Raw genomic sequence first — 57,399 nt, forward strand, 5'->3', positions numbered from 1 at the left:
CGCCTGACCGCCCGCCACCCCACCGAACTGCCTCAGCCCTACGTCAAGTGGGCCCATGAGCCGGTCCGGGCCCAGGACGTCCCGGCGGCGCTCATGCGGGCGTACGCGACCGCGATCCAACCCCCGACCGGGCCCGTCTTCCTCTCGTTGCCGCTGGACGACTGGGCCCAGCCCGCCGACCCGCCGCCGCAGGCCCGCACGGTGGCCACCCGGTTCGCTCCCGATCCCGAACGACTCCGTCAGTTCGCCGCGGCGCTGGCGACGAGTCGGTCGCCGGCCCTGGTGTACGGCGCCGCCGTGGACCGGGCCGGCGCGTGGGAGGCCGGTGTCGCCCTCGCGGAGCGGCTGAGCGCCCCGGTCTGGTCGGCGCCCGCACCCGAGCGGACCGCCTTCCCGGAGAATCATCCGCATTTCCGGGGCGTGCTGCCGTTCGCGATCGGCCCGTTGGCCGACCAGCTCCGCGGGCACGACACCGTGCTGGTGGTCGGCGCCCCGGTGTTCCGGTACTACCCACACGTGCCCGGTGAGACGCTGCCGGACGGCGCCCGGCTGCTGCATGTCACCGACGACCCCGAGGAGGCGGCCCGGGCCCCGGTCGGGGACAGCCTCCTCGGTGACGCCGGGCTCACCCTCGCCGCGCTGGCCGACCTGGTGCCACCGGCCGACCGGCCATCCCCACCCGCCCGGCCCGCGCCGTCGCCGGTGGAGGACTCGTCTCCGCTCAGCGCCGACGGACTCTTCGCCGCACTGGCCCGGCACTGGCCCGCCGACGGGGTGCTGGTGCAGGAGTCCCCGTCGAACCTGTCGGCGCTGCGGCGCCGCCTGCGCTTCGACACTGCCGGGTCGTACTTCACGATGGCCAGCGGTGGTCTCGGGTACGGCCTGCCGGCGGCCGTCGGCATCGCGCTGGCGCAGCGGGACACCGGTCGCCACCGGCCGGTGATCGCGGTGATCGGCGACGGCTCGTTCCACTACTCGGTCCAGGCGCTCTGGACCGCCAGCCAGTTGCGGTTGCCGTTGGTCGTCGTCGTGCCGGTCAACCAGCAGTACGCGATCCTCAAGGCGTTCGCGGAACTCAAGCAGACGCCGGGCGTACCCGGGCTGGACCTGCCCGGCATCGACGTCACGGCGATAGCCCGCGGCTACGGGTGCGCCACCACCGTCGCCGACGATCCGGACCAGCTCGGCGAGGCACTGGCCACGGCACTGCGGGCCGACGGACCGACGGTGCTGCCGGTGCCGATTCGCACCGACGTGCCGCCGATTCTCTGAACCTGGTGGGCAGCGGTGGCAGGACGGCCCCGGCCGACGCCACCCCGGGACCGGATGGCGTCAGTCGCCGGTGAAGCGCAGCGGCGCCGCGCTCACCACGTCGAGGATCGGTCGGTCCGCCAACGGTGCCCGCAGCGTCACCGTGACCGGTTCCAGCCTGAGCATGTCGTCGCAGACTCCGGTGCTCCGTACCACCGTGCCGCCGACCACGACCACGTGATCGTGCTCCTGCACCAGTGGGGTGATCCCGGTATCGCAGCTACCGACGCCGAGCCGGAAGTTCACCGTCGTACCGTCGGCGGACTCGACGTCCTGCGCGCTGACCAGATTCTGCGGCGCGGGCGTGGACGGCACGACCGGCTCGGGCAGGGCCCCGACGGCGTCGGGTGCCACCGCGAGCCGGGCCACCACGGCGTCGATCTCCTCGACGGTGAACAGCCAGGCCGGCACCTGCGCCTCACCCCGGCTGGTCCGCACCGGCGCGGCGCCCAGCTCGACACCGGTGACGGTGAGCGGGATGCAGGCGGCCTGCGGGCCGCTGCTCACCGGGGCGTCCGGCCCGTCCGGCGGGTTGGCCGGCGGCGGCGTGCCCGGGTCCTTCGGCCGCCCGGGACAGGGTGGCGGGTCGCCCTGGTCGATCAGCCGATATGCCTCGGCCGCGCTGACCAGTGGTACGCGTAGTTCCCCGTCCGGGAAGCGGACGGTGCCGTCGGCCGGCCGCCCCGGCGGCAACGGCACCTGCTGCCGGTACCAGCCGGCGTGGAAGGCGAGCTTGGTCTCCTCGGTGAACGCGGGCTCGCCGAGGAGCACCGTGGGCTCCTGAAGCGGCAGGTAACCGTCACTCCACGCCGCGCTTGGGCGCCACGCCTGCGCGACCGCCGTGGCGCGCTGCTCGAACGCCTCGTGCCGGTCACTCGGGATTCCCGGGCCGGTCGATTCGCTGCCCGCCGGGGCGCAACCGGCGGCCATCATCAGCAGTGGCAGGCCCAGCAGGGCGAGGACGCGGCGCATGACGACTTTGACGGCAGTGCCCGCCGGCTGGTTCCCGTGTCCCGCTACGCCGGCCGTCGCCTGGCCCGGCCGAACGGATCGCCCGACGGCTGCGTCGGCGGGTACCGCTGACGTCGGCCGACCGGGGCGGGCGGGCAAAAAGACTGCGCGCCCCGGTCGGGTGACCGGGGCGCGCAGTCAGGTGGTGGAGGTGGAGGTGCCGGGAATCGAACCCGGGTCCTTCGCCGCCTTGTCAGGGCTTCTCCGAGCGCAGCTCGCTGTGCCTCTACTCGGCCCCTCCGATCACGCGAGCGAGTCGGTGTGACGGGCCCAGTCGCTGATTGATCTCGCCGCACGGACCCCGCGACCGGGTCCGGTTGGCCAGCCTTCTAGCTGATGCCGGCTAACTGGGTCGAAGGCGCTCCCAGGCCGACAGACTTGCTACTCGCCTCAGGCGGCGAGAGCGAAGTCAGCGCGATTGTTCTTGGCGCTTATTGGTTTCCGACGAACGATTCTCGAGACGACGTCGGCTTCCTCGGCTCGCTTCCCCTGCCGCAACGTACGAAGTCGAAACCAGTCACCCCCTCGACAGGCCGCCGATCTCCGGCGGCTCCGACAAGCGTAACGCCTGCCGCAACCGGAATCATCCCTAGCCCGGAGCGACGCACCGGGCAGGAGATTCCGGACAAATCAGTCGGTCATTCCCTTGCCCCGCCGCCCGACCGCGCGTTGGATCTCCCGGTCGGCGTCCCGCTTGGCGAGGTCCTGGCGCTTGTCGTAGGCCTTCTTACCCTTCGCCAGGCCGATCTCCACCTTGGCCCAGCCGTCGGAGAAGTAGACCTGAAGCGGCACCAGGGTCAGCCCGCTCTCCCGCAGCTTGCCGATCAGCCGGTCGATCTCCAGCCGCTTGAGCAGCAGTTTGCGGGTGCGCCGGGGCTCGTGGTTGGTCCAGGTGCCCTGCGTGTACTCGGGGATGTGCATGCTGTGCAGATAGAGTTCGCCGTCCCGTTCCTGCGCGAACGCGTCGACGAGCGAGGCCCGTCCGGCCCGCAACGACTTGACCTCGGTGCCGGTCAACGCCATGCCCGCCTCGTACGTGTCGAGGATGGCGTAGTCGTGACGCGCCTTCTTGTTGGAGGCGACGACCTTGCGCCCCTTCTCCCGTGGCATCGCCGCGCCACCTCCTTTCGCTGTCGCCCGTGGCCGACCTGGCCGGCCGCCGAGCGGAGATCATGCTACCCGAACGACAAGGGCCCTCCCGCGCCGTTTATTCCGGCGCGGGAGGGCCCTTGGGCGACGAACTAGACCCGCAGGTAGAAACGGAGGGTGACCCAGGCGGTGACCGCGCTGATCAGGCCACCGACGCCGGCCATCACCGGGAAGGTCAGGAACACCTCGCCCCAACTCACCGGTGCGAAGAGCCCCTGGAGAGCGCTGAGCGCGCCGTCGAAGAGGAAAATCTTGAGGGCGATCAGGGCGCCGAGGCCCAGGATCGAGCCGATCAGACCGGCGACCACCGCCTCCAGCACGAACGGCGCCTGGATGAACCAGTTCGACGCGCCGACCAGCTTCATGACCGCGACCTCACGACGCTTGCTGTACGCGGCGACCTGGATGGTGTTGGCGACCAGCAGCAGCGCGGCGACCGCCATCGCGATCGCGGCGACGAGCGCGATGTTCTGCCCGGCGGTGAAGAGGTTGAAGATCTTGTCCAGCACCTGGCTCTGGTCGACGACCTGGTCGACCCCCTCGACCGCCGTGTACTGGTCGGAGATGGTCTTGTACTCCTCCGGGTTGACCAGCTTGAGCCGGTACGACTCCGGAAGCTGGTCCGCCTTGACCGCGCTGAGCAGGTCCGGCGAGTCCCGGAACATCTCCTGGAAACGCTGGAAGGCCTCGTCCTTGTTGACGTACGTGACCTGTGAGACCAGCGGGTCGGACTCCAACTGGGTGGCGATGGCGCTGCGCTGCTCGTCCGTCACCTCGGCGTCCAGGAAGATCGAGACCTCGATGTTCTCGAAGTACAACTGCTTCATGTCGGCGACCTTGGTGTAGATCAGGCCGCTGGCACCGAGCATGGTCAGCGAGACCGCCATCGTGATGATCATCGCGATGGTCATGGTCACGTTGCGCCACAGTCCGACCAGTACCTCGGACATGACGTATTTCATCCGCATCGGGATTTCCTCCGGCTCTCCGGCGTGAGGTGTTCGTCGTCAGATCGGGGTGTGGTGGGTAGGTGCCGTCACCCGTAGACGCCGCGGGCCTGGTCGCGAACGATACGGCCGCTCTCGATCTCGATGACGCGGCGGCGCATCTGGTTCACGATGTTGGAGTCGTGCGTGACCATCACGACGGTGGTGCCGGTGCGGTTGATCCGGTCCAGCAGGCGCATGATCTCGATTGAGGTGTCCGGGTCCAGGTTTCCGGTCGGCTCGTCCGCCAGCAGGATCAGCGGACGGTTCACGAACGCCCGGGCCACCGCCACACGCTGCTGCTCACCACCGGAGAGCTCGTGCGGGTAGCGGTGCTCCTTGCCGCCGAGGCCGACCAGTTCCAGCACCTCCGGCACGACCCGACGGGCCACCGCCTTGGTCTTGCCGATCACCTCCAGCGCGAAGGCCACGTTCTCGTACGCGGTGCGGTTGGGCAGCAGCCGGAAGTCCTGGAAGACGCAGCCGATCGAGCGGCGGAAGTGCGGGCGCTTCCAGGACCGCATCGACGTGACGTCCTTGCCGTTGACGACGACGCGCCCCTTGTTGGGGACCACCTCGTGCAGCAGCATCTTGACGATCGTCGACTTGCCGGAGCCGGATGGGCCGATGAAGAAGACGAACTCGCCCTTGTCGATCGACACGGACACGTTGTCGAGCGAAGGCCGCGACGCCTTCGGGTACGTCTTCGTCACTTGCTCAAGCTGAATCACGGGTGGTGAGTCTACGCCGTGTAACTGTCGTGCCAAGTCCCACGCCCCGCCGTTGCGGGGCAAGTCATCAAATCAGCACGTCAGGTGGAGATCGACGGCGCGCTCCGCCCACGATCGATCACGCACGGTCGCCGGCCAGTTGCTGCTGCTTGCGCCACCGGATCCCCGCCTCGATGAAGGAGTCCAGGTCGCCGTCGAAGACCGAGCTGGGGTTGCCGGTCTCCTGCTCGGTCCGCAGATCCTTCACCATCTGATAGGGATGCAGCACGTACGAACGCATCTGGTCGCCCCACGACCCGGCGGCGTCGGTCTTGAGCCCCTGGAGCTTTGCCTGTTCCTCCTGGCGCTTGCGCTCCAGCAGCCGGGCCTGGAGCACCCGCAGCGCGGAGGCCTTGTTCTGCAACTGGGACTTCTCGTTCTGGCAGGTCACCACGATGCCGGTGGGAACGTGGGTGATCCGTACCGCCGAGTCGGTGGTGTTGACGCTCTGCCCGCCGGGGCCCGAGGAGCGGTAGACGTCGATCCGCATCTCGTTCTCGGGGATGTCGATGTGGTCGGTCTGCTCGACGACCGGCAGCACCTCGACCCCGGCGAAGCTGGTCTGCCGCCGCCCCTGGTTGTCGAACGGGCTGATCCGCACCAGCCGGTGGGTGCCGGACTCCACGCTGAGCGTGCCGTACGCGTACGGGACCTTGACCGTGAAGGTGGCCGATTTCAGGCCGGCCTCCTCGGCGTACGAGGTCTCGTAGACCTCGGTCGGGTAGCCGTGCCGCTCGGCCCAGCGGAGGTACATCCGCAGCAGCATCTCGGCGAAGTCGGCCGCGTCCACGCCGCCAGCGCCGGCCCGGATGGCCACCAGCGCCTCCCGGGAGTCGTACTCACCGGAGAGCAGCGTGCGGACCTCCATCTCCTGGATGGCCTTGGTCAGCCCGGTGATCTCGGACTCGACCTCGGTGAGCACCCCCGAGTCGGACTCCGCCTCGGCGAGTTCCAGCAGGACGTGCGCGTCGTCCAGCCGTGACCGCAGGCTGCCGAGCTTGTCGATCTCGCCGTTGACGTACGACAGCTGCGAGGTCACCTGCTGGGCGCGGGCCTGGTCGTCCCAGAGATCCGGGGCGGACGCCTCCTGCTCCAGGCGGGCCTTGTCCTCGCGGAGACGGTCGAGGTCGAGCACCGCCTCGATGTTGCGCAGGGTGGCGTCGAGTTCCTTGAGCTGTTCGGCGAAGTCGGCAGCGGTCACGACAGACAAGGGTACTGCGCGGACGAGGAGTGAGCTTGCGAGCCCCGCAGTCCGCGCCAAACAAACCCCGCGCGGACGAGGAGTGAGCTTGCGAGCCCCGCAGTCCGCGCCAAACAAACCCCGCGCGGACGAGGAGTGAGCTTGCGAGCCCCGCAGTCCGCGCCAAACAAACCCCGCGCGGACGAGGAGTGAGCTTGCGAGCCCCGCTCGGATCGGAACCAGGGTCAGCTGGGGGCGGCGCTCTTGAGCCAGGACAGGGCGGCGCGGTGGTACGCCACGGCGAACTCCAGCGCGCTCGCGTCGTACGTGTCGCCTTCCTTCTTGGCGTTCTTGACCTGCTCGCGTACCCGGGCCAGCGCGTCGGTGTGGTACTCGTTGGCCGCGGCCTGGAGGTTCTTGAGCTGGTTCGGGGAGTGCAGGTTCCCGAAGGCGATGCGCAGGGCGATCGGGTTGCGGATGGTGTCCCGCCCCGGATCCTCGGCGAGCCATCGGGAAAATGTCCGTTTTCCCGATGCCGTGATCGCGTACGGCTGACTCATCCGCGGGCCGGGTTTACCCAGTCGGACGAAACCTCGCTCGGCCAGCACCGGCAACTCGCGGTAGACCTGGCTTCGGGTCATCGACCAGTACGGCGCCAGCCGGCGCTCGGCGGCGGCCATCAACTGGCCACCTGTCATGGGGCCCTCATGGAGCAGCCCGAGCAGGGCTGCCGCCGTGGGGTTCACTCCGGATTCCGCCATGCCCCTTACGCTGCCACTTTGCCGGGCCAGCGTCCAGGATTTCCCCTTTTCGCCACCGATTGGGGTTTCCTATGTGCACTGTCGGCGCGCGACGGTCCACCGAAGCCGGCCACCTGCCGCGTCCGGTCGTCCCCGACCGGCGACCGGCCGGGCGGACGGAAGGGCCCCCGCACAGCATGCGGCGTCGGTCGGGGGCCCTTCGTCACATCGTCAGCCCATGTGAGGGTAGGTGTGGTCGGTCGGTGGGACGAAGGTTTCCTTGATCGTCCGGGGGGACATCCAGCGGACCAGGTTGTGCCAGGACCCGGCCTTGTCGTTGGTGCCGCTGGCCCGGGCACCGCCGAACGGCTGCTGACCGACCACCGCGCCGGTCGGCTTGTCGTTGATGTAGAAGTTGCCGGCCGCGTACCGCATCTTCTCGGCCACCGCGTCGACCACCCGCCGGTCGGTGGCGAAGATCGACCCGGTGAGTGCGTACGGGGCGATGGCTTCGGCCTGCGTGACCACCTCGTCGAAGCGGGCGTCGTCGAAGACGTGCACACCGAGGATCGGACCGAAGTACTCGGTGGTGAAGGTCTCGTGCGCCGCGTCCTCGCATTCGAAGATCGTCGGCCGGACGAACCAGCCGACCGAGTCGTCCGCGGTGCCGCCGGCGATGACCCGGCAGCTGGCGTCGGAGGAGATCAGCTCCAGTGCCGCGGTATGCCGGGAGTACGCCTTGTCGTCGATGACCGCGCCGCCGAAGTTGCGGAAGTCGGTGACGTCGCCGTAGGCCAGCCCGTCGGCGGTCGCGGCCAGCCGGTCGCGCAGGCCCCCCTCCCAGAGCGACCGGGGAACGTACGCGCGGGAGGCCGCCGAGCACTTCTGCCCCTGGTACTCGAAGGCACCCCGGATCAGCGCCGTGTGCAGGGCGTCGACGTCGGCACTGGAGTGCGCGACCACGAAGTCCTTGCCTCCGGTCTCGCCGACCAGCCTCGGGTAACCCCGGTAGCCGGCGATGTTCTCCCCGACGGTGCGCCACAGGTGCTGGAAGACCTTGGTGGACCCGGTGAAGTGGATGCCGGCGAGGTCGGGGTCGGCCAGCACCACGTCGGAGACCTCCTCGCCCCGACCGGTCACCATGTTGATCACACCGGGCGGCAGGCCGGCCGCCTCGAACAGGCGCATGGTGAAGTGTGCGGCGAACTGCTGGGTCGGGCCCGGCTTCCAGACCACGGTGTTGCCGAGCAGGGCCGGCGCCGAGGGCAGGTTGCCGGCGATGGCGGTGAAGTTGAACGGGGTGACCGCGTAGACGAATCCTTCGAGCGGCCGGTGGTCGAAGCGGTTCCACACGCCGGGCGACGACATCGGCTGCTCGGCCAGCAGATTGCGGGCGAAGTGCACGTTGAACCGCAGGAAGTCGATGAACTCGCAGGCCGAGTCGATCTCGGCCTGGACGGCGGTCTTCGACTGGCCGAGCATGGTGGCCGCGTTGAGGGTGTCCCGCCACGGTCCGGAGAGCAGCTCGGCGGCGCGTAGGAAGATCGCGGCGCGCTCCTCGAAAGGCAGCGTGCGCCAACCCGGTGCGGCGTCCTTGGCGGCCTTGACCGCCGCTCGCGCGTCGTCATGGGTGGCGTGGCCGGTGACCCCGAGTACGTGCGCGTGCCGGTGCGGCTGCACCACCTGGATCGGCTCGCCGCCGGCCATCCGCTGTTCGCCCGCGATGGTCATCGGCAGGTCGATGCGCTCGGCGGCCAGCTCGGTGAGCCGCCGCTGGAGACGTTCTCGGTCGGTGCTGCCCGGCTCGTAGCTGCGCACCGGCTCGTTACGTGGCTCGGGTACGGAGAACACGGCGTCCATCAGGGCTCCTGGCGATCTCGGCGGCGATGGCGAAACCGGCCCCGCGCTGGCGGGACCCGTGCCAATCCTCCCACGGCCAGCATCGGTCGCCGACACCCCGGGCGCGCGTGGACCATTGATAACGAGGTTCTTCACCTTCACTGGAACCGATTCGTTCCCCGTTGCGAAACCTGACCGAAGAAATGCAGCCTGCGCGGGCTTCGGGCGCACCCGCGTCCCGGCCGCGTACGCTGGGTTGCCGGTGACGGTTGCGGCCCGTCGGGCCCGGCGGCGAAGGGAAGACGATTGAGCAACGAGCCCGGTGGGCCGACCGCCGCTCAGCCCGACCAGTCCCGCGCCGTCGATCCGGAACCGAGCGACCGGACCGAGGCCACCGACCCGGACGTCGGCGAGCACTCCGAGACCGCCGACCCACGCGCGGGCGACGCCATCGAAGCCGGCCGCCCGGCACCCGCACCGGCGGCGACGGTGCTGGCGTTGCTGGCGATCGGCTGGCTGGCCGCGATGCTCTGGTCGACCCGTGAGGCGATCAGTTCGGCGACGGCCGGGGTCACCGCGGTGAGCCTCTCCGCCTTCGCCCTGCCCGGCGTGATCTCGGCCGCGCTGGTGGCCGGGGCCGCCGTCGGGCTGGCCGCCGGGGAACCGGTGACCCGCCGGACCGACCGGGTGACCCTGCGCTTCGCGGTGGCGATCGGCGCCGGGCTGCTGGTCGGCCTGCTCGCCGCGCTCGCGATCGACCTCACCTACGCGGGCGACGTCACCACCCGCACGATCGCCGGCACCACGGCCGCCGCGGCCGTCATCGGCGGCGCGCTCGCCGGGGCCCGCGACGGTGCCGTCGTGGGTGCCGTGGCCGCCGCCGCGCTGGGCACCCTGGTCTTCGTGGTGGCCTTCAGCGTGGCCCGGGATCCGCTGTTCAACCTCTTCGGCGCCGGCGACAGCCAGCAGTCGCTGGTCGACGCGGCCAGTTGGGTCTCCCGGACCGAGTCCCTGCTGGCCGGGCTGGTCGCCGGGGCGTTGGCCTTCGGCTACCTCACCTGGGCCCGGCGACGAGCCGTACGGGACGGTGGCGCGGCTGGACCGCGCTGGCCGGCGTACCTGCTGGCCGGTGCCGGGCCCGGGCTTCTGCTGCTGCTCGCCGAGGTGATCATCCGCATCGGCGGGCGTTCGCTCATCGAGCTGGCCGCCGCGCTCAGCGAGGCGGACGCGGTCGCACAGACCTCACTCGGCACTTCGCGGGTGGACAACGCCATCTGGGTGCTGTTCGTCGGCGCGCTGACCGCCGTGGTCAGTTTCGGCCGCACGCTCAGCGCGCCGCCCGACGACGAGGCGTAGCCGACGACCGGTGACCCGGACGGCGGTCAGCTGTCCGCGGTGGTGGCGCGCAGCAGCGACTCCAGTTCGCTGGGGTCGTACCACTCCAGCTCGTGGTCCTCGGCACCGTCGACGGTGAACTGGGCGTCGGGGTCACCGGCCAACGCCTCCAAGACCACCTCGACGGCGGCGGCCACGTCGGTGGCGGCGTCCACCCCGTCCACGTGCACGGCCGCGACGGCCGCGACCGGCACCGGGGTGAGCAACTCCACCACGCTGGAGCCGAGTTCACCGTCGCCCCGACCGATCGCCGTCGCGGGCAGGTCCGCCGAGACCACCACCCGTCGGCGCGGCGCGGCCGGGTCATGACGGATCAGTTGCAGCGCGTCCTGGGCGGCCCGGGTGAAGGCGACGTACTCCAACTCCTCCTCGTCGCCTTCCGCGTACCACTCGCGCAGCGTCGGGGTCACCGCGTGCGCCTGCGTCGCGGCGAGTCCGTGCTCCGGCAGCCTGGTCAGCATCGGTACGGTCGCCGGCACGTAGACCCGGACAAGCTCGTCGGTCACCGTGGTCTCCCCCGCTCTGCTCAGTCCGGCGGCGACACCGCCGGTCCGGCGTACGGTCCTGCCCGTTCGCCCTGACCGTCATACACCTCGTGTCGCCCTCGTGGAAGTTCCGGCGGCGGGCCGGTGTGTCCCGCCGGGCGGGCGACGGATTGGTCGGCGGTCGGCCGTCGGTGGCAAACTGAGGCGAACGACGTCAACCAGGGGAGTTTCGGTGGAGCCGAGGTTCCTGCTGCTGTCCGACGTGGCCACCGAGCTGAACGTGTCGGATTCGCAGGTCTACCACATGGTACGCAGCGGCGAGCTGCCCGCGATCAAGATCGGCGGCCGGGGGCAGTGGCGGGTGGAACGGGCCCGCCTGGAGGAGTACATCGAGCGCAAGTACGCCGAGACCGCCGAGTGGGTACGCGGCAACCCGTTGGCGGAACGCGATTCCGAGGAGCGGTAGGGGCTGCCACGGCATTGACCGTGGGCTCTGCCGTGTCCGACAATCAAGGCTGTCGAAGGCAAACGAAGGCAAACATAGGCTTTGACAGGTGGAGGCACTGCGATGACCGACCTCCGGCGACCCGGGCCGGCGCGCCCGCCCGTACGGCTGCGCCCGGCGCCCGTCTTCGAACCGCCTTCCGTCGACGAGGACACCGCCGGTTGGCCCCGCCCGGCCGACGGCCAGCTCGCTCTCGACCTGTTCGCCGCCGGCCGCCAGTGGCCTCGCGGCCGTGGTCCGGAGCGGCAGCAGTCACCGCAGGGGGTCGCGCGCTCGGGCAGTCGGCCGGTCAGCCCGGGCGTGCCGTGGCCGGCCGAGGCCGGGCGACCCGCCGGGCCGGGTGCGGCGTGGTCCGGCCGCGAACCGGCCCGGCAACTGCCGCCCGAGGCACTGACCACGGCCACGCCCGGGGCCACCCGGGTCGCCCACCGCTTCGTCGCCACCTGCCTGGAGGTGTTCAACGGGTTCCGGCCGCCGGTGCAGCTACGTCGTCAACTCGATCCGGCTCGGGTCGCGGTGCTGCTGCCCGAGCTGGCCCGGGCCACCGCACGTGGGGCTCCGGCCCGGCGGCGTTCGGCGCGCCCCGGGGTGCGGCTGCGCCGGCTGCGCGTCTGCGAGCCGCGCCCCACCGCCATCGAGGCCGCCGCCGTGCTCACCGGTGCCGGCGGTCGTAGCTGGGCGATGGCGCTCCGCCTGGAGCAACGCTGTGGCAACTGGTTCTGCACCGACCTGCGGGTTCTCTGACCGGGCGCGCCCGCAGCCCGACCGCCACGGACGGAGCCCGGACGAGATCGCGCCCGGATCTCGGGCGAGTGGCCGGGTCCGCCGGGCGGTGGCCACTCGATCCGGGACCGGGCGCGATCCTTCGGAGTCGGACGGATCCCTAGCCGGCCGAGGTGCCGCCGGGCGCGCCGTGGCAGCGCTTGTACTTACGACCCGAGCCACAGGGGCACGGTGCGTTGCGGGACGGTCCGTTGCTGGCGGTCGCCTGCCCCGGTGCGGGCTGGCGGGAGTTGCCGCCCGGGACCGCCGGACCACGCAGGCCACTCGCTGGACGCTGCGGCGCGGCAGGTGCGGTCCGGCCCGGCGCCGCCGGGGCGGCCTGGTCCGGGCGGCCGATGCCGAGCGCGGGAGCCCGCTGCTCCGCACGCTGCACCGCGACGCCACCGGAGCCGGCCTCGCCGTCGATGGTCGGCGCGGAGTACTGAAGCCCCTGCTGCTGCGGTGCACGACCCAGGCCCTTGGCCCGGATCTCCACCGGCTTGTCCAGCAGCTGGACCTCCTCGGCCTCCGGCTCCGGCTCGTTGACCTGCACCTCGAGGTTGTAGAGGAAGCCGACGGTCTCCTCCTTGATGCCGTCCATCATGGTGGCGAACATGTCGAAGCCCTCACGTTGGTACTCCACCACCGGGTCGCGCTGGGCGTACGCCCGCAGCGTGATGCCCTCCTGGAGGTAGTCCATCTCGTAGAGGTGCTCACGCCACTTGCGGTCGATGACCTGGAGCAGCACCATCCGCTCCAGCTGCCGGGTGCCCTCGGCGCCGAGCTGCTCCTCCCGCCGGTCGTACGCGGCGTTCGCGTCCTCCTTCAGCCGGGCGAGCAGGAAGTCGGCGTCGATGCTGGCCCGCGACCCACCCGCCTCCTCCTCCAGCTCCTCGATGGTGACGCCCACCGGGTAGAGCTGCTTGAGGCTGGACCACAACTGCTCAAGATCCCAATCCTCGGCGTAGCCGTCCGAGGTGGCCCCCCGCACGTACGCCTCGACGGTGTCGTCGATCATGTTGCGCACCTGGTCGGAGAGATCCTCACCGTTGAGTACGCGCAGCCGCTCGGCGTAGATCACCTGGCGCTGCTTGTTCATGACCTCGTCGTACTTGAGGACGTTCTTCCGGATCTCGGCGTTCTGTCCCTCGATCTGGGCCTGGGCGCTCTTGATCTGGCGGGTGACCATCTTCGACTCGATGGGCACGTCCTCCGGGATGTTGAAGCGGTCCATGACCGCCTCCACCGCACCGGAGCGGAACCGCTTCATCAGCTCGTCCTGCAGGGACAGGTAGAACCGCGACTCGCCCGGGTCACCCTGCCGGCCGGACCGACCACGCAGCTGGTTGTCGATCCGCCGGGACTCGTGCCGTTCCGTGCCCAGCACGTACAGCCCACCGGCGGCGGCGACCTCCTCGGCCTCCGCGTCGCAGGCCTGCTTCCACTTCGGCAGCACCTCTTCGAGGGCCTTGTCGTACTCCTCGGCGTTCTCCAGCGGGTCCAGTCCACGCTGGCGCAGCTCGTTTGCCGCGAGGAACTCGGGGTTGCCGCCGAGCAGGATGTCGGTGCCCCGGCCGGCCATGTTGGTGGCCACCGTGACCGCGCCCCGACGGCCGGCCTGAGCGACGATCTCCGCCTCCCGGGCGTGGAACTTCGCGTTCAGCACCGAGTGCGGGATGCCCCGACGGGTCAGCAGCCGGGCCAGGATCTCGGAATTCTCCACCGAGACCGTGCCGACGAGCACCGGCTGACCTGCCTGGTGCCGCTCGGCGATGTCCTCGATCACCGCGTTGAACTTGGCCTGCTCGGTCTTGTAGATGACGTCGGCCCGGTCCTCGCGGATCATCGGCCGGTGGGTCGGGATGGTCACCACGCCGACCTTGTAGACCTTGTTGAACTCGCCCGCCTCGGTCTGGGCCGTACCGGTCATCCCGGCGAGCTTGTCGTAGAGGCGGAAGTAGTTCTGCAGGGTGATGGTGGCCAGGGTCTGGTTCTCCTGCTTGATCTCCACCCCCTCCTTGGCCTCGATCGCCTGGTGCATGCCCTCGTTGTAGCGGCGACCGTGCAGGATGCGACCGGTGAACTCGTCGACGATCAGGACCTCGCCGTCGCTGACGATGTAGTCCTTGTCGCGCTTGTACAGCTCCTTGGCCTTGATCGCGTTGTTCAGGTAGCCGACCAGCGGAGTGTTCACCGACTCGTAGAGGTTGTCGATGCCGAGCCGGTCCTCGACCTTCGCCACGCCCCGCTCGGTGACCGCGATGGTGCGCTTGGAGTAGTCGACCTCGTAGTCACCCGCGCCGTCCTTGCCCGACTGGAGACGGGCCACCACCGCGGCGAACTCGCCGTACCAGCGGGCGGAGTGTTCGGCCGGGCCGGAGATGATCAGCGGGGTACGGGCCTCGTCGATCAGGATCGAGTCGACCTCGTCGACCACGGCGAAGTTGTGGCCGCGCTGGACCAGCTCCTCCCTCGACCAGGCCATGTTGTCGCGCAGGTAGTCGAAACCGAACTCGTTGTTCGTGCCGTAGGTGATGTCGCACTCGTACGCCGCCCGGTGCTCGGCGGCCGGACGGTTGGGCAGCACCACACCGACGGTCAGGCCGAGGAACTCGTGCACCCGGCCCATCCAGGCGGCGTCACGCTGGGCCAGGTAGTCGTTCACCGTGACCACGTGCACGCCCTTGCCGGACAGCGCGTTGAGATAGACCGGCATCACCGAGGTCAGGGTCTTGCCCTCACCGGTCTTCATCTCGGCGATGTTGCCGAAATGCAACGCCGCGCCACCCATCACCTGCACGTCGTACGGCCGCTGACCGAGCACCCGGGCCGCCGCCTCCCGGCAGACCGCGAACGCCTCGGGCAGCAGGTCGTCCAGGGTCTCGCCGTCGGCGAGACGCTCCCTGAACTGCTCGGTCATGTCGCGCAGCTCATCGTCAGTGAGGTTGACGTAGTCGTCCTCGATCGAGTTGACGGCGGCGGCGATCGCCTTGAGGCGGCGCACCATGCGCCCCTCGCCCGCGCGGAGGACCTTTTCCAGAATCGACACGGATCAACGCTCCCCTAGACAGTCTCGAACCATCGTAGGCGCTCCATCGGGCGGATGGTCACTGGTGGCGGTGGTCGGCCGCCGCGAAACCGACATAACACTCTCCGCTCTCGTTCGCGTCCCGGTTATCCGGTTACGCCGTGCGCGAACGATCCGGCACGATGGCCCGGTGGAGCCCGTGGAGATCACCGAGGACGGTCTGCTGCTGCGGCCGTGGCGGGAGTCCGACGCCGACGCCGTGCACCGCGCCTGCCAGGATCCGGACATCCAGCGCTGGACCACCGTACCTCGCCCGTACCGGCACGAACACGCGCAGAGCTTTGTCGCGGACCGCGCCCGTCAGTGGGAACGCGGCATCGCGGCGGCCTTCGCGGTCTGCGACGCCGCCGGCGGCGAGGTGCTCGGTGCCTGCGGGCTGAACACCATCGACCGCGACCACGAACTCAGCGAGATCGGGTACTGGACCGCACCATGGGCGCGGGGCCAGCGCGTCGCCGTGCGGGCCGTGCGGGCCGTCGCCCGGTGGTCCTTCGACGAGTTGAAGCTGCGCCGGCTGCTCTGGGGCGCACGGGTGGGCAACCACGCCTCCCGGCTGGTCGCCCTGCGCTGCGGCGTACGGGTCGAGGGGCGGCTGCGGGCCGCCGAGCCGGTGGGCGGCGGCCACGAGTGGTTCGGCACGCTGCTGCCCGGTGACGTACCAGCGCCCGGCGAGGTCGGCCCGGCCGGTCCGGGCACCCTGGACGCGCGTCGTGCCGCCATCTTCGGTCAGCCGCAACCGACCCTGTTCGCCACCGCCGGCACGCACGAGCTGAGCCTGCGCCCGATGGAGGAGCGCGACCTCGACGCGATCGTCACCACCTGCCGGGACCCGGACACGCTGCGCTGGACGACCCTGCCGGAGGGGTACACGCGCGCGGACGCCGAGGATTTCCTGCGGTTCGTCCAGGGCACCTGGGCCGCCGGTACCAGCGCCAACTTCGTCCTCACCGACGCCGCGGACCGGTACGCCGGCTCGATCGACCTGCGGCTGTCGCCGACCGACCCGCTGGTGGCGGACGTCGGCTTCATGACCGCGCCACCGGTCCGGGGGCGGGGGTACCAGCCGGCGGCGCTGGCGGCCCTGTGTGCCTGGGGCTTCACCACCCTCGGGCTGGCCCGGATCGAATGGCGAGCCAACGTCGGCAACGTCGCCTCCCGGCGGGCCGCCGAGAAGGCCGGTTTCGCGATGGAGGGCACCGCCCGAGGAGCCCTTCACCACCGCGGCAACCGGGTCGACGCCTGGGTCGGTGCCCTGCTCGCGGAGGACCTGTCATGAGCGAGCGGCCGCGAGCGAATCATCAGTACAGCGAGCAGTGGATCGAGGCGTACGGGGTGCGGCTACGGCCGTTCCGCCTCGACGACGTCGAGGATGTCGCGGCCGGCTGCGCCGATCCGCTCACCCAGCGCTTCCTCGACGGGCTGCCCGACCCGTACACCGAGGCCGACGCACGGTGGTGGATCACGCAGGGTGCTCCGGCCGCCTTCGCCAGCGGTGGCGCCGCGTACGCCGTGGTCGACCCGACGATCGACCGGCTGGTCGGCACCGTGGGCCTGAACAACCCGGTGCCGCCACGGGGCCAGGCCGAGATCGGCTACTGGGTGGCGCCGTGGGCGCGCGGCCGAGGGGTGGCCACCGCCGCCACCCGCGCCCTGTCCGAGCACGCCTTCGCCGGCGGCACCGCCCGCCTGGAGCTGCTCACCCGCCCGGAGAACGCGATCAGCCAGCGGGTCGCGCTGGCCGCCGGTTTCCGGCCCGAGGGGGTACGCCGCTCCGCGACGCCCGCCCGGGGCGGCGACCGGCGGGACCTGACCGTGTGGGTGCGCCTCGCCGACGATCCGCCCGGCCCGTCGGAGCGTCCACTGCCGGACCTGCCCGACGGCCGGCTCACCGACGGGGTTGTCGTGCTGCGCCGACTCGGACCGGACGACGCCGAGCAGACCTACCGCCTGCACAGCGATCCGGAGGTGGCGGCCAGTCGGGTTCCCCCGGGAGCGCCGGCCCGGCAGGACATCGAACGGCGGTGCGCTGACGCGGAGGGGCAGTGGCTGGTCGGGACCGCCGCCGCGATGACGATCCTCGACGCTGCGTCCGGTGACTTCGTCGGCAACTGCACGCTCAACTACGACCAGCCCGCCAGCGGGCAGGCGATGATCGGCTACAGCCTGCTGCCGCGGTGGCGCGGACGCGGCTACGCCACCCGCGCCGTACGGCTGCTCGCCCGGTGGGGATTCGACCACGTCGGCCTGTCCCGGCTGTGGGCCGGCACCCTGCCCGAGAACGCCGCGTCCCAGCGGGTGCTGGAGAAGGTCGGCTTCCGGCGGGAGGGGCTGCTGCGCGGCCGGCTGCCCGGTGCGGCCGGCCACCGGGCCGATTCGACGATCTACGGTCTGCTATCGACGGATCCGACGGATTGACCGGCGGCCGCACCCGACCAAGCGTCGGCGGCCCGGCCCGGCGAGTGCCGACCCGGGCCGCCGTGACACTCAGATGTCCAGCGAGATGATGCCGTAGTCGTAGGCGTGCCGCCGGTAGACCACACTCGGCCGGCCGGATTCCTTGTCCTGGAAGAGATAGAAGTCGTGGCCCACCAGTTCCATCTGGAACAGGGCGTCGTCGATGGTCATCGGCTCGGCGGGGTGCACCTTCTCCCGGGCGATGTGCCACGGCTGGTCGTCGGCGTACTCCTCCTCGGGCCGCTCGGCCACCGCGGTGGCGCTGCCGGTCTGCGCGGCGGCGCTGCTGGTCTCCGCGGGGGCGGACAGCGCGGGCAGGTCGGTCACCGGCAGGCCGGCGGTCGCGGCGGCGACCGAGAGCGGCGCGTGCCGGCCACGGTGTACCCGACGCCGGTCGGCCGCGCGCCGCAGCCGGGAGTCGAGCTTGGCGATCGCCGAGTCCAGCGCGCTGTAGAAGTCGCTGGTGCAGGCCTCGGCCCGGATCACCGGGCCACGGGAATAGCAGGTGATCTCCACCCGCTGGCAGTGATCGGCCTGGCGCGGATTGCGCTCGTGGAACAGTTCGACATCGACACGAATGAGCTTGTGGTCGTAGCGTTCGATCTTCGCGAGCTTGTCTGCTACGTGCACCCGGTAATGGTCCGGCACTTCGACGTTACGGCCCTTGACCACGATGTCCACGTGACCTCCCTCGTTCGGACGGTCTTCGATCCGGAAATCCGGTCGCGCCCGGGGGACGGCCCCATTCGGCGTCGACCGGTCAATGCGGCTACGCCTCCTCTCACCGCCGGGGGCGGGTGGAGTGGCCTTCCTACCCCCGACAGCCAAACGCTAACTCCTGTTAGCCCGACAGTCACCCCCGGTCGCCAAGACCGGCCCGAGAATTTCCACACCTCATACACGAAGGGGTGAAACGGAAACACGATCGGTCACTGTTGGTGCTTTTTCCGGGTCGCGGCCAGCACCGCCGCACCGTACGGCGACAGCCCGCGCACAGTCAGCACCCGACTGACCGCCGCGAGGGTCGCTCCGGTGGTGACGATGTCGTCCAGCAGGACCACCGTCGACCCGGCGACCGCCGGAAAGCGGCCCGACCGGGCCCGGAAGGCGGACGTGGCGGCCGCCGCGCGCCCGGCGCTGTCCAGCGTCACCGAGTCCGGTCGGGGTCCGGCGCGTACCGCGTGGTGCACCCGCACCGGCCAGCCCACGGCCCGCAGCCGACGGGCGCAGTGCCGGGTCAGTCGGCCCAGGTGATCTCCGTAGCGGGCCCGGGCCGCCGTCGGGGTGTCCGGCACCGGCACCAGCAGCACCGGGCCCGGCGCACCGACCGCCGCGGCGACGACCTCGGCGAGCAGCGCACCGAGTGGCCGGGCCAGACCGTGCCGGCCGTGATCCTTGTACGCCAGCAGCATCTCCCGCAGCGGCCCGCCGTACTCGCCCAGGGCATGGCAGGGCGGCAGTTCCGGCGGGGCCGGGACCGGCCGCACCGGAACCGGGCGCAGCGCCCGCAGCGCGGTGACGCAGTCCGGACAGACCCCGTGCCGCAGCCCCGGTCGGCGTTGCCGGCAGCCGGCGCACTCGGTGGGCAGCACCAGGTCGGCCAGGTCAGCCCAGAGCCCCCCGGTCACGGCACTCAGTACAGGAAGACGGGTGCGGTGGGGTTGCCCGGACGCACACCCGCCGGCGGCGGTGTGACGTCCTGGACCTGGTCCCGGTTGATCCGGTCGAACGGGTTGCTGCGGTACGCGACCCCGTTCGCCTCGTACATGAACGAGCCGGCCAGCGGGGAACGCTCGGCGATGGCGGGGTACGCGGCGAGGTGATCGACCTGGCTGCCGGTGTCCTCCCGCAGCGGGGTCTCCAGGGCACCGTCCACGCTCACGTCGTAGATCGCCGGACGCCCGGCCGAGCCGGCGACCAGCAGAAGGTTCGCCGCCGACCAGTCCACCGCGGTGGCGTCGCTCAGCGAGCTGACCAACCGTCGGGCCGGGCCCACGCTGGGCACCTCACCCTCCCAGTTGATCGCGGCGACGTGCAGCGTGCCGTCGACGATCAGCGCGAGCCGGTGCCCGTCCAGGGCGGCCGCCACCGCGGTGACCCGGCCCGGCAGGCCGAGCTGAACCTGCCGCGTCGTCGCCTGGCTGTCGAAGCGGTAGAGCCGGCCGTCGGCCACCACCAGGCCGGCCGGTCGGGCACCGTCGCTGCGGATCCAGACCGGGCGGCTCATCGCGGTGTACCTGCTGGTGCCGGTGGTCAGGGTTTCCACCACGCCACCACCGCGGCCGACCGCCAGTCGCTGCCGCCCGTCCGCACCGGCCACCACCGCGGCGACCAGGACGTCGTTGTCGAGGCGACGCAGCCCGGCGGAGACGATGTCGTGGTTGACCTCGGGTGCCAGCGGCACCGAGCCGGCGGCCTCGCCGACCACGGTCAACGCGTGGATGGCCCCGTCGTAGACGCAGTACCGCCGGGCGTCGGCCTCGACCGGGTCCAGTGGATTCAGTCTGCGCTGCTCCGCGAGGTCGACCACCTTGCGGGACTGATTGAGGATCTTGACCTCGACGGTGCCGTGCAACTCCCGCAGGGACCACGCCAGCTGGGTGGCGAGCTGCTCCAGCCGCTGCTCGTCGGCGCCCGGCATGTCGAGGTTGACCTCCCACCGGCCGTCCGAGCCGGTGGCGTTGTTGATCATTTCGGTACGGTCGGGCAGGCCGGCGACACCGATCCGCAGCCAGTCCGAGGGGCCGGCGGTCAACCACCGGATCACCTCGCTCACCCGCCGCTCCGGCGGCACGGCCGAGGAGAGGTACCGCTGGTCGGGCACGAGCTGGGTGCGGTCGGAGTTCCAGAAGTAGATCGCCTCCGCCTGGTAGTACCGGCGCAGCGCGTCGTCGCTGAGCAGCAGCACGTTCGGCGGGTCGCTGACGTAGTACCCGGCGTCGTCCTCTCCGGTCGGACCGGCGCTGACCAGCCGGAACTCGTACGTCGACTCGGTCGCCACCGGCGGCACCAACATCCCGTTGGCCCGCAGCAGGCCGACCTGCTGCACGCTGATGGTCACCTTCATGCTGTCCACGTCCGGTTCGATCACCGGATCGTCGGTGAGCCGCACCACCGACAGCGCCACCTCGCTGCCCTGCTTGTCCGGCAGCCTGTCGCGTTCGGAGGTCGCGATGAACCGCGTGACCCGCTCGTACGCCCGGTCGGGCTCGCCGGCCGCCGCGGCCAGGAAGTTGCGCACGAACGCCTCGGCGTCGCCGCCGCTGGCCTCCCGCGTCGGCGGTTCGGTGCCACGGCCCAGCGACCAGTTCGTCTCCGCGGCCGGCCCACGCTGCTCGATCTGCACCGCGCTGCGGTCCGGGATTCCGCAGCCGGCGGCAAAGCCCAGCACCAGGACGCCGCCGAGGGCCCCGGTCAGCAACCGTCGCCTCACGAGCCCACCTCCGCGCGCCGCTGCTCGGCCGACGGAGACGCCTCCGGTGCCGGGCCGATGGCCAGCGCGCCGGCCGGGCCCGGCCCGATGGCCAGCAGTCCGCCTGCGGGCGCGCCACCGAACGGCAGCGTGGCGTCGGCCGGCACCAGCCGCAGCGGCGAGGTGGTCAGCCGGTCACCGGCCCGCGCCGGCAGGGTGAGCCGGAACTGGGCACCCTGTCCCGGGGCACCCCACGCCTCCAGCCAACCGCCGTGCAGTCGGGCGTCCTCCAGGCTGATCGACAGGCCCAGGCCGGTCCCGCCGGTCTGCCGCGCCCGCGACGGGTCGGCCCGCCAGAACCGGTTGAAGACCAGCTTCTCCTCGCCCGGCTTGAGCCCGACACCGTGGTCACGCACGGTCAGCGCGACGGCGGTCTCGTCCACGCCCAGCGTGATCCGCACCGGCCGACCCTCGCCGTGCTCGACAGCGTTGCCCACCAGGTTGCGCAGTACCCGTTCGACCCGTCGAGGGTCGATCTCGGCGATCACCGGGGCGGCCGGGACGTCCAGTTCGATGGCCACTCCCACCCGCTCGGCCAGCCCGGTCAGCCGGTCGGCGACCCGGTGGACCACCGGTACCAGGTCGGTCGGCTCGGCGTCGAGCACCGCGAAACCCGCGTCGAACCGGCTGATCTCCAGCAGGTCGGTCAGCAGTTCCTCGAAGCGGTCCAGCTCGGCCTGGAGCAGCTCGGCACTGCGCGCCACCGCCGGATCGAACTCGTCACGTTCGGCGAAGATCAGGTCAGCGGCCATCCGTACCGTGGTCAGCGGAGTCCGCAGTTCGTGCGACACGTCGGAGGTGAACCGGCGTTGCAGTCGGGACATCTCCTCCAGTCGCAGGATCTGCCGTTGCAGGTTGGTGGCCATCTGGTTGAACGAGGCCGCGAGCAGCGCCAGGTCGTCCTCACCGTTGACGGCCATCCGCTGGTCGAGCAGGCCGGCCGAGAGTCGCTGGGCGGTCCGGGCGGCGACCCGTACCGGGATCACCACCAGGCGGGTCACCAACGCGGCGAGCAGGCCGAGCAGCAGCACCAGGGCGACTCCGGTGGCCACCACGGTGGCCCGCGCCTGTGCGGCCGTGGTGTCCTGCAGGGTCAGCGGCACGAAGTAGTACAGCTCCACCTGACCGAACCGGGTCGGCACCGGCGAGCCGTAGACGAGGTACTTCGTCTCGGCGTCCCCGGTGAGCCGGCCGGTACGGATCTGGTTGGCCACGTTGCCGTCGGCCACCGCGGCGCGCAGCTCGGCGCTGATCAGCGGCCGGACGTTAGCCGAGGGTGAGGTACGCGGCTCGATCACGCCGGGCCAGTTGTCCGCGGTGAGGGCCACCACCACGCCGCTGTTCTGCTGGGGGTCGCCACCGGCCAGGTAGTTGACCGTGCCGTCGATCGTCTCCTGGAGCTGAGCCTCCTGGGGCTGGCTGTAGAGGCTGAACTGCTTGGCCGCGTACTCCGCGCCGTTGAGCAGCCGCAACTGGACGTCGGTCTTGGCGTTGTCCAGCAGAATGCTCGTGATCTTGTCGGCGATCAGATAGGCGAAGCCACCGACCAGCAGGCTGGACGTCACCAACGTGATGGTCACCACCCGCACCTGCAACGAGCGACGCCAGGTCTGGTGCAGCCTCGCCAGTGATCGGGCCAGTCGGCCTCTCACCCCACGCCACAACTCCCACCCGGCGCCCTGTCGGCGGGAGGTCGGATCGAGATCGGGGGTCGGGGAGGTGGCCACAGTGCGACCAAGGCTATCCGGTACCCGCCTTGTAGCCCACGCCGCGAACGGTGAGGATGATTTCGGGTCGCTCCGGGTCCGGCTCGATCTTGGCACGTAGTCGCTGCACGTGCACGTTGACCAGCCGGGTGTCCGCCGCGTGCCGGTACCCCCAGACCTGCTCCAGCAGCACCTCCCGGGTGAAGACCTGACGCGGTTTGCGGGCGAGCGCGACCAGCAGGTCGAACTCCAGCGGCGTCAGCTTCACCTCCTCGCCGTTGCGGCTGACGGTGTGCGCCGGCACGTCGATGGCGATCTGGTTGCCGGGCGGGCCGATGGTGAGCAGTTCCGGCGCGGCGTCCTCGCCCCGGCGCAGCCGCGCCCGCATCCGGGCCACCAGTTCCTTCGGCTTGAACGGCTTGACCACGTAGTCGTCGGCACCGGACTCCAGACCGAGGACGACGTCGACCGTGTCGCTCTTGGCGGTCAACATCACGATCGGCACTCCGGACTCGCCCCGGATCGCCCGCGCGACGTCGATACCGCTCATTCCGGGCAGCATCAGGTCAAGCAGGACGATGTCGGGCCGACTGTCGCGGAACGCGGCCAATGCCCGTTCCCCGTCCGCCACGAAGGAGGGCATGAAGCCTTCGCTGCGCAGCACGATGCCGAGCATCTCGGCGAGCGCGGGGTCGTCGTCGACCACCAGTACCCGGGCTCTCATGGGGTTAATGGTTCCATCCCGTCAGTTCGGTGGGCTCGGCGTCACCCGCACGCTACTGCCGTCAGGTGGGCCGTGCCCAGCACCGCTCGGTTCTACCGCCCGCACGTGCCACTCCGGGGGGCGGGTCTGCACCCCGGGCGACCGCGCGTGTCAACATGATCCCCGGGTGCGCCGCAGCGCGCCACCGTCACCGCCTCCCAGGAGTACGCGTGCCCGACACCGGCCCGTCCGTCGTACTCCCCGGCCGTCCGCTGACCACCGGCGAACTCCTCGACTCCGCGGTGCTGCTGCTCCGCGGCCAGGCACCGGTCCTGCTTCCCGTCGCCGCCGTGCTCGCCGCCGCCGAACAGCTCGTGCTGCTGCCCCTGCGGAGCGCTGTGGGTGCCACCGCGCCGCTGTGGTGGGTGTCCGACGCGGACGATCTCGACACCTTCTGGTTCCTGCTCGCCCTGGGCGCGGCGACCGAAGCGATGATCATTATGCTGCTCGGCAACCCGGCCGCCCGCGCCGCCGCCCGGGCGCTGGTCGGTCTCCGGTCCACCGCCGCCGACGCGTGGGGCCCCGGTGGCCGCTGGGGCGCCAGCGTCCTGCTCTGCCCCGCGGTCGGCGCGGTCATGCTGCTGGCCGCCCTGCTCGGCCCCGCCTGGTTCGCCGGATTCGCCCTGCTGGGGGCGGTGGCGCCGGCTCTTGTGGTCGACCGGGTCGCGCCGGTACGCGCGATCAACCGCTCCGCCGCGCTCGCGGTACGGGTGGGCGGGCGGGCCGCCGCGCTGCGGGTACTGGGCTATCTCGTCTGGTGGATCATCCGGGTCGGGCTCGGCTGGGGGACGTTCACCGGCGTGACCGCGCTCGGCCTGACCACCGAGGGCTGGACCGGCGCCGTGGCGATGCTGATCTGGGCGGCCGTGAACGCGGTCGCCTACGCCGCGCTGGCCTGCCTGGACGCGGTCCTGCACCTGGAGACCCGGATCCGCACCGAAGGTCTGGACATCCGGCTCTCCCGCGTGCCCGGCGCCGCGCGTACCCCGGAACTGCTGGCGGTCGGCGGATGAGCTTCAGCCGGTGGTGGACCGAGACCATCGCCGCCCTCGGCGACCATCTGCCACTGCCGCTGGCCGCGCTGCTGCTGGTGCTGGTCACGGCGCTCACCGCGACGGCCTGGTACACCTTCCCCGGCTGGCTGCCCCGCCGACTGCCCCGGCCGCGCCGACGCCGACGCACCGGCGCCGGGCGCGGGAAGCCCGAGGCCGCGCCGCCGACGACGGTCGCCGCACCGCCGCCCACCGGTCCGCTCGGCACCGTCCCGGTGGCCGACCGGCTGGCCGCCGAGGGCCGCTACGACGAGGCGGTCCGCGAGCGGCTGCGCGTCATGCTCCACCAGCTCACCGACCGGCACGTGGCGCGGGTCCAGCCCGGCATGACCGTCGCCGAGGTGGTCACCGACGCCGCCGCCAACCATCCACCGGCCGGACCGCCGCTGACCGCCGCCGCCGGCATCTTCTCGGAGGTTTGGTACGCGCAACGCCCGGCGACCGCCGAACACGATCACCGGATGCGTGACCACGCCGCTCGGCTGGGAGAAGTGCTCGCCGAGGCCCCGCCCAGGAAGGACGACGACCGGTGAGCACCCGGGGTCGCCGCCACCGGATCATCGTCCCACCGCTGGTGGGGTTGCTGCTGATCGCCGTCACCCTGGTCACCGGGGAGATCGACCAGCCGGACCAGACCGACCGGGGCTTCCTCTCCCCGGTGGCGTCCGGTGACCACGGTGGCAGCCGGCTCGCCGCGAACCTGGGCGAGCGCGGGGTGCTGGTGCAGCGGGAGACCGACACGGTCCGGGCGTTGCTGGCCACCCGGCCCGGCCCGGCCACCCTGTTCGTCCCCGCACCCGAGCTGCTGCACCCGCGCACCGTCAGCTACCTGGGCCTGCTGCCCGGCGGCACCCGGCTGGTGCTGGTCGACCCGCCCAGGCGGGTGCTGGCCGCCGCCGGACTGCCGCTGCGCCCGGCGGGCCGGCGGTGGGCGGCCCAGGCCGTTTCACCGCACGGCGTCGACCGGCCCTGCCCACTGGCCGAGGTCTCGCCCGCCGCCACCGCCGCCGTCGCCCGCCAGCGGTACGCACCGACCGGCGCTCCGGACAGTGTCGATCTCTGCTACGGCGGCGGCCTGGCCCGCCTGCCCGGAGCCGCCGAGAGCGTGGTGGTGGGTGCCAGCGACCCGTTCCGCAACGGCCGGATCGACGAATGGGACAACCTGGCCTTCGCCACCGGACTGCTCGCCACCTCCGGCCGGGTGATCTGGCTCGACCTGGACGGCCCGGCACCGCCGCCACCCGAACCCAGTCCCGCGCCGACCCGGCCCCTGCCGGACCGCGACGCCGACCTCGACGAGCGCGCTGACCCGGAGGACGCGGACAGCGGCGGCGACGGCGAGACGGCACCGGGCGGCCGTCCGGACGGTGAGGCGTCCGGTCCCGGCGGCCGGGCCTCCGCCGGAGAGCCCAACCCGCTCTGGTCGGCCTTCCCCGCGTGGTTCTGGGCGCTGCTGCTGCAACTCGGCCTGGCGGCCCTGCTCGTCGCCATCGGTCGGGCCCGGCGTCTCGGTCCGTCCACGCCGGAGCCGCTGCCGGTGTCCGTGCCCGCCGCCGAGACGGTTCTCGGCCGGGGACGGCTCTACCAGCGGGCACGCGCCCGGGAGAGCACCGCCCGGGTGCTCCGGACCGCGACGCTGGCCCGACTGGCACGACGCGTGCACCTGCCGGCCGAGGCACCACCGGCAACTCTCGCCGCCACGGTCGCCGCCGGCACCGGCGACCGGCCCGACGCCATCCACGAGCTGCTCTACGGCGACGCGCCACGAACCGACCGGGACCTGCTGGAGCTGGCCGGTGACCTGGACCGCGTGGCGCGTGCCGGCGAGTCCGGCCCAGCGCAGCCCGTCAACCCGCCGGCCCAGCCCCGACTGCCGAAGCCCCGATCCGAAGGAGACTCCCGGTGACCCGACCCGCGATGACCGTGGACCCGCTCGCCGCCGATCCCAGTCGGGCCGCGCTGCACCGGCTCCGCGCCGAGGTGGCCAAGGCGGTCGTGGGGCAGGAGGGTGTGGTCACCGGGCTGATCGTCGCGCTGCTCTGCCGTGGTCACGTGCTGCTGGAGGGGGTGCCGGGGGTCGCCAAGACGCTGCTGGTGCGTACCGTGGCCGCCGCGCTGGACCTGGGCTCGCGGCGGGTGCAGTTCACCCCCGACCTGATGCCCGGCGACGTCACCGGTTCGATGGTCTTCGACGCGCGGACCGCGGCGTTCACCTTCCGCGAGGGGCCGGTGTTCACGAACCTGCTGCTCGCCGACGAGATCAACCGCACCCCACCGAAGACCCAGTCGGCACTGCTGGAGGTGATGGAGGAGCGGCAGGTCACCGTCGAGGGCGAGCAGCGCGTACTGCCCGACCCGTTCATCGTCGCCGCCACCCAGAATCCGGTTGAGTACGAGGGCACCTACCCGCTGCCGGAGGCCCAGCTGGACCGGTTCCTGCTCAAACTCACCGTGCCGCTGCCCAACCGGGACGAGGAACTGGGTGTGCTCCGGGCCCACCACGCCGGTTTCGATCCCCGGGAGCTGACCGCCGCCGGCGTACGCCCGGTGGCGGACGCGGCCGACCTCGCCGCCGCGCGTACGGCGGTGGGTCGGGTGCACGTCGCCGAACCGCTGCTCGGCTACGTCGTCGACCTGTGCCGGGCCACCCGCGCCACCCCGGCGCTGGAGCTGGGCGCCTCGCCGCGCGGTGCGACGGCCCTGCTCGGCACCGCGAAGGCGTGGGCGTGGCTGAACGGACGCGATCACGTGCTGCCCGACGACGTCAAGGCGATGGCGCGACCGACCCTGCGGCACCGGCTGCGCCTGCGTCCGGAGGCCGAACTCGAGGGTGTCGGGGTGGACCCGGTGCTGGACACGGTGCTGGCCACCGTGCCGACTCCGCGATGACCTGGCGGGTGGCGGCGCTGCTGGCGGCAGGGGCGCTGACCCTGCCGTGGTGGCCGGCACCCTTCGTCGGGGTGGCGGTGATGGTCGGCGTGGTGCTGCTGCTGGTCGGGCTCGACCTCGCGCTCGCCGCGCCGCTGCGGGCGCTGACCGCCGAACGGACCGGTGAGCGGACCGTACGGCTCGGTGGCACCGCCACGGTCACGCTGTACCTGCGCAACGCCTCCGGCCGGCCGCTGCGGGCGCGGGTACGTGACGCCTGGGTGCCGTCGGCCGGGGCCCGGCCGGAGGTGCCACCGACCCGGGTGGTGCGGGCCGCACCCGGTGCGGTGCTCGCGCTGCCCACCCAGCTCACCCCCACCCGCCGGGGCGACCGACCCGCCGTGGCCCTGACCGTCCGCTCGCTCGGGCCGCTCGGGTTGGCGTACCGGCAGCGGGGTGGCCGGCCCGGCACGCCACCGTGGACGGTACGGGTGCTGCCCCGCTTCGACTCGCGCCGGCACCTGCCGGAACGGCTGTCGCGGCTGCGCGTCATCGACGGCACGCAACTCGGCCGGGGACGCGGGCCGGGAACCGAGTTCGACGCGCTGCGGGAGTACGTGTCCGGCGACGACGTGCGCTCCATCGACTGGCGGGCCAGCGCCCGGCGGGCCGAGGTGCTGGTGCGCACCTGGCGCCCGGAGCGGGACCGGCGGCTGATCTGTGTGCTGGACACCGGGCGCACCTCGGCGGTACGGGTGGGCGACGAGCCACGGCTGGACGCCTCGATCGAGGCGGCGCTGCTGCTCACCGCGTTGGCGGCACGGGCGGGTGACCGGGTGGACGTGGTCGCGGCGGATGCCGCGACCCGGGCCTCGGTGGGTGGTGCCGAACGGCCGGGGCAGTGGAGCCGGCTGGCGCACGCGCTGGCCCCGCTGCAACCCGCGCTGGTGGAGACCGATTTCCGGCTGATCGCGGGCGAGCTGCTCCGGCGACACCGCCCGCGCAGCCTGGTGGTGCTGCTCACCGCCCTGGAACCCGGTGCGCTCGGTGAGGGCCTGTTGCCGGTGCTGCCCCGGCTGGCCGCCCGGCACCGGGTGGTGGTGGCCGCGGCGCAGGACCCGGTACTGGCCCGGCTCACCGCCGTACCCCCGCGGCGCCCGGCGGACGCCTACGCCGCAGCCGCCGCCTGGCGCACGCTCGCCGAACGCGACCGCCTTACCCAGGCGCTCACCCGCCACCACGTCACAGTGGTGGACGCCCCCGCCCCCCACCTGGCCCCCGCCCTGGCCGACACCTACCTGACCCTGAAATCCCAAGCCCTCCTCTGACCCACCCCCACCCCCACCCCCGGATTCTCCGTGTTGATCATGGGGTTAGCGGCAAAGTTGATCTCCAACCCTGCCGCTAACCTCATGATCAACGCGGGTGGTCCGGGTGGTCCGGGGGGTTTGGGGGGGTTGGGGGGTGGGGGCCGAGGGCGAGGGGGTAGGCGAGGAAGGCGAGCCAGGCGGTCACGCCTATGGCGATGCGGAGGGGGGTCGGCAGGGGGGCGGGGGTGATGAAGGCCTCGATCAGTGCCGCGACGGCGAAGAGGGCGACCAGGCCCACGGCGACCAGCACGCCGTCGCGTCCCGCCCGGGCCACCGCCTGCCCCCGGGTCAACTGCTCCGGCGGTGCGATCCACGCCCACCCGATACGCAGTCCGACCCCGGCGGCGACGAACACCCCGGTCAGTTCCAGCAACCCGTGCGGGGTGATCAGACCGAAGAAGACGTCCGCGCGGCCATAGGAGACCATCACCCCACCGACGACGCCGATGTTCATCGCGTTCTGCCACAGCAGGTAGCCGACGGGCACGATCAACACCCCCGCCGCCAGGCACTTCGCCGCAAGCCAGGCGTTGTGCGTCCACAGGTGGAAGGCGAACGTCGGCGCGGAGAACTCCGTGTAGTAGCCGGCGAAGCCGGACTCGACCAGGTTGGCGGCCTCGTCGTCGCCGATGAACGCCGCCGCCGTCTCCGGATTGTCCGCCACGAACCACATCAGGGTGAAGGTGAGCAGGGTGAAGGCGGTCGCCACCGCACACCACCACGGCGCCGCCCGCCAGATCGCACCGGGCAGGTCGGTCAGCAGGAATCGTTGTACGGCCGTCCAGGACGGTCGGGACCGACCGGTGAGCCGCGCCCGCGCCCGGAGCACCAGCTGGGACAGCTCGCTGACCAGCGCCGGGTCCGGCGAGCGGCTACGCAGCACCGACAGTTGGGTGGTGACCCGCTGGTAGAGCACGACCAGCTCGTCGACCTCGGCCGCGTCGAGTCGTGGCTGACCACAGAGCTGGTTCAGCCGACGCCACTGCCCGCCGTGCTCCGCGACGTACGCGTCGACATCCACCGGCCACCTCCGACCGCGCGATCATAGTGTTCACTGTCGGGGTGAGCACAGCGGCACGAGCGTGGACCATCCCGGGCTGGGGTGACGCCGGGCTGGTCAGCGGCGAGGCGGTCGAGCTGGACGTGCGGGCCGCGCGGATCGGCTCCCGGGCGCTCGCCCTCCTGATCGACGTGCTCGTGCAGCTGGTCGCCGGGCTGCTGCTCGCCGCGCTGACCGGGCTGGTGCTGGCCGCCCTGCCGTACGGGGTGCTCGACGCGGCGATGGAACGCGCCCTGCTCACCATCGGGCTGGTCCTGCTGCTGGTCGGCTATCCGGTGCTCTGCGAACGGTTCAACGACGGCCGGACGCCGGGCAAGGCGGCGGTCGGGCTGCGGGTGGTCAGCCTCGACGGCGCTCCCGTCGGGTTCCGGCAGTCGCTGACCCGGGCACTGGTCGGGGTCGCCGTGGAGTGGCCGGGTCTGGTGCTGCCGCTGCTGTCCTGGGCGGTCGGGCTGACCGTGATGCTCAGCGACGCCCGTGGCCGGCGACTGGGCGACCTGGCGGCGGGCACCCTGGTGGTGCACACCCGGACCGCGACGAGATGGCGTTCGGTCCCGGCGATGGTGCCGGAACTGGCCGGCTGGGCGTACTCGGTGGACCTGAGCCGGTTGGACGCGGAGCTGGCGCTGGCCGTACGGCAGTACCTGGCCCGGGCCCACGGGTTCAGCCAGCCGGCGCGCGGCGAACTGGCCCGGCTGCTGTGGTGGCAGGTCGCCGCGGTGACCAGCCCGCCACCTCCGGCCGGCCGGCCGGAGGTGATGTACCTGGCCGCCGTCATCGCCGAGCGGCATCGACGGGCCCGTCGCCTGCTCGCCGACGAACGCGCGCTCACCGACGCGTTGTGGCCGCAGTTGCCGGGTGCACCGTCCGACGATCGACCGGGGAGGTCAGGATGAGGGCCTTCGTGCCGTGGCTGGCGGTGCTCGCGGTGGTGCTGCTGCTCAGCGCGCTGCGGCTGCGCACCCTCGCGGCGCTGGTCTCGGTGGCCTGGCTGGTCTGGTGCGTCTGGACCTGGGTCCGCCCCACCCGGCGACGTCCACGCTGACCGCGCGTGGGCGACCGGCCACACGCCATGCCGGTCGGTGCGGCACCGCGACCGCACGGCCACCCTCCGGGGCCGGCCACGGCGGTCGGCCCCGGAGGTGACGCGATGCTCAGTAGCGGTAGTGGTCCGGCTTGAACGGGCCTTCCACGGCGACGCCGAGGTAGGCGGCCTGCTCCTTGGACAGCGTGGTCAGCTTGGCGCCGAGCGCGTCCAGGTGCAGCCGGGCGACCTTCTCGTCGAGGTGCTTGGGCAGCACGTACACGCCGATCGGGTACTCGTCGGTCTTGGTGTACAGCTCGATCTGGGCGATCGTCTGGTTGGCGAACGAGTTCGACATGACGAAGCTGGGGTGGCCGGTGGCGTTGCCCAGGTTCAGCAGGCGCCCCTCGGAGAGCACGATGATCGCGTGACCGTCGTCGAACTTCCAGAGGTCGACCTGCGGCTTGATGTTCTCCCGGGTGACGTCCGAACGCTTGGCCAGACCGGCCATGTCGATCTCGTTGTCGAAGTGGCCGATGTTGCCGACGATGGCCTGGTGCTTCATCCGGGCCATGTGCTCGTTGGTGATGACGTCGTAGCAGCCGGTGGCGGTGATGAAGATGTCGGCGGTCTCGACCACGTCGTCCAGGGTGGCGACCTGGTAGCCGTCCATCGCCGCCTGGAGCGCGCAGATCGGGTCGACCTCGGTCACCACGACCCGGGCGCCCTGGCCGCGCAGCGACTCGGCGCAGCCCTTGCCGACGTCGCCGTAGCCGAACACGACCGCCATCTTGCCGCCGATGAGCGTGTCGGTGGCCCGGTTGATGCCGTCGATCAGCGAGTGGCGGCAGCCGTACTTGTTGTCGAACTTGCTCTTGGTCACCGAGTCGTTGACGTTGATCGCCGGGAACTGCAACGTGCCGGCGCGGTGCATCTCGTAGAGCCGGTGCACGCCGGTGGTGGTCTCCTCGGTGACGCCCTTGATGCCGGCGGCGATCCGCGTCCACCGCTGGCCGCTCGCGGCCAGCGAGCGGTGCAGCAGGCCGAGGATGACCGCGTACTCCTCGGAGTCGGCGGACTCGACCGGCGGCACGGCCCCGGCCTTCTCGAACTCGGCGCCCCTGTGGACGAGCAGGGTGGCGTCGCCACCGTCGTCCAGGATCATGTTCGGGCCGTCCCCGTCGGGCCAGTCGAGCACCTGCTCGGTGCACCACCAGTACTCCTCGAGGGTCTCGCCCTTCCAGGCGTACACCGGGACACCGGACGGTGCGTCGACGGTGCCCTGCGGGCCGACCACGACCGCGGCGGCGGCGTGGTCCTGGGTGGAGAAGATGTTGCACGACGCCCAGCGGACCTGCGCACCGAGTGCCACCAGGGTCTCGATCAGCACGGCGGTCTGGATCGTCATGTGCAGCGACCCGGTGATCCGCGCTCCCGCGAGCGGCTGCGCGTCGGCGAACTCGCGCCGGATCGCCATCAGACCGGGCATCTCGTGCTCGGCGAGACGGATCTCCTTGCGCCCGAACTCGGCGAGCGAGAGATCCGCCACCTTGAAGTCGCCCTCGGCGACAGTACGCGGCCGGGCCTCGGACGACGTGCCGCTTGCGGACGCCGGGAGGGTGCTGGTCATGAAAGCTCCTGTCGGACGATGGTGCTGCGCAACCTCCCACCTTACGCGCGTTCACGACGCGCGGTCGGGGTGGTGACGGACAGCGCACGGGGCGGCCGGTGTGGACGTGTGCCGTCCAACTCCGCCCGCCCCGTGCATCCCCCCGGTTTGGTTCCCCCGCGCGTTCTCGGACCATCGTCGCGATAACGCTACGCACCCATAGAGTCACACTGAGCGAGCACCGAGTCAAGCTATTTCGGGAAATTCGGACTTGCCCGTCGGTGGTTGGTCACCCGCCGAGCGTAGGAAGAGTTCAGACCTGCCCGGTCGAGGCGATGTACGTCTCACCCGCACCGGTGACCGTGAGTGAACCACCCACAGCCGGGCCGACCGCGGCTCGACCGGACCCGAGGGTCACCGGCGCCACCCCGTCGGTCACCGTGACCCGGCCATCGGTGCACAGCACCACCCGGGGGCCCGGCACCGCCAACGTCACCTCGCGTCGGCCACCACCGACGGTCACCCGGTGCAACGCGAAGTCGTCCACCGGCACCGGCCAGGTCAGCACCCCGTCGGCGACCTCCTGCGGTGCGACCACCGGCCGGTCGAGCACCTCGAACCGGAGCACCCGCAGCAGTTCGGCGACGTCCACGTGCTTCGGGGTCAACCCGCCCCGCAGCACGTTGTCGCTGGCGGCCATCACCTCCACGCCGGTACCCCACAGGTACGCGTGCAGGTTCCCGGCCGGCATCCAGATCGCCTCACCGGCCGCCAGCCGCACCCGGTTGAGCAACAACGCCACCAGCACTCCCGGATCTGCCGGGTACGCCTCCGCCAACCGGGCCACCAGGTCCGCGTCCGGGCCCTGCGCCGCCCGGGCCGCCGCCACCAGCCCGGCGCGCTCCGCCGTCGGCCACTCCAACAGCCGGCGTACGGCCTCGGCCAGCCCCACCGGCCCGGCGGCCAACGCGTCGAGCACCGGCCGCAGCTGCGGTACGCCCAGTGCGGCTAGCGCCCGTGCCGAGTCGGCGGGATCCCGGAACCCGCACAGCGCCTCCATCGGCCCGAGCGCCACCAGCAGCTCCGGCTTGTGGAACGGGTCGACGTAGTTGCGGTGCCCACCGGAGCGGGCCCGCTCGGCGGCGTGACCCACCCGTGCCTGCTCGGCGTCCGGATGGGCCTGGAGACTCAGCGGAGCCGCCGCCGCCAGCACCTTGAGCAGGAACGGCAGTCGGAGCCCGAACCGGTCGAGCACCGGCCGGCCGAGCCACTGGACCGGCTCGGCGGCGAGCACCTCGGTGAGCGGGATCCGCCCGCCGTCGCGCTCGACGGCGGCCGGCGCGCCCGGATGCGCGCCGAGCCACAGCTCCGCCTCGGGTGCCGCGCTCGGCACCGGCCGGCCCTGGAGTTCGGCGATCGCCGAGCGGGAGCCCCAGGCGTAGTCCTTGATCGGCCCGTGCAGCGGTTCCACCGGTCAGCTCCCACCGCGTCCGGACGCGGTGGCGGGAGCGGCGGTGGTCCGGTAGATGTCCGGTTCGAGGTAGATGACCCGGGCGACCGGCACGGCGGCCCGGATCCGCCGCTCCACCGCGTCGATGCCCCGGGCGACCTCCTCGGCGCTGTCGCACCGCGACACCGCAACCTTCGCGGCCACCATCAGCTCCTCCGGACCGAGGTAGAGAGTCTTCATGTGGATGATCCGCTCCACCTCGGGACCGGCGGCGACCGCCCGCTCGATGGCCGAGACGTCCGCGGGCTCCGCCCCCTCGCCCAGCAGCAGGCTCTTCGTCTCCACGGCCAGCACGATCGCGATGGTCACCAGCAGCAGACCGATCATCGCGGTGCCGGCCGCGTCCCACCGGCCGTTACCGGTGGCCAGGGTCATGCCCACCCCGAACAGGGCGAAGACCAGGCCGACCAGCGCGCCGAAATCCTCCAGCAGGACCACCGGCAGCTCCGGCGCCTTCGACCGGCGGATGAACCTGGTCCAGGACTCGCTGCCCCGGACCAGGTTCGACTCCCGGACGGCGGTACGGAACGAGAACGACTCCATCACGATCGCCGCGAGCAGCACGGTCACCGGCACCCAGTGCCAGCTGGTGATGCCGTGCGGGTCGGACCACTTGTGCCACGCCTCGTAGAGCGCGAACAGACCACCCAGGCTGAACAGCACGATCGAGACGATGAACGCGTAGACGTAGCGCTCCCGGCCGTAGCCGAAGGGATGTTCCGGGGTGGCGGCCCGCCGGGCCCGCTTGCCGCCGAGCAGCAGCAGGGCCTGGTTGCCCGAGTCGGCCACCGAGTGGATGGACTCGGCGAGCATCGACGACGAACTCGTCAACAGGTAGGCCACGAACTTCGTCACGGCGATACCGACGTTGGCGAGCAGCGCGGCGATGATCGCCTTGGTGCCACCCTGCGTGCTCACTGGTTGGCCAGTTCCTTCATCTCGGTGATCGCCGGCACCGCCATCGGATCCAGGCCGTGCGCCAGGGCCAGGTAGATCGACGCGAAGTCCGGCACCGCCACCAGCGAGGCCAACCGCTCAAGCGCCGAGCCGCCCTCGGCGGTGACCACGTCGCACCGGACGCCCCGCCGCTCGGCGAGGGTCTGCACCGCGTCCGCGCGCCGCTCCTCGACAGCGAGGGGCTCGTCGGCGTCGTCCTCGGCGTTCAGGCCACCGTCGCGCAGCAGCACCAGCCGCAGTCGGGTGCCCTCACCGTCCGACTCGTCGGGGTCGGCGAAGATGTCCCGCTCTCCCTCGGCCAGCCCCCCGAAAACGCCGTCGAGCAGCCCGACCCGGCCCCGACCGGCCTCACCGAGCGCACCGGTCACCACCGGGTACCGGGCGTTGGCCGACAGGGTGTCGCCGAATCGGCGCGCGGCGACCGACGCCAGCGGCGACGAGCCCCACACGATCGGGATCGACCCGGCCAGCCCGAGGGCGAGGGACTTCGCCGGGTTGACGAAGGACTCCGCGGTCGGGCGACTGCGGTCCGCGTCGGCGTCGAGCCGGGCCGCCGTCTCCGCCAGGTCCGCCTCGTTGACCTTGACCAGGCCGAGGGCCCGGGCGGCGAGCAGCACCGGCACGGTCAGTCCCCAGAGGCTGGCCCGGGCGGGTGCCCGCCGGGGCACCGGGATGAACGGGGCGCGGGCCCGCTCGGCGACCGAGTGCAGTTGCGAGTCCGCCGGACCCACCGCGACCAGCCGGGCGCCCCGCCGGTGGGCGGCCTCGGCCGCACCCAGCGCCTCCGGGCTGCGGCCGGAGGCGCTGACCGCGATCACCACGTCGGCCGCGCCGACCCAGCCGGGTACGCCGGCGAGGCGGTGTGCGATCACCGGTACCGGGCACCGCGGCCCGGCGACCGTGGCCAGCACGTCGCCGGTGCGTCCGGCGGTGCCGATGCCGGCGATCACGACCGCTCGGGGACGTCCGTCGTCGGCGAGTACGGAGAGGTTCGCCTCGGCGGCCAGGGCGGCCGACTCGCGTACCTGCGCGCCCGCTGAGGCGGTGTGTCGCAGCATGCCGCCCGGGTCACGCTCGGCGAGGGCCTGCGGGTCGTCGAGCAGTCGTTCGTCGGCGTTGCGGTGTCCGCTGACGCCGGCCGTTCCGTCGATCACGATCCCTCCGCGGGGACGCGCGCCTCGTCCAGCAGCAGCACTGGCACGTCGTCGCGGACCTCGAAGATCCGGCCACACTCGGTGCACGTCAGCGTCTGGGCCGGCGCGTCGTAGGTCAGCGGGGCATGGTGTGTGTCCGGGCAGGCGAGGATTTCCAGCAACTGCGGGTCGAGGGCCACTGCGCGGCTCCTTCCACGTGTGCGGCTTCACCGATCGGGGGTGCCGACCGGCGCGAGCGATCTTATCGGCGAACCCGGTCGAGCACCTCGTCGCGCAGCGCGGTCATCCGCTCGGCGGTCGGTGCCTCGACGTTGAGCCGCAGCAGCGGCTCGGTGTTCGAGGCGCGCAGGTTGAACCACGCCCCGTCGGCGAAGCGCAGGGTGAGCCCGTCCATCTCGTCGGCCTCGGCGTCCGGGTACGCGGCACGCACCTCGGCCACCTTGGCCGCCTGGTCCGCCACCGTCGAGTTGATCTCACCCGAGGCGACGTACCGCTCGTACTCGGCGGCCAGCGTGGACAGCGGCAGCGGCTGCTCGCCGAGCGCCGCCAGGGTGTGCATCGCGGCCAGCATCCCGGTGTCGGCGAACCAGAAGTCCCGGAAGTAGTAGTGCGCCGAGTGCTCCCCGCCGAAGACCGCGTTGGTGCGCGCCATCTCGGCCTTGATGAAGGAGTGACCCACCCGGGCCACCACCGGCTCACCGCCGTGCTCCCGAATGATCTCCGGCACCGCGCTGGAGGTGATCAGGTTGTGGATCACCGTCGACCCCGGGTGCTTGGCCAACTCCCGAGCCGCCACCAACGCGGTGATCGCCGACGGGGAGACCGGTTCGCCGCGCTCGTCGACCACGAAGCAGCGGTCGGCGTCCCCGTCGAACGCCAGGCCGATGTCCGCGCCGTGCGCCACCACCGCGCGCTGCAGGTCGACCAGGTTGGCCGGATCCAGCGGGTTGGCCTCGTGGTTGGGGAACGTCCCGTCCAGCTCGAAGTACAGCGGCACGATCCGCAACGGCAGAGCCGGCAGGGCGGCGTCGCCGAGCACACTCGGCACGGTGTGCCCGCCCATTCCGTTGCCGGCGTCGACCACCACGGTCAACGGCCGGATTCCGGAGAGGTCGACGAGCGTGCGCAGGTGTGCCGCGTAGTCGGGCAGCAGGTCGCGCCGCTGCGTCGGTGCGGTCGGCTCACCGAGCGGCTCGTCCTTGTCGAGCAGGGCCTGGGCCCGGTCGCGGACCTCGGCCAGCCCGCTGTCCTGCCCGACCGGACGCGCACCGGCGTGACAGAGCTTGATGCCGTTGTACTGAGCCGGGTTGTGGCTGGCGGTGAACATCGCCCCGGGCAGTCCCAGCGCGCCGGAGGCGTAGTAGACCATGTCGGTCGAGGCGAGCCCGATCTCGATGACCGGGCGGCCCTCGGCGCGTAGCCCGGCGGCGAAGGCGGCGGCCAGCCCGGGCCCTGAGGCCCGCATGTCGTGCCCGATCAGCACCGCCCGCCCCGGGTCACCGGCGGCGTCCAGCACCTGGGCGAAGGCGACACCGAGCGCGCCGGCGACACGCTCGTCCCACTGGTCCGGCACCGTCCCACGGACGTCGTACGCCTTCACGATCCGGGACAGATCAGACACCGGTTCCACTCCTCGCCTGCGGGTCGTCAACGAACCTGAGCGTATCGGAGCGGAGGCACCCACCCCGGCTCAGCCGCCGAGCCCGCGACCGTACTCCGGCTCGTCGCCCTTGCCGCCCCCCGATGAACCGTCCGGGTGCCCGGGCACCCTGCCCTGGCCGGGCTCGACCGGCGGCACGACGATCTGCCCGGTCGGCCGACCTGCGGGCGGAGCGGCCGGCGGACCGGAGGTCGGCCCGGCCGGGCCCGGGATCGGCGCGGGCGGATGACCCGGGATCGGCACGACCGGGCCGGGAGCCGACGGGGCCGGCGGGGCGGAGGTGGGCGGCACGGTACGCGCCGACGGCACCGCCGCGCGGGCGGAGGTGCCGGGCGGGACCGGGCGGGTCGGTTCGACCGGGTCGGCCGGCCGGGTCGCGTCGCTCGGGTCGGCCGGCCGTCCGCCGTACAGACCGCCGGTCGGGCGGGGTGCCGGGGTGCCGCCGTAGACCCGGGGCGTGGCGGGCCGACCCGCCCCGTACGCCTGGCCGGGCGGTACCGGCGGCACGCTGCCCGGACCCGGTGGGACCGGTGCGGCACCCTGACCACCGCCGGACCGGTAGGTGGTGCCGCCCGGGTTGCGCGGCGGCAGGGCCTCGAATCCGTCGGCCGGTCGCCCACGGTCCTTGCGATCCTTCCGGGAGCGGTAGACCAACAGGCCGATGAGCAGCGCACCGGCGGCGACCATGGCGATGCCGAAGTACATCACCGGCGACCCGCCGGAGGAATCGCTCTCGGTCTGGGTGAGGTCGTCGGTCGTCTCGGCGGCCAGCGCCACGCTGGGCGTGGCCTCGGCGGTCGGCTCCTCGGCTGGCTGGGTGCTCGGCGACGGCGACGGCGTGGGCGACGGGGAGGGTGACGCCGGGGCGCGCCCCCCGACCACCCGCGACGACGCGGCGGCCCGACCCAGCACGGCACCCCGCGCCGTGGTCGCCTCGCCGGTCACCACCAGTCGGCCACCGGGTGCCGTCGCGGCGAAGGCGACCCGGTACCGCATCGCCACACCCTTGCCCTTGCAGAGCTCGTCCCGGGCCGGGGCGACCGGTTCGGTGGTGACGAGTCCCGCCGCGCCCGAGACACCCACCGGCACCCAGCGACCGCCCACGTTGGCCTGCACCGCCACCTGGTCGGCCCGTACGCCGGGCAGGCTCAGTCCGAGCGCGGTGCGTACCCGCACGCACCCGTCGGTGCGTTTGCGCACCTCGACGGTCACGCCTGCGGTGGAACGGCCCGCGGTGAAACTGCCCGCCGAACGCACCCGCACCCGGTCCTCGTCGGCGTGCGCGGGTGCGCCACCGAGCGCCACCAGGGCGCCCAGGAACACGCAGACCGTCGCGATCCGCGCCGTGTGCCGACGTACCGACATGATCAACCACCGTTCCTCCCCCGACGGGGGAACGCCGGTCAGGCTACTACCGGGCCCCGACCTCGGCTGGCCATCGAGCACCCCGCATGTGCGCCGCACCACGTCTGAGCAGCAGTGTGCGGTCGCTCAGGACGCCTGGTCGGGTCCCTTGTCCGGGCCCGACCCGTCGGTGTCGTCCGCGTCGTCCTCCCGGTCCGCCGCGCTCAGCGCCAGCGCAATCGCGATGCCGAGGGCGATTCCGACGCCGATGCCGGCGGCGCCGTCCAGGGCCACCACACCGAGCACCACGCCGAGTAGCATCCCCGATGGCCAGTACCAGAGCCGGGAATCGCCGCCCTTCTTCTTCCGCTCCGCCATCGCCCGAGCGTATTGCGCCCCGTCGAGGCCCACAGCCGCCGTCGCTCGCGCCGTTCGGCGCGGCAGGACGACCGCTCACCTCACCATCGGTAGGCTCTACCGCACGCAGCGCCACGCAATGATGGAGTCCGATAGGTTACCGGGTGTGATCGACCGCGAACAGGCCGAACAGCTCGCCGCGGTATGGGCCCGCCGCGACTCGGTGCGCCTGGGGCGCGAGTGCCGACCCGCGGTCAGCGAGTTCGACCTCGGCTACGTCATCACCTCCACAGTGTCCACACAGGTGACCCCGCTTCCGGGCGATCTACCCACCACTGTGGTCGACAAGCGGACCGGCGAGGTGAGCACCTGGCCGCGGGTGTCGCCGGACGTGGTGGCCCGGCTCTACCGGCGCAGCCGGGCCGCCGGCCGGCCGGCCCCGCGCACCGTGGACCCGGCCGGCCAGTTGCTGCGCGAGATCCACCGGTCGCCCGCGCCGACCACGACCGCGCGCCTCAGCGTCGAGCGACGGATCGTCACCGCGCAGGGCGTCAAGGGGGACGTGGAACTCAACCACCACCCGCTGGTCCGCGCGTACCTCGACAGCCAGCCCACCGGCCATCTGGTGCGCGGGGCGACCCGGCACGCCGAGTTCGTCGCGGTTTCCGACCTCCTGTACGAGTACGACCACCGCCGCACCGTCGAGGGCATCACCGCCCTGAGCATGGGCGACGCGAAGGACCTGCTGACGTCGGCTCGCTTCGACGTGTTCCAGGTACGCGAGCCGGGCGATCCGCACGGTGGGCCAGCCGAGCGGCCCTGTGACTCCTGTCTGAACATGCTCGTGGAGTTCAACGTCCTGGCCGGCACCGAACTGGCCCACACCACGCCCTGGTTCCCGGAACCGGCCTCCGCCGCGGTGCCCGGCCGGTTTCCTCCGCAGGTGGCGCAGGCGCTGGTCGCCGCCGGCTGGCGGCCGTACTCCGCTGGCGTGGCCGCGGTGGGCCCAGCGGGCCACCAGGTCGGCGTGGCTGCCGACCGGGCCCACGGGCTCGCCGCCGTCGGCGCCCTTCCGCGCCTGCGCAGTCAACGGCGCGGGCCCGGTGAGCAGGTGTGGATCTCGCGCTTCGAGATCGACCCCCGCCAGGTCGCCCAGACCGCCGAGTCGCTGCGTGACTTCGCGGCGGTCGTCGGCACCCGGATGCACCCGATCGGCACCGAGAGCCGGCACAGCATCGTCGCGGCCGACGAACTGGGCCGGATCTTCGCGCTGGACCAGGCCGGCGAATGGTTTCTCGGCATCGACATCGACGCCGCGCTCACCACCCTGCTGCTCGGTCGCGCCCCGGCCCGGGTACGCGACGACGGCGGTTGGTGACGCCGCCGGCCCGTCGGAGCTCCGGACCGGTCAGCACGGTCGACATGGCGGGCGGCCGGCAACCCGGCCTCGGTCGGACGTCAGCCCAGCACCTCGACGACGTTGTTGCGCACCAGATTCTTGCCCGGCTCCCGGATCTGCTCCATCGCGGCGGAGTTCAGCAGCACACAGCTGCCCGAGGGACCGGTCACGGTGACCGTGGTCGCCCGGTCGTTGTCCAGGTTGGTCACCCGCAGCCGGGTACCCACCGGGAAGCGGTCACTCGTCGCGGCCGGCCCGGCGGACTCCTCGAAGAAGGTGATCGCGCCCCGACAGGCCGACCCGGCGACCGGACGGGCCGCCGGCGGTGAGGCCGAGCCCGGTCGGTCGCCGATCACGCCCGGCTGTCCCGCACCCGGCTGCGCGGCGACGTCGCCGCCGATCCGCTCGACCACGTTGCGTCGGATCACGTTCTTGCCGGGCTCCCGGACGAGTTCCATCGCGGCGGCGTTGAGCAGCACGCAACTGCCCGACGGGCCGACGACGGTCACCTCAGCCGATCTGTCGTTGTCCAGGTTCGTCACCCGCAGTCGGGTACCGACGGGGAACTGGTTGCTGGTGGCGGCCGGCTCGCCCGCCTCGGCCGAGAACGTGATCGATCCGGCGCAGACGCTCTGCCGGGTCGGTGCGCTGTCAGCGAACCCGAGTCCGGTGCCGACCGCCACCGTCGCCGCGGCGACGACCGCCACCCCCGCCGCCAGCACGTGCTTCCGCTGCAGCTTCACCTGTTTCTCCCGTCCTCACACCCTGGTGTTCGAGGGCTGGTACGGCCGGGGAGCGCTTTCCAGTTCATCACCGTGACACTCGTCGAAAACAAAGCTTCGAGTGAGCTGGCGACAAAACCGTTATACCGGTCCGTAACGGGTATGTGGCGCACCGGTCAGCAACGCCCAGTAGCGATCCCCGTACGACCAGTGCCACCACTCGGTCGGGTAGTTCACCAGGCCGGCCCCGCGCAGGGCGGCAGCCATGATCTGCCGGTGCCGGCGGGCCACGGCGCCGATCGACGACGCGGCGGTGAAGCAGGCGTTGTCGCTCGCCTCCGGCGTGGCGTCCACCGCCGTGCCCATGTCCAGCTCGACGCCGTCCACCGTGCACAACGTGAGATCCACCGCGCCGCCGGTGCTGTGCGGGGCCACCTCCACCGGTGAGACGAACTTGGTGGTCTCCCGGTACAGCCGCTCGGGCGACCAGTCGGGGTGGCTGCGGCGCAGCTCCTCCTGGTAGCCGGTGAAGATGTCCAGCTGCGCCTGGTGGGGCCGGTAGCCCTCGACGATCAGCAGGCGCAACCCGTCGGGCAGCGCGCGCTGCGCGGCCAGCAGGCGGTCCACCACCGGCCGGCGCAGTCGCGCGTACGCACCGGCCGGATCGGCCGCCCGCGCGTCCAGCCGCAGTTCGGGGACCTCGCGCAGGTCGACGAGCGGCGCACCGTCGTCGGCGCCACGGACCGCCGCGACCCGCGGATCGCAGAGCAGGATCATCGCCCGGCTCCCCCGCCGGGCCGCTGCGCGTGCCGGGCGAAGGCCAGCGCGACGAGACGGTCCAGGATCTCCCGGTAGTCGACACCGGCCGCCGCCCACACCTTCGGGTACATCGAGTGCGCGGTGAAACCCGGCATCGTGTTCAACTCGTTGACGTACAACTCGCCGGCGACCTCGTCGAACAGGAAGTCGACCCGGGCCAGGCCCCAGCCACCGATCGCGCCGAACGCCCGCACGGACAGCTCCCGGATCCGCTCGGTCACCTCCGGGGGCAGCGGGGCCGGGACGATCATCGGATCGGTGTCGCCGAAGTACTTCTGGCGGTAGTCGAACCAGCCGCCGCTGACCCGTACCTCGCCGACCGCTGACGCGTCCGGGCGGGTGCCGCCGAGCACACCGCACTCCAGCTCCCGGCCGCTGACCCCCTGTTCCACCACGACCACCGTGTCGTGTCGCAGGGCCTCCTCGATCGCCGCCGCCAGATCGTCGCCCTCGGCCACCCGGGAGATGCCGATCGAGGAGCCCATCCGGGCCGGCTTGACGAACACCGGGCGACGCAGGCCCAGCACCAACTTCTCCGGATCCTCCGTGGTCCGGTAGGTGGTCGCGTCGAAGGAGACGTGCGGGGTGATCGGCACTCCCTCGGCCCGCAACGCCCGCTTCATCGCCACCTTGTCCATGCCGACGGCCGAGGCCAGAATGCCGCACCCGACGTACGGCACACCCAGGGATTCGAGCACCCCCTGCACCACCCCGTCCTCACCGAACGGACCGTGCAGCACCGGAAAGACCACGTCCAGCTCGGCGTGCACCGCCCCGGGGGCGTCCATCGCGGTCACCACCGCCGTGCCGGGACGCGGCCCGGCCCGTAACTCCACCGCCGGACCGATCACCGTCAGCCGGTCGTCGATCGCCCGCTCGGACGTCGTGCCGGCGAGAAACCCGGACAGCGCCGCGTCCGGCACGAGCCGCAACCCGCCGGTACGGGTGACCCCGACGGCGACGATGCGGTACCCACCGCCGGCCAGCGCCCGAGCCACGCCGAGCGCGGAGGCGCAGGAGACGTCGTGCTCCGCCGACGGGCCGCCGAACAGGATTCCAATGCGTACCGGCGCGCTCACGCCACTGCCACCTCTTCCTCGATTCGGGCGGTCGCCGTCAGTCGGGCGACCAGTTCCGGCTCCACGTTTCCGCCGGTCAGCACCACGCCGATCGTGCGCTGCCGGGCACCGGCCGCCGCCGGCAACCGCTCGGCGGCAGTCAACCGCCGCGTCCCGCCGGACCCGAGCGAGCGCAGCGTTGCGTCGGTGGCGAGCCGTAGCGCGCCGGCCAGGCCCGCTGCTCCCGACGGTTCGGCCAGCACCTTCAGTTCCAGCAGCAGCAGTCGGAAGGCCGCCGCGATCTCGTCGTCGTCGACCCGCACCACCGCACGCAGCCGGTCGCGCAGCACGGCGAAGGGCAGTTCACCCACACAGGACGGACGAAGTCCGTCGGCGATCGTCGGTGCCGGCGTGACCGCGACGGGTCGACCGGCCGCCAAACTACGGGCGAGTGAGTCGCAGCCACGGGGCTCGACCCCGTACACCTCGATCGGCCGGCCGGTCGCGGCCAGACAGGCACCGGCCGCGCCGCCACCCCCGCCGACCGGCAGCACGAGGGCGTCCAGCGGGGTGCCGGCCCGCTCGGCCTCCTCAATCAGTTCGAGGCTGGCACTGCCCTGCCCGGCGACGACGTCCGGATGGTCGTACGCGTCGACGATCGGGTGGCCGGTCTCGTCGCTCACCCGACGGGCCACGGCCAGTCGCTCCTCGACCGTCGTACCGGCGAGCACCACCCGCGCGCCCGCCGCCCGGGCCCGGGCCACCTTCGTCGCCGCCGCGTCGACCGGAAGCACCACCGTGGCGGCCAGTGCGAACGTGCGCGCCGCGAGCGCCACCGCCACCGCGTGGTTGCCGGTGCTCTGCGCGACCACCCCCTTGTGCCCGGCCGCTGCCAACCGGCCCACCGCGAACAGCCCGCCGCGCATCTTGTACGAGCCGCCGACCTGTAGGTTCTCCGCCTTCAGCAGCACCCGGGCACCGGCCAGCCGGTCGATCACCGGTGCGCTCAGCACCGGGGTACGCACCACCCGGCCGGCCAGCCATCGAGCTGCCTCCGGCACGTCGATCGGAGCCGGGACGGCTCCGGGGGGATCGGTGTGGGACATGTCCTCTCCTTCGAAGTCGATCAGTGAGACGCCGTCGGCACGAGCGCTGCCACCGGCCAGGTCGCGGCCACGCCGATCGGGTCGCAGGCACGCCGAAGGTCGGGCTGCCGATCTGTTCGGCCCCGTTCGTGGCTTCGCTTGCCGGCCTGGCGGCCGGGTCAGGGTGCGGTGGGTAGTTGGACGTCCACCCGCAGTCCGCCGTACTCGGCTGGGCGAGCGGCGATCAGGCCGTCGTGGGCCTGGGTGATCGAGCGGGCGATGGCGAGGCCGAGGCCGGCACCACCGCTGTGGTTCGTCCGGTCCCGGGCCAGGCGGCGGAACGGCTCGAAGAGCCCGGCGACCGCCTCGGCCGGCACCACCTGGCCCGTGTTGACCACGGTCAGGGCCGGGCTGCGTCCGACCGTGACGGTGAGGGTGCCGCCCGGTCGGTTGTACTTGATCGCGTTCTCCACCAGGTTGGTCACCAGGCGTTCCAGCAGCACCCGCTCGCCCATCACCATTCGGGGCTCCAGGTGGCTGTGCACCGTCAACCCGGCCTCGGTGATCCGGTCCTGGTACGTGGCCAGTACCCCGGTCACGATGTCGTCGAGCCGCTGCGGGGTACGGGAACGCAACCCCTGGTCGCTCTCACTGAGCGCGAGCAGCCCTTCGATCAGCCGCTCGTTGCGTTCGTTGGTCTCCAGCAACTGCCCGGTCAGCAGCTCAAGTTGTTCACCGGTGAGCGAGCGGGCCATCCCGACCTCGATGAGGGTCCGCTGCACCGCCAACGGCGTACGCAGTTCGTGGGAGGCGTTCGCGGCGAACCGTCGCTGTCCCTCGTAACCGGCGGCGATGCGCTCCATCATCTCGTCGATGGACCGGGCCAGCCGGGCCAGTTCGTCGTTGCCGCGCGGGCGGAGCCGGTGACCGAGATTCTGCGGCCCGACCTGCGCCACCGGCCCGGCCAGATCCCGCACCGGACGCAGGCACCACAGCGCGCCGGCCCAGATCCCGAGCACCGCGACCAGGAGTACGGCAAGCGGAGCGAGAGCCAGGACCAGACCCACGAGGTCGTACACCTGACCGCAGAGCACGCCCGACCCGGGCAACCCGGTGCCGCAGAACCGCTTGCCCCAGAGCCACACCTGACTCAGCGCCCACGTCGCCAGCCCGGAAGCGGCGTATCCGACGAACAACGCGAGCACGCCGACCAGCACCACGCGCCAGCGCGGGGTCACCCGGCACCGCCGATGCGGTACCCGGCCCGGGGCACCGTGTGGATGACCTGGGGCTCGCCGAGCTTCCGGCGCAGCGTCATCACGGTGACCCGGACGACGTTCGTGAACGGATCGGCGAACTCGTCCCACGCCTGTTCCAACAGTTCCTCGGCGCTGACCACCCGGCCTTCGGCGCGGAGCAGCACGTGCAGCACCGCGAACTCCTTCGGGCTCAGGCCGACCGGGCGGCCGGCTCGGGTGACCGTGTGCCGGGCCACGTCCAGGACGACGTCGTGCGCCCGCAACACCGGCGGTACGGCGGGGGCGGAGCGTCGTCCCAGTGCCTGTACCCGGGCAACCAACTCGGCGAAGGCGAACGGCTTGGTCAGGTAGTCGTCGGCGCCCAGCCCCAGGCCCTCCACCCGGTCGCGGATGCCGGCGGCGGCGGTGAGCAGCAGCACCCGGGTACCGGAGCCGGACGCCGCCAGGCTGCGGCACACCTCGTCGCCGGTATGTCCCGGCATGTCCCGATCCAGCACTGCGACGTCGTACCGGTTCACCCCTACCCGTTCCAACGCTCCGTCACCGTCGTAGCAGACGTCCACCGCCATCGAGAGGCGACGCAGCCCCTCCGCGACGGTGTCCGCCAACAACCGCTCGTCGTCCGCCACCAGCACCCGCACGCTTCCACTCCCCGTGGTCCTCGCTGTCGGGCATACGTTCTCAGGCAGAAGTTAAGGGTTCCGTAAGTGCCCGCCACCCCAATACTCCACGTAACGGTGCCAACCCCCGACCTTCGAGAGTGACCTGCATCACGCCCTCTCGACGAGGAGTGCTGCCGTCGTGGCTGCGGCGTGGCAGTGATTCCCTCATGAAGCCGTAGAATTCAGCCATGGCTATCGAGCGGATCACGGTCGACCCGGGACGCATGGGGGGTCTTCCCTGCATTCGAGGCACGCGGGTAACTGCGACTGCGGTGCTCGGCCAGCTCGCCGCCGGACGCACGATCGATGAGGTGCTCGAGGATTATCCGTACCTCGATCGGGAGGACGTGTTCGCCGCCCTGGAGTTCGCCGCAGCCGCCGTCGCCGAGCGCGAATTGCCGATCCGGCCAACAGCCGCGTGAGATTCCTGGTCGACGCGAACCTCTCACCGCGAATCGCCGCTCGCCTCACGGAGGTTGGCTACGACGCCTCTCACGTCGTTGAGCACGGGCTGCTGGCGGCCTCAGACGAGAAGATCGCTGCTTTCTCGGTCAGCGGTGGTTACGTGATCGTGTCGGCCGACACCGACTTCACGACGATGCTCGCGCTCAGCGGTCACACCGCCCCGTCGCTGGTGCTCATGCGGTCGATCGACAAACAGACCCCGGAGGAACAGGCCGCACTGCTGATCGCCAACCTGCCGACAGTAGTTGACGAGCTACAGGCCGGTGCGGTTGTCACCTTTGCGCGCGGACATCTCCGGGTGCGTCGGCTTCCGCTACGCCCGAAGCACTGACGACCCCGTCGCCGGTGCTTCCGGTGTCATGGGGCTGGTCGCCGCTGTCCGCCGGCCCTTGCCTGGTGCGCCAGCGAGGTGGCCAGCACCAGTAGCAGCGCTACTCCGAACATGGCCGTGCCGATGACGTTCACCTGCGGTGGGATGCCCCGCTGGGCGGCGCCCCAGACGTACATCGGGAACGTGACGGTGGTGCCCGAGTTGAAGTTCGTGACGATGAAGTCGTCGAAGCTGAGCGAGAACGCCAGCAGGGCGGCGGCCACGATGCCGGGCAGCACCAGCGGCAGGGTGATCCGCCGGAACGTCTGCCACTCGCCGGCGTACAGGTCCATCGCGGCTTCCTCCAGCCGCCGGTCCATTCCGGCCAGCCGGGCCTTGACGGTCACCACCACGAACGACACACAGAACATGACGTGGGCGATGACGATGGTCCAGAAGCCGAGCGGCACCCCGCCGGAGACGAAGAGGGCAAGCAGCGACGTGCCCATCACCACTTCCGGCGTCGCCATCGGCAGGAAGATCAGCACGTTGAGCCCGGATCGACCCCGGAACCGGTGCCGGGCCAGGGCGAACGCCATGAGCGTGCCGAGCAGGGTGGCCGCCACGGTGGCGAGGAACCCGATCTGGACGCTGCGCAGCACCGCCTCGCACATCTCGGAGGTGGCGCACGGGTTGCGCCAGTTGTCGAGGGTGAACTCGTTGAAGTCGTACGACAGCCGGCTGGACGGGCGGTTGAACGACAGTGCGGCGACCACGGCGATCGGCAGGAACAGGTAGCCGAGCACCAGCAGCGCCACGCCCAGCACCCAGTGCTCGGCGAGCCAACGGGAGATCCTCACAGGACGTCCCTCGTCCCGGCGTTGCGGAGGTAGCCGAAGACCACCGCGAGGATCGCCGTCATGAGCAGGAACGACAGCGCCGCGCCCTGCGGGTGGTCGAGCCGGACCAGGAACGCCGAGTCGATGACGTTGCCGATCATGTACTCGTTCGGGGTGCCGAGCAGTTCGGCGTTCAGGTAGTCGCCGGCCGCCGGGATGAAGAAGAGCAGGGTGCCGGCGGTCAGGCCGGGCATCGACAGCGGCAGGGTGACCCGCCGGAACGTCTGCAGCGGGCTGGCGTACAGGTCGCTGGACGCCTCCAGCAGCCGGCGGTCCAGCCGTTCCAGGCTCGCGTACAGCGGGAGCACCAGGAACGGCAGGAAGTTGTACGTCAGGCCGAGCACCACCGCGACCGGAGTGGCCAGCAGCCGGCCGTCCGGGCCGAGCAGGTGCACGTCGCGCAGCAGCCCGACCAGCCAGCCGTTGTCCGACAGGATGGTCTTCCAGGCCAGGGTACGCAGCAGGAAGCTGGTGAACATCGGCGCGACCACACAGACCAGCAGCAGGTTCTTCCACCGGCCGGCCTGCTGCGCGATCGCGTACGCCAGGGGGTAGCCCATCAGCAGCGCCAGCACCAGCGCGATGCCGGCGTACCCGAAGGACCGACCGAACTGCGGCCAGTACGCCTGCAGGGCCGCCGGGTAGTTGCCGAACGCCCAGGTCAGCGCGTACCCGGTGGAGAGCGAGCCGGCGGGGTCGTAGAGGCTGGCCGCAGCGAGCTGCACCAACGGCACGACGAAGAACAGGAACAGCCAGGCCGCGCCCGGCAGCAGCAGGAGGTACGGCAGGAGCCGGCGACGCCCCGGCCGGCCAGCAGGTGACGGCGACGCCGGCTGCTCCCCGGCGCTGGTGGGTGCCTGGGCCGGTGCGCTCACGCCCCCACCTCGCTTCGTGGGCTCACCAGGCCGCACCGACCGGTTCATCCCGCATCGGAGCGGTCCGGTCGTCCGCGTCGACGTGCCGGCCGAGCAGGAAGGCGTGCTGCGGATCCCAGTACGCCACGACCCGCTCCCCGACGGCGAAATGCTCCTGGCTACCGCTGTTGGCGACGAAGACGCTCAGCTCATCGCCCCAGCCGGTACGCAGCAGGTACTGCGTGCTCACCCCGACATAGGAGGCGTCGGTGATGCTGCCTTCGACGTGCTGGTGGCCGGTGGGCACCTGCCCGGCCGCCGCGGCCAGGCGCAGCTTCTCCGGGCGTACGCCCAGCAGAACCGGACCCTGGTCGGCGCGAGACCGGGCCGACGGCACGGAGAACCGCGCGCCGTACGCGGTGACCAGCAGGTCGCCCCCGTTGCCGCCGGAGATGTCACCGGCGATCAGGTTGGACTGGCCGAGGAAGTTGGCCACGAAGGCGGTCGCCGGGAACTCGTACAGCTCGGCCGGCGCGCCGAGTTGCTCGATCCGGCCGGCGTTCATCACCGCGACCGTGTCCGCCATGGTCATGGCTTCCTCCTGGTCGTGGGTGACGTGCACGAACGTGATACCCACCTCGGTCTGGAGGCGCTTGAGTTCGAGCTGCATCCGGCGACGCAGCTTGACGTCGAGCGCACCGAGCGGCTCGTCGAGCAGCAGCACCTGCGGGTGGTTGATCAGTGCCCGGGCCAACGCGACGCGCTGCTGCTGGCCGCCGGAGAGCTGGGCGGGGCGGTGCCGCTCGTACCCGTCGAGCTGCACCAGAGACAGCATCCGCCGCACCTGGCCGTCGACCGAGCGGATGCCGCGCCGCCGCAGCCCGAAGGCGACGTTCTCGAAGACGTCCAGGTGCGGGAAGAGCGCGTAGCTCTGGAACACCGTGTTGACCGGTCGTTTGTACGGCCGCAGCCGGGTGATGTCCCGGTCACCGAGCAGGATCCGCCCGCGGGTCGGTTCCGCCAGGCCGGCGACCATCCGCAGGGTGGTGGTCTTGCCGCAGCCCGAGGCGCCGAGCAGGGCGAAGAACGAGCCCTGCGGGACCGTCAGGTCCAGCTCCTCGACCGCGGTGAAGGCGCCGAACGTCTTGACGAGATTGATCAGCCTCAGATCGCCGGCCGGAGTCTGCGTAGCCACCGTCACGCCCCGATGACCTGCTGGAACTTTGTTTCGTACTCCCGTTCCTGCGGCTCGTCGAGCGCCATGAAGACCTTGGCCTTGGCGAGCATGGCCTCGTCGGGGAAGATCAGCGGGTTCGCGGCCAGTTCCGGATCGATCTTCTCCAGCTCCGCCTGCGCCCCCTGCACCGGGCAGATGTAGTTGACGTACGCGGCGAGCTGGGCGGCGACGGCCGGATCGTAGTAGTAGTTGATCAGCTCTTCGGCGTTGGCCTTGTGACTGGCCCGGTTCGGCACCAGCAGGTTGTCAGACCAGAGCAGTACGCCCGAGTCGGGCACCACGAACTTGATCCGTTCGTTTTCGGAACCGAGTTGGATGATGTCACCGGACCAGCCGACGCACGCCGCGATGTCGCCCTTGGCCAGGTCCGGGGCGTAGTCGTTGCCGGTGAACCGGCGGATCTGCCCGGAGTCGACGGCCCGCCTGAGCTTGTTGAGCGCGTCGTCGAACTGGGCGGCGGTGAAGTCGGTCGGGTCATGGCCGTTGGACATCAGCAGCAGTCCCATGGTGTCGCGCATCTCGCTGAGCGCGGTCACCCTGCCCTTGAGGTCGGGGCGGGTGAGCAGCTCGTCGACGGTGCGAATCTCGCCGGTGACCCGGCCGTTGTAGGCCAGTCCGGCGAGGCCGGACTGCCACGGGATCGCGTACTGGTCCGCGGTGTCGAAGGGCCGGTTCCGCAGCGACGGCAGGAGGTTGGCCTCGACGTTCGGCAGCCTCGACCGGTCGAGTTCCTGGATCCAGCCGAGCCGGATCATCCGGGCGGCCATCCAGTCGGTGAGCACCATGATGTCCCGCCCGGTGCTCTGGCAGGCGGCGAGCTGGTTCCGCACCTTGCCGAAGAACTCGTTGTTGTCGTTGATGTCCTCGGTGTAGGTCACCTGGATGCCGGTCCTGCTGACGAAACCGTCCAGGCTGGGGCGCTTCGACTCGTCGTCCTCGTCGACGTCCATGTACTGCGGCCAGTTCGAGAAGGCGAGCGTCTTTTCCGCGCCGGACAGATCCTCGCTGACGCATCCCTCCTCGGTCTGCTGCGCGGCGGGGGTGCCGCAGCCGCTCAGGGTGCCGCCGCCGGCGAGGAGGGCGGCCGAGCCGAGGGTGCCGGTGAGCAGGCCACGCCGGGTGAAGGGCCGGTGGGCACTACGCATGAGACGGTTCCTATCAATGATCGTCGGCGACGGGACGGGGTGGGCCTGCCGGCTGGGGATGGAGCCGGCGGCGACAGACGAATGATCCTGACACGAGGCGAGGATGCCAGCCACGCCCCGGGCACATCCCCCGACTCACCCTGCCCCGCCACCGGCCGCTCGACCCAAACCAGACCGCTTGACCCACCTAGACCGTTTGGCCCACCCAGACCCCTCGCTCGCCCAGACCGGACCCACGCGGGCCGGACCCACGCGGGCCGGACCCACACGGGCCGGACCCAGGCAGGCCGCCTGGCCCACCCAGGCCGCTTGACCCACTCGACATGCCGCATCCCGCGCCATCCAGGTCGCCTAAGACCGCAAGATGCCGCATCTCGACGACGAGCCGGGTGAGAGGACCGGGTGAAGGGGGCCGGGTAACTGAGCGGGGCGACCAGCCGGGCGACGTGGCGGGCGGGGGCACCGGATGCGGCGACCGGGCCGGGTAGGCGAAGGAGAGTGGCGGCTCAGACCGTACTTCGGACGGTGTTGGTGACGAAGGCGCGCCAGGCGGCCGGGGTGAAGGCCAGGGTGCCGCCGGTCCGGTCCTTGCTGTCACGCACCAGCACCCGGCCGGGCAGATTGTCGGCCACCTCGACACAGTTGCCGCCGTTGTTGCTGCTGCGGGTGGCGGTGCGCCAGCGGGCGCCGGTCAACTCCATGTCGTCGCCACTTCCCTGATCAGGTCGATGGACCGTCGGCGGGGCAGCGCCTCACCGGTGACGCTCTCCCACCTCGCGCTCAGGCTAGCAAGGTCGGCACTGTCGGTCACCACCTGACCGCGCAGTTGATTGTCCAGATAGGCCGCCTCCGCGCCGTCCGGCATCCGGGCCAACACGAAGGGCCCGGCCAGGCCGGTGTGCCACGGGTTCTCCGCCGGAATCACCCGGACTTGCACGTGCTCCCGCTCGCCCAGCGTGGCCAGCTGGGCCAACTGCTCCGCCATCACGCTCGGATCGCGGCTGACCGGCCGCCGCAGCACCACCTCGTCGATCACCGCGACCAACTGAAGCGGGGTCTCCCGCTCCAGCACCCGCTGCCGCGCCAGCCGCGCCGCCACCATCTCGTCGACCTCCGTCGGCGCCAGCAGGCCGCCGGTGGCCAGCACCGACCGGGCGTACGCCTCGGTCTGGAGCAGCCCCGGCACGAGCAGTGGCTCGTACGACCGGATGGACCGGGCGTCCTGCTCCAGTTCCGCCCACGCCCGGAACCAGGGCAGGTCCCGGCGGCGGAACGGCGCCGGCCAGAGTTCGGCGGCCTTGCGCCCGAGCAGGTTGGCGACGGCGATCCGGGTCCGCGGATGCGGGATCCGCCCGTCCGCCAGCCAGCGAGCCGCCGTCTTCGGGTCGACGCCCACCTTCCCGGCGAGGGACTCGGCCGTCTCGCCCTTGTCCGCCATCGCCACCCGCAGCGCCTCGTTGCCCACTGCCCCGTTGCCCATCGCAGCCTCCCGACTCGCGTCACCCTCCGGCGCACGCTAGTCACCGCAAGTGGCCGTGTCCGCCGGCTGCCGGCGTGTTGCGGCCAGGACTGTTTCGCGCATCCGAGGTGCGCTCCAGACGCCCCCGAGATGCCCTGGCGACGCCCCAGTCGCGGTCGCCCCAGCTCCGACGCCCTGGGGCCCTGAAGCGAACCCACACCCAGCCCACCGGGCGGGTTCCGCCCCGACGACACCCACCCACGCCAACCCACCGCGACCGTCCCCGCGATCAAGAAGTTCTGGTCGCCTCAGGGCTCGGAACGCGACCAAAACTTCTTGATCAACGCCGACCGGCCGGCCGGCCGACAGACCGGCCGGTGGGTGGCCGGGTGGGTCAGTGGGTGGGGGGGATTACGCGGAGGTGGCCGCGGCGGGAGGTTGAGGACGCGGCGGGGGGTGTGGAGGGGTGGTTCTGGTCGTCCTGGGGAGGACGGGGGGCGGGGCGGGCGGCCTCGCGGACCGCTTCGGCGAGTGCGACCAGATCGTCGGTGGTGGGCGGCGGGGGCTCGAACTCGCCCTCGTGGCGGACGACCTCCCAGCCGCGCGGAGCGGTCAGGCTGCGGGCGTGCGGCTCGCAGAGGTCGTACGTGTGCGGCTCGGCGAAGGCGGCCAGCGGGCCCACCACGGCCGTCGACTCGTTGTAGACATAGGTCAGCGTGGCGACCGCTTGCCGGGGGCAGCCGTTGCGGGAGCAGCGCCGTGGTGACCTCACCGGCGCAGGGTATCTCCATTACCGGCTCCGGCGCACCGCTTCGCGTTACGACACGCCCGTCTTGGTGATCACATTTCTCGTCCGGTCGCCGCAACGCGCCAGGTGGCTGGCGCTGACGCTGCCCGGCGCGGACCGGAAGCTACTCTGTGGCACATGACGAGCCCGGAGAACCGCCGCCCCGGCACCGGCCGGCGGGCGCACCGCGACCGGCACGGACGCGGTCTGCGTGGGCGGCTGGTGCCGGCCACCGTGCCGCTGGCGCGAACCAAGGCGGAGATCTTCGACGACCTGGTGCTGGACACGGTAGAGACGCTGGAGCGTCGGTTCGCCAAGGAATTGGCCGGGGTGGAGTTCGCCGTCGAGGACGTCCCGCCCGACCTGAACGTCTACGACTCCGACGTGCTCGAGGACGGCGAGGTGCCGCTGGCCCGGCTGCTGCCCGGTCGGCCCGGCCGCCAGGAGGTGCCGCCTCGGATCGTGCTGTACCGGCGCCCGCTGGAATTCCGGGCGATGGACCGGGAGGATCTCGCCGACCTGGTCCACGACGTCATCATCGAGCAGGTGGCGAACCTGCTCGGCGTCGACCCGGACGAACTGGCCTGAACGCGGCCGGCGCTCGCCCTTCCGCGCCACGTGCCGGGGTCGTCGCCTGGTGCCCGCTACGCGCAATCGTCCGCGTCACCCACACCCGCGCCCGGCATGCCCACCCCTCCGGATGACCGGCCCCCCGATCGCCGCCCGCCGGGTGGGACGGTCCCCCAACCGTCCCGCCCCACGTCGGGTCAGGCCGCCCGGCGCTTGAGCTTGCGCCGCTCCCGTTCGGAGAGTCCACCCCAGATCCCGAACCGCTCGTCGTGGCCGAGAGCGTATTCGAGGCATTCCGTCTTGACCTCGCACCGCGAGCAGATGCGCTTCGCCTCGCGGGTCGAGCCGCCCTTCTCGGGGAAGAACGCCTCCGGGTCGGTCTGCGAGCACAGGGCCCGCTCCTGCCACTCCGGCGCGTTTCCGAGCAGGTCGGCCGCCTCGAGCTGGCCGTCCATTCAGTTGCCTCCTTGTCGCGCACCGGCGTCGTCGCCGCTGCAACCCCCCACGCGAAAGGCGTGCTTTTGTCCGTCCGGTCCCGTTATCGTGCGTCCCGTGCGAACAACCCCATTCGAATTACACGCGTGTAATGCGTGCGCCGTCAAGCCAAACTTGATAATGGAGTCGCCCTCCCGACACGCGTCCCGGACGGCCGTCCGTACCACCCGGTCTCGCCCTGCCCTATCGATTCAGACCCCGGCCGAGTAACGCCCTCCCCGGCGAGTTGCCCGAGTTTTCTCCCGTGGCGTGCCGTAGGCCACCGGAGCGGTCGAGCTTCGCGGCGGCGCCGGGGAAGCCGCTCGTCAAGATCCGTTGATCTTGATGAGCAAGATTATCCCGACTTCGCCAACCCCGCCCGCCGAGCGGGTGAACGACGACCGCGTCCCGCCCACATTGTGGACGGGACGCGGTTGGCGGGACTCCGGCGGTTCAGTCGGCCGACGGGTGCAAGCTGGTCGGCAAGGCGAATTCGGCGACCACGCCACCGGACACGGTGACCGACCCGACGGGCGTGTCGGCGTCCCACCAAACGGTATAGACACCGGCGGGAAGATCCGGATAGACCGCACTGTGGAACGTGCCGTCCGGGACTCGACGCTCGCGTACGTCGGAGTGCGTACGCGGGTCGCCGTCCCGGTCGGCCCGACTCACCTCGATCTCCCGACCGAGCAGTTGCCGCCCGGTGTAGATGATCAGCGCCCCCGTGTCACCACCCAGGGTCAGCTTCGGCCCACGCCCCTTACGTTTCGCAGTGATCATGCCCAACCTTTCCGGCGGCGGCGCGCAGACGCCCGCGATGACGGACGGGGATCACGACAGACCACGCCGGGCCCCCGGGTGAGGGGTGCCGGCGACGGTCCTCGCCGTGCCGCCGCCGGCATCGACAGGTACGTCCGCCGGAAGGCGAAGGTTCGACCCTAGGCCGCGATGTGACCGTACGCGGTGGTGCGCCTACGCGCCGGTCGGCCCGCCGCCGCCGCGATGGCCCGCAACTGCTCCTCGGTACGCGCCGACCCGTTGCCGGAACCGGCCATCCGCGAGATGGTCTCCTCCATCAGCGTGCCCCCGAGGTCGTTGCAGCCGCCGCGCAGCAACTCCGCGGTGCCGGCGTCGCCCAGTTTCACCCAGGAGCACTGGATGTTGTCGATCCGACCGTGCAAGAGCACCCGCGCCATCGCGTGCACCACCCGGTTCTCCCGCCAGGTCGGCCCTGGGCGGGCGATGCCCGCGAGGTAGATCGGGGCGTTGGTGTGCACGAACGGCAGCGCCACGAACTCGGTGAACCCGCCGGTACGGTCCTGCACCCCGGCCAGCACCCGGAAGTGCGCCAGCCAGTGCGCGGGATGGTCGACGTGGCCGTACATCATCGTCGAGCTGGACCGGATACCCAGCTCGTGGGCCGTGCTGACCACCTCCACCCAGGCGGCGGTCGGCAACTTGCCCTTGGTGAGCACCCAGCGCACCTCGTCGTCGAGGATCTCCGCCGCGGTGCCCGGGATGGTGTCCAGTCCCGCCTCGCGCAGCCCGGCCAGCCACTCCCGCACCGACACGCCGGCCTTGGCGGCGGCGGTGACGATCTCCATCGGCGAGAAGGCGTGCACGTGCATCCGCGGCACCCGGGCCTTTATCGCCCGGACCAGGTCGGCGTAGATCGTCACCGGCAGCTTCGGGTCGATGCCGCCCTGGAGGCAGACCTCGCCGGCGCCGGCCTCCCACGCCTCCTGCGCCCGGTCCGCGACCTGCTCCACCGAGAGCCGGTACGCGTCGGCGTCCCGTTCCCGCTGCGCGAAGGCGCAGAACCGGCAGCCCACGTAGCAGACGTTCGAAAAGTTGATGTTGCGGTTGACCACGTAGGTCACGTCGTCACCCACGGCGGAACGGCGCAGCTCGTCGGCGGTGCGGCACAGCTCGTCCAGAGCCGGCCCGTCCGCGCCGAACAGCGCCAGTGCGGCATCCGTGTGCCGGGGCTCCAGCAGCGCCGCCGGATCCTCGGCGGCCAGCCGCAACCCGGCCCGCAGGTCGGCGTCGGCGGCCCCGGCGACGAGCGGCCGGCCGGCCCCGGCACCGGTTCCCGCCTCCGCTGCCGGGCCACCGTCGACACCCGCCCGCGCCGGTGGCACAGCCACCTTCGCGGCCACCTCGGCCCAGTCGCCGTAGACGTGGTCGAAGTCGCCCCGGCGGTCGTCCGTACGCCCCGTGGTGTCGATGGTGGTGTGCAGGTCGGTGCGCCCACCGAAGGTCTCGTCGGGCTCCTGCCACGGCCGGCCCACCGGACGGGCCGCCTCCACCGCCAGCCCGGTCGCCGGATCGGCGAGCGCGGTCACGTGCGGCAGCAGTCGCGGGTCCAGCCAGGGCTCGCCGGCCCGGACGTACTCGGGGTAGACGGTCAGTCGCTCGCGGAGCGTGAAGCCGGCGGCGGCGGTACGGGCAGCCAGCTCGTCGAGCTGCGGCCAGGGGCGCTCCGGGTTGACGTGGTCCGGGGTCACCGGCGAGACACCGCCCCAGTCGTCGATACCGGCCCGCAGCAGCAGGTCGTACTCACCGGCGATGAGATTCGGTGGTGCCTGGATGCGGGCCTTCGGACCCAGCA

56 protein-coding genes and 1 other RNA gene (2 of these 57 only partly in view) are annotated in these 57,399 nt (G+C 71.8%); 17 read left to right on the forward strand and 40 right to left on the reverse strand.

Annotated elements, in window-relative coordinates:
• Window positions 1-1,272, forward strand: partial view of a benzoylformate decarboxylase gene (mdlC, locus tag O7605_RS14670; protein ID WP_269739709.1) — the 3' portion only. It extends 324 nt beyond the left edge of the window; 1,272 of the gene's 1,596 nt are visible here — the last part of the coding sequence; the start codon falls outside the window, past its left edge; it ends in the stop codon at window positions 1,270-1,272.
• A gap of 60 nt (window positions 1,273-1,332) precedes the next feature.
• Here mdlC and O7605_RS14675 read toward each other — a convergent pair whose 3' ends face one another.
• The 8 genes from O7605_RS14675 to pruA form a co-directional block, all read right to left on the reverse strand.
• Window positions 1,333-2,283 carry a hypothetical protein gene (locus O7605_RS14675; protein WP_269739710.1) on the reverse strand — a complete coding sequence of 317 codons (951 nt, stop codon included), beginning with the start codon at window positions 2,281-2,283 and terminating at the stop codon, window positions 1,333-1,335.
• A gap of 188 nt (window positions 2,284-2,471) precedes the next feature.
• Window positions 2,472-2,847, reverse strand: a transfer-messenger RNA (tmRNA) gene (gene ssrA, locus O7605_RS14680).
• Between the two features lie 105 nt (window positions 2,848-2,952).
• Complete coding sequence (smpB, locus tag O7605_RS14685; RefSeq protein ID WP_269739711.1) at window positions 2,953-3,432, reverse strand: SsrA-binding protein SmpB; 480 nt, start codon at window positions 3,430-3,432, stop codon at window positions 2,953-2,955.
• Between the two features lie 131 nt (window positions 3,433-3,563).
• Entirely contained in the window at window positions 3,564-4,439 is an 876-nt protein-coding gene (gene ftsX / locus O7605_RS14690) for a permease-like cell division protein FtsX (protein WP_269739712.1), read from the reverse strand.
• A gap of 68 nt (window positions 4,440-4,507) precedes the next feature.
• Window positions 4,508-5,188 carry a cell division ATP-binding protein FtsE gene (gene ftsE / locus O7605_RS14695; protein WP_093406596.1) on the reverse strand — a complete coding sequence of 227 codons (681 nt, stop codon included), beginning with the start codon at window positions 5,186-5,188 and terminating at the stop codon, window positions 4,508-4,510.
• Window positions 5,189-5,306: 118 nt separating this feature from the next.
• Window positions 5,307-6,428 (reverse strand): peptide chain release factor 2, encoded by a 1,122-nt coding sequence (prfB, locus tag O7605_RS14700; protein WP_269739713.1) that lies wholly within the window; start codon window positions 6,426-6,428, stop codon window positions 5,307-5,309.
• Between the two features lie 224 nt (window positions 6,429-6,652).
• Complete coding sequence (locus O7605_RS14705; protein WP_269739714.1) at window positions 6,653-7,168, reverse strand: PadR family transcriptional regulator; 516 nt, start codon at window positions 7,166-7,168, stop codon at window positions 6,653-6,655.
• Window positions 7,169-7,378: 210 nt separating this feature from the next.
• On the reverse strand, window positions 7,379-9,007 hold the full coding sequence (gene pruA / locus O7605_RS14710; protein WP_269739715.1) for an L-glutamate gamma-semialdehyde dehydrogenase: 1,629 nt from the start codon (window positions 9,005-9,007) through the stop codon (window positions 7,379-7,381).
• A 285-nt stretch (window positions 9,008-9,292) separates the two neighbouring features.
• Between pruA and O7605_RS14715 the strand changes: the two genes are divergently transcribed.
• Window positions 9,293-10,342, forward strand: a complete 1,050-nt coding sequence (locus tag O7605_RS14715; RefSeq protein ID WP_269739716.1) for a hypothetical protein — start codon at window positions 9,293-9,295, stop codon at window positions 10,340-10,342.
• Between the two features lie 26 nt (window positions 10,343-10,368).
• On the opposite strand, the gene O7605_RS14720 is transcribed toward O7605_RS14715, so the two are convergent.
• On the reverse strand, window positions 10,369-10,887 hold the full coding sequence (locus tag O7605_RS14720) for a DUF6912 family protein (protein ID WP_269739717.1): 519 nt from the start codon (window positions 10,885-10,887) through the stop codon (window positions 10,369-10,371).
• A 211-nt stretch (window positions 10,888-11,098) separates the two neighbouring features.
• Here O7605_RS14720 and O7605_RS14725 point away from each other — a divergent pair, with 211 nt between their 5' ends.
• Together O7605_RS14725 and O7605_RS14730 are read left to right on the forward strand one after the other, a co-directional pair.
• The gene (locus O7605_RS14725) at window positions 11,099-11,332 is read left to right on the forward strand and encodes a helix-turn-helix domain-containing protein (protein ID WP_269739718.1); all 234 of its coding nucleotides are present in this window, start codon (window positions 11,099-11,101) and stop codon (window positions 11,330-11,332) included.
• A 102-nt stretch (window positions 11,333-11,434) separates the two neighbouring features.
• On the forward strand, window positions 11,435-12,115 hold the full coding sequence (locus tag O7605_RS14730; RefSeq protein WP_269739719.1) for an Rv3235 family protein: 681 nt from the start codon (window positions 11,435-11,437) through the stop codon (window positions 12,113-12,115).
• Between the two features lie 139 nt (window positions 12,116-12,254).
• Here the strand turns inward: O7605_RS14730 and secA are convergent, their stop codons facing one another.
• A complete protein-coding gene (secA, locus tag O7605_RS14735; RefSeq protein ID WP_269739720.1) occupies window positions 12,255-15,182 on the reverse strand; it encodes a preprotein translocase subunit SecA in 2,928 nt (975 codons plus the stop codon).
• 169 nt (window positions 15,183-15,351) lie between these two features.
• On the opposite strand from secA, the gene O7605_RS14740 reads away from it, so the two are divergent.
• Together O7605_RS14740 and O7605_RS14745 are read left to right on the forward strand one after the other, a co-directional pair.
• Entirely contained in the window at window positions 15,352-16,497 is a 1,146-nt protein-coding gene (locus O7605_RS14740; protein WP_269739721.1) for a GNAT family N-acetyltransferase, read from the forward strand.
• Window positions 16,494-17,636, forward strand: coding sequence for a GNAT family N-acetyltransferase (locus O7605_RS14745; protein ID WP_269739722.1), 1,143 nt, complete (start codon window positions 16,494-16,496; stop codon window positions 17,634-17,636). Before O7605_RS14740 ends, O7605_RS14745 begins: the two co-directional genes overlap by 4 nt.
• 69 nt (window positions 17,637-17,705) lie before the next feature.
• Here O7605_RS14745 and hpf read toward each other — a convergent pair whose 3' ends face one another.
• The 5 genes from hpf to mtrA all read right to left on the reverse strand — a co-directional run bounded on the left by hpf (window position 17,706) and on the right by mtrA (window position 23,577).
• Entirely contained in the window at window positions 17,706-18,356 is a 651-nt protein-coding gene (hpf, locus tag O7605_RS14750) for a ribosome hibernation-promoting factor, HPF/YfiA family (RefSeq protein WP_269739723.1), read from the reverse strand.
• A 248-nt stretch (window positions 18,357-18,604) separates the two neighbouring features.
• Complete coding sequence (locus O7605_RS14755) at window positions 18,605-19,267, reverse strand: ComF family protein (protein WP_269742638.1); 663 nt, start codon at window positions 19,265-19,267, stop codon at window positions 18,605-18,607.
• A gap of 41 nt (window positions 19,268-19,308) precedes the next feature.
• The gene (locus tag O7605_RS14760; protein ID WP_269739724.1) at window positions 19,309-21,108 is read right to left on the reverse strand and encodes an LpqB family beta-propeller domain-containing protein; all 1,800 of its coding nucleotides are present in this window, start codon (window positions 21,106-21,108) and stop codon (window positions 19,309-19,311) included.
• The gene (gene mtrB / locus O7605_RS14765) at window positions 21,105-22,874 is read right to left on the reverse strand and encodes an MtrAB system histidine kinase MtrB (protein ID WP_269739725.1); all 1,770 of its coding nucleotides are present in this window, start codon (window positions 22,872-22,874) and stop codon (window positions 21,105-21,107) included. The genes O7605_RS14760 and mtrB overlap by 4 nt, the downstream gene beginning before the upstream one ends.
• A 13-nt stretch (window positions 22,875-22,887) precedes the next feature.
• The gene (gene mtrA / locus O7605_RS14770; protein WP_164449927.1) at window positions 22,888-23,577 is read right to left on the reverse strand and encodes an MtrAB system response regulator MtrA; all 690 of its coding nucleotides are present in this window, start codon (window positions 23,575-23,577) and stop codon (window positions 22,888-22,890) included.
• A gap of 209 nt (window positions 23,578-23,786) precedes the next feature.
• Between mtrA and O7605_RS14775 the strand changes: the two genes are divergently transcribed.
• Genes O7605_RS14775 through O7605_RS14795 form a run of 5 tightly spaced genes read left to right on the forward strand, consistent with a single transcriptional unit; the run spans window position 23,787 to window position 28,864 of the window.
• Window positions 23,787-24,629: a hypothetical protein gene (locus O7605_RS14775; RefSeq protein WP_269739726.1), complete on the forward strand. Its 843-nt coding sequence runs from the start codon at window positions 23,787-23,789 to the stop codon at window positions 24,627-24,629.
• Complete coding sequence (locus O7605_RS14780) at window positions 24,626-25,201, forward strand: DUF4129 domain-containing protein (protein ID WP_269739727.1); 576 nt, start codon at window positions 24,626-24,628, stop codon at window positions 25,199-25,201. Before O7605_RS14775 ends, O7605_RS14780 begins: the two co-directional genes overlap by 4 nt.
• A complete protein-coding gene (locus O7605_RS14785) occupies window positions 25,198-26,574 on the forward strand; it encodes a DUF4350 domain-containing protein (RefSeq protein WP_269739728.1) in 1,377 nt (458 codons plus the stop codon). The genes O7605_RS14780 and O7605_RS14785 overlap by 4 nt, the downstream gene beginning before the upstream one ends.
• 11 nt (window positions 26,575-26,585) lie before the next feature.
• Complete coding sequence (locus O7605_RS14790) at window positions 26,586-27,557, forward strand: AAA family ATPase (protein WP_269742639.1); 972 nt, start codon at window positions 26,586-26,588, stop codon at window positions 27,555-27,557.
• Window positions 27,554-28,864: a DUF58 domain-containing protein gene (locus O7605_RS14795; RefSeq protein ID WP_269739729.1), complete on the forward strand. Its 1,311-nt coding sequence runs from the start codon at window positions 27,554-27,556 to the stop codon at window positions 28,862-28,864. The genes O7605_RS14790 and O7605_RS14795 overlap by 4 nt, the downstream gene beginning before the upstream one ends.
• An 88-nt stretch (window positions 28,865-28,952) precedes the next feature.
• On the opposite strand, the gene O7605_RS14800 is transcribed toward O7605_RS14795, so the two are convergent.
• Window positions 28,953-29,927, reverse strand: a complete 975-nt coding sequence (locus O7605_RS14800; RefSeq protein ID WP_269739730.1) for a stage II sporulation protein M — start codon at window positions 29,925-29,927, stop codon at window positions 28,953-28,955.
• Window positions 29,928-29,968: 41 nt separating this feature from the next.
• Here O7605_RS14800 and O7605_RS14805 point away from each other — a divergent pair, with 41 nt between their 5' ends.
• Window positions 29,969-30,862, forward strand: coding sequence for an RDD family protein (locus O7605_RS14805; RefSeq protein ID WP_269739731.1), 894 nt, complete (start codon window positions 29,969-29,971; stop codon window positions 30,860-30,862).
• Complete coding sequence (locus O7605_RS14810; RefSeq protein WP_269739732.1) at window positions 30,859-31,011, forward strand: hypothetical protein; 153 nt, start codon at window positions 30,859-30,861, stop codon at window positions 31,009-31,011. The genes O7605_RS14805 and O7605_RS14810 overlap by 4 nt, the downstream gene beginning before the upstream one ends.
• A 109-nt stretch (window positions 31,012-31,120) precedes the next feature.
• On the opposite strand, the gene ahcY is transcribed toward O7605_RS14810, so the two are convergent.
• The 8 genes from ahcY to O7605_RS14850 form a co-directional block, all read right to left on the reverse strand.
• Window positions 31,121-32,620, reverse strand: coding sequence for an adenosylhomocysteinase (gene ahcY, locus O7605_RS14815; protein ID WP_269739733.1), 1,500 nt, complete (start codon window positions 32,618-32,620; stop codon window positions 31,121-31,123).
• Between the two features lie 292 nt (window positions 32,621-32,912).
• Window positions 32,913-34,070, reverse strand: a complete 1,158-nt coding sequence (manA, locus tag O7605_RS14820) for a mannose-6-phosphate isomerase, class I (protein ID WP_269739734.1) — start codon at window positions 34,068-34,070, stop codon at window positions 32,913-32,915.
• A 3-nt stretch (window positions 34,071-34,073) separates the two neighbouring features.
• Window positions 34,074-35,027 carry a cation diffusion facilitator family transporter gene (locus tag O7605_RS14825; protein WP_269739735.1) on the reverse strand — a complete coding sequence of 318 codons (954 nt, stop codon included), beginning with the start codon at window positions 35,025-35,027 and terminating at the stop codon, window positions 34,074-34,076.
• Window positions 35,024-36,220, reverse strand: a complete 1,197-nt coding sequence (locus O7605_RS14830; protein ID WP_269739736.1) for an SIS domain-containing protein — start codon at window positions 36,218-36,220, stop codon at window positions 35,024-35,026. Before O7605_RS14830 ends, O7605_RS14825 begins: the two co-directional genes overlap by 4 nt.
• A complete protein-coding gene (locus tag O7605_RS14835) occupies window positions 36,217-36,399 on the reverse strand; it encodes a Trm112 family protein (protein WP_164446020.1) in 183 nt (60 codons plus the stop codon). Before O7605_RS14835 ends, O7605_RS14830 begins: the two co-directional genes overlap by 4 nt.
• Window positions 36,400-36,461: 62 nt before the next feature.
• Window positions 36,462-37,841: a phosphomannomutase/phosphoglucomutase gene (locus tag O7605_RS14840; RefSeq protein ID WP_269739737.1), complete on the reverse strand. Its 1,380-nt coding sequence runs from the start codon at window positions 37,839-37,841 to the stop codon at window positions 36,462-36,464.
• Window positions 37,842-37,910: 69 nt separating this feature from the next.
• Window positions 37,911-39,245: a hypothetical protein gene (locus O7605_RS14845; protein WP_269739738.1), complete on the reverse strand. Its 1,335-nt coding sequence runs from the start codon at window positions 39,243-39,245 to the stop codon at window positions 37,911-37,913.
• A 126-nt stretch (window positions 39,246-39,371) separates the two neighbouring features.
• A complete protein-coding gene (locus tag O7605_RS14850; RefSeq protein WP_269739739.1) occupies window positions 39,372-39,602 on the reverse strand; it encodes a hypothetical protein in 231 nt (76 codons plus the stop codon).
• A 145-nt stretch (window positions 39,603-39,747) separates the two neighbouring features.
• On the opposite strand from O7605_RS14850, the gene O7605_RS14855 reads away from it, so the two are divergent.
• Window positions 39,748-40,959, forward strand: a complete 1,212-nt coding sequence (locus tag O7605_RS14855; RefSeq protein WP_269739740.1) for an SUKH-3 domain-containing protein — start codon at window positions 39,748-39,750, stop codon at window positions 40,957-40,959.
• An 80-nt stretch (window positions 40,960-41,039) separates the two neighbouring features.
• Here the strand turns inward: O7605_RS14855 and O7605_RS14860 are convergent, their stop codons facing one another.
• From O7605_RS14860 to O7605_RS14885, 6 genes are all read right to left on the reverse strand, one after another.
• Entirely contained in the window at window positions 41,040-41,723 is a 684-nt protein-coding gene (locus O7605_RS14860; protein WP_269739741.1) for a hypothetical protein, read from the reverse strand.
• 120 nt (window positions 41,724-41,843) lie between these two features.
• The gene (locus tag O7605_RS14865) at window positions 41,844-42,479 is read right to left on the reverse strand and encodes a M15 family metallopeptidase (RefSeq protein ID WP_269739742.1); all 636 of its coding nucleotides are present in this window, start codon (window positions 42,477-42,479) and stop codon (window positions 41,844-41,846) included.
• Entirely contained in the window at window positions 42,476-43,600 is a 1,125-nt protein-coding gene (locus tag O7605_RS14870; protein WP_269739743.1) for a D-alanine--D-alanine ligase family protein, read from the reverse strand. Before O7605_RS14870 ends, O7605_RS14865 begins: the two co-directional genes overlap by 4 nt.
• On the reverse strand, window positions 43,597-44,685 hold the full coding sequence (locus O7605_RS14875; protein WP_269739744.1) for a threonine ammonia-lyase: 1,089 nt from the start codon (window positions 44,683-44,685) through the stop codon (window positions 43,597-43,599). The genes O7605_RS14870 and O7605_RS14875 overlap by 4 nt, the downstream gene beginning before the upstream one ends.
• 158 nt (window positions 44,686-44,843) lie before the next feature.
• Entirely contained in the window at window positions 44,844-45,902 is a 1,059-nt protein-coding gene (locus O7605_RS14880) for a sensor histidine kinase (protein ID WP_269739745.1), read from the reverse strand.
• Window positions 45,899-46,564, reverse strand: a complete 666-nt coding sequence (locus O7605_RS14885; RefSeq protein ID WP_164446029.1) for a response regulator transcription factor — start codon at window positions 46,562-46,564, stop codon at window positions 45,899-45,901. Before O7605_RS14885 ends, O7605_RS14880 begins: the two co-directional genes overlap by 4 nt.
• Before the next feature lie 209 nt (window positions 46,565-46,773).
• Here O7605_RS14885 and O7605_RS14890 point away from each other — a divergent pair, with 209 nt between their 5' ends.
• Both O7605_RS14890 and O7605_RS14895 read left to right on the forward strand, forming a co-directional pair.
• Window positions 46,774-47,007 carry a DUF433 domain-containing protein gene (locus O7605_RS14890; protein WP_269739746.1) on the forward strand — a complete coding sequence of 78 codons (234 nt, stop codon included), beginning with the start codon at window positions 46,774-46,776 and terminating at the stop codon, window positions 47,005-47,007.
• Window positions 47,004-47,381 carry a DUF5615 family PIN-like protein gene (locus O7605_RS14895; RefSeq protein WP_269739747.1) on the forward strand — a complete coding sequence of 126 codons (378 nt, stop codon included), beginning with the start codon at window positions 47,004-47,006 and terminating at the stop codon, window positions 47,379-47,381. Before O7605_RS14890 ends, O7605_RS14895 begins: the two co-directional genes overlap by 4 nt.
• A 26-nt stretch (window positions 47,382-47,407) precedes the next feature.
• Here the strand turns inward: O7605_RS14895 and O7605_RS14900 are convergent, their stop codons facing one another.
• The 7 genes from O7605_RS14900 to O7605_RS14930 form a co-directional block, all read right to left on the reverse strand.
• Entirely contained in the window at window positions 47,408-48,220 is an 813-nt protein-coding gene (locus O7605_RS14900; RefSeq protein ID WP_269739748.1) for an ABC transporter permease, read from the reverse strand.
• Window positions 48,217-49,134, reverse strand: a complete 918-nt coding sequence (locus O7605_RS14905) for an ABC transporter permease (RefSeq protein WP_269739749.1) — start codon at window positions 49,132-49,134, stop codon at window positions 48,217-48,219. The genes O7605_RS14900 and O7605_RS14905 overlap by 4 nt, the downstream gene beginning before the upstream one ends.
• A gap of 22 nt (window positions 49,135-49,156) precedes the next feature.
• On the reverse strand, window positions 49,157-50,314 hold the full coding sequence (locus O7605_RS14910; protein ID WP_269739750.1) for an ABC transporter ATP-binding protein: 1,158 nt from the start codon (window positions 50,312-50,314) through the stop codon (window positions 49,157-49,159).
• The gene (locus O7605_RS14915) at window positions 50,311-51,495 is read right to left on the reverse strand and encodes a polyamine ABC transporter substrate-binding protein (RefSeq protein WP_269739751.1); all 1,185 of its coding nucleotides are present in this window, start codon (window positions 51,493-51,495) and stop codon (window positions 50,311-50,313) included. Before O7605_RS14915 ends, O7605_RS14910 begins: the two co-directional genes overlap by 4 nt.
• 506 nt (window positions 51,496-52,001) lie before the next feature.
• Window positions 52,002-52,196, reverse strand: coding sequence for a DUF397 domain-containing protein (locus O7605_RS14920; RefSeq protein ID WP_269739752.1), 195 nt, complete (start codon window positions 52,194-52,196; stop codon window positions 52,002-52,004).
• Window positions 52,187-52,975 (reverse strand): helix-turn-helix domain-containing protein, encoded by a 789-nt coding sequence (locus tag O7605_RS14925; protein WP_269739753.1) that lies wholly within the window; start codon window positions 52,973-52,975, stop codon window positions 52,187-52,189. Before O7605_RS14925 ends, O7605_RS14920 begins: the two co-directional genes overlap by 10 nt.
• 373 nt (window positions 52,976-53,348) lie before the next feature.
• Complete coding sequence (locus O7605_RS14930; RefSeq protein WP_269739754.1) at window positions 53,349-53,726, reverse strand: DUF3499 domain-containing protein; 378 nt, start codon at window positions 53,724-53,726, stop codon at window positions 53,349-53,351.
• Window positions 53,727-53,879: 153 nt separating this feature from the next.
• Between O7605_RS14930 and O7605_RS14935 the strand changes: the two genes are divergently transcribed.
• Window positions 53,880-54,329 carry a metallopeptidase family protein gene (locus tag O7605_RS14935; protein WP_093406503.1) on the forward strand — a complete coding sequence of 150 codons (450 nt, stop codon included), beginning with the start codon at window positions 53,880-53,882 and terminating at the stop codon, window positions 54,327-54,329.
• A gap of 179 nt (window positions 54,330-54,508) precedes the next feature.
• Here O7605_RS14935 and O7605_RS14940 read toward each other — a convergent pair whose 3' ends face one another.
• The 3 genes from O7605_RS14940 to O7605_RS14950 form a co-directional block, all read right to left on the reverse strand.
• The gene (locus O7605_RS14940) at window positions 54,509-54,766 is read right to left on the reverse strand and encodes a WhiB family transcriptional regulator (RefSeq protein WP_013731688.1); all 258 of its coding nucleotides are present in this window, start codon (window positions 54,764-54,766) and stop codon (window positions 54,509-54,511) included.
• Window positions 54,767-55,238: 472 nt separating this feature from the next.
• On the reverse strand, window positions 55,239-55,568 hold the full coding sequence (locus tag O7605_RS14945; RefSeq protein ID WP_269739755.1) for a phospholipase: 330 nt from the start codon (window positions 55,566-55,568) through the stop codon (window positions 55,239-55,241).
• Between the two features lie 158 nt (window positions 55,569-55,726).
• Window positions 55,727-57,399: the 3' portion of a bifunctional FO biosynthesis protein CofGH gene (locus O7605_RS14950; RefSeq protein WP_269739756.1), read on the reverse strand. Its footprint extends 907 nt past the window's final position; 1,673 of the gene's 2,580 nt are visible here — the last part of the coding sequence; the start codon falls outside the window, past its right edge; the stop codon is at window positions 55,727-55,729.

It is taken from the genome of Verrucosispora sp. WMMA2121, from assembly GCF_027460185.1.
Lineage (GTDB): Bacteria > Actinomycetota > Actinomycetes > Mycobacteriales > Micromonosporaceae > Micromonospora > Micromonospora palythoicola.

Coding starts and splice junctions, on each gene's coding strand:
- O7605_RS14675 (WP_269739710.1), bottom strand. CDS start 2,283: ATGCGCCGCGTCCTCGCCCTGCTGGGCCTGCCACTGCTGATGATGGCC.
- smpB (WP_269739711.1), bottom strand. CDS start 3,432: ATGCCACGGGAGAAGGGGCGCAAGGTCGTCGCCTCCAACAAGAAGGCG.
- ftsX (WP_269739712.1), bottom strand. CDS start 4,439: ATGCGGATGAAATACGTCATGTCCGAGGTACTGGTCGGACTGTGGCGC.
- O7605_RS14705 (WP_269739714.1), bottom strand. CDS start 7,168: ATGGCGGAATCCGGAGTGAACCCCACGGCGGCAGCCCTGCTCGGGCTG.
- pruA (WP_269739715.1), bottom strand. CDS start 9,007: ATGGACGCCGTGTTCTCCGTACCCGAGCCACGTAACGAGCCGGTGCGC.
- O7605_RS14730 (WP_269739719.1), top strand. CDS start 11,435: ATGACCGACCTCCGGCGACCCGGGCCGGCGCGCCCGCCCGTACGGCTG.
- O7605_RS14745 (WP_269739722.1), top strand. CDS start 16,494: ATGAGCGAGCGGCCGCGAGCGAATCATCAGTACAGCGAGCAGTGGATC.
- mtrA (WP_164449927.1), bottom strand. CDS start 23,577: ATGAGAGCCCGGGTACTGGTGGTCGACGACGACCCCGCGCTCGCCGAG.
- O7605_RS14780 (WP_269739727.1), top strand. CDS start 24,626: ATGAGCTTCAGCCGGTGGTGGACCGAGACCATCGCCGCCCTCGGCGAC.
- O7605_RS14790 (WP_269742639.1), top strand. CDS start 26,586: ATGACCGTGGACCCGCTCGCCGCCGATCCCAGTCGGGCCGCGCTGCAC.
- O7605_RS14795 (WP_269739729.1), top strand. CDS start 27,554: ATGACCTGGCGGGTGGCGGCGCTGCTGGCGGCAGGGGCGCTGACCCTG.
- O7605_RS14810 (WP_269739732.1), top strand. CDS start 30,859: ATGAGGGCCTTCGTGCCGTGGCTGGCGGTGCTCGCGGTGGTGCTGCTG.
- ahcY (WP_269739733.1), bottom strand. CDS start 32,620: ATGACCAGCACCCTCCCGGCGTCCGCAAGCGGCACGTCGTCCGAGGCC.
- O7605_RS14845 (WP_269739738.1), bottom strand. CDS start 39,245: ATGTCGGTACGTCGGCACACGGCGCGGATCGCGACGGTCTGCGTGTTC.
- O7605_RS14850 (WP_269739739.1), bottom strand. CDS start 39,602: ATGGCGGAGCGGAAGAAGAAGGGCGGCGATTCCCGGCTCTGGTACTGG.
- O7605_RS14865 (WP_269739742.1), bottom strand. CDS start 42,479: ATGATCCTGCTCTGCGATCCGCGGGTCGCGGCGGTCCGTGGCGCCGAC.
- O7605_RS14875 (WP_269739744.1), bottom strand. CDS start 44,685: ATGTCCCACACCGATCCCCCCGGAGCCGTCCCGGCTCCGATCGACGTG.
- O7605_RS14890 (WP_269739746.1), top strand. CDS start 46,774: ATGGCTATCGAGCGGATCACGGTCGACCCGGGACGCATGGGGGGTCTT.
- O7605_RS14915 (WP_269739751.1), bottom strand. CDS start 51,495: ATGCGTAGTGCCCACCGGCCCTTCACCCGGCGTGGCCTGCTCACCGGC.
- O7605_RS14920 (WP_269739752.1), bottom strand. CDS start 52,196: ATGGAGTTGACCGGCGCCCGCTGGCGCACCGCCACCCGCAGCAGCAAC.
- O7605_RS14925 (WP_269739753.1), bottom strand. CDS start 52,975: ATGGGCAACGGGGCAGTGGGCAACGAGGCGCTGCGGGTGGCGATGGCG.
- O7605_RS14935 (WP_093406503.1), top strand. CDS start 53,880: ATGACGAGCCCGGAGAACCGCCGCCCCGGCACCGGCCGGCGGGCGCAC.
- O7605_RS14940 (WP_013731688.1), bottom strand. CDS start 54,766: ATGGACGGCCAGCTCGAGGCGGCCGACCTGCTCGGAAACGCGCCGGAG.
- O7605_RS14945 (WP_269739755.1), bottom strand. CDS start 55,568: ATGATCACTGCGAAACGTAAGGGGCGTGGGCCGAAGCTGACCCTGGGT.